General features: G+C 64.3%; 54 protein-coding genes and 1 pseudogene (1 of these 55 only partly in view). 30 read left to right on the top strand and 25 right to left on the bottom strand.

Annotated features, from left to right (window positions below):
* The 3 genes in view from QQK18_RS20775 to QQK18_RS20765 are tightly spaced (at most 1 nt apart) and all read left to right on the top strand, a layout consistent with a single transcriptional unit that may run on beyond the window.
* Positions 1–629: the 3' portion of an ABC transporter permease gene (locus QQK18_RS20775; protein WP_284342286.1), read on the top strand. It extends 292 nt beyond the left edge of the window; 629 of the gene's 921 nt are visible here — the last part of the coding sequence; its start codon lies off the left edge, out of view; its stop codon occupies positions 627–629.
* Between the two features lies 1 nt (position 630).
* Positions 631–1,617, top strand: coding sequence for an ABC transporter ATP-binding protein (locus tag QQK18_RS20770; protein ID WP_284342285.1), 987 nt, complete (start codon positions 631–633; stop codon positions 1,615–1,617).
* Positions 1,617–2,636 carry an ABC transporter ATP-binding protein gene (locus QQK18_RS20765; protein WP_284342284.1) on the top strand — a complete coding sequence of 340 codons (1,020 nt, stop codon included), beginning with the start codon at positions 1,617–1,619 and terminating at the stop codon, positions 2,634–2,636. The genes QQK18_RS20770 and QQK18_RS20765 overlap by 1 nt, the downstream gene beginning before the upstream one ends.
* 39 nt (positions 2,637–2,675) lie before the next feature.
* Here QQK18_RS20765 and QQK18_RS20760 read toward each other — a convergent pair whose 3' ends face one another.
* A complete protein-coding gene (locus QQK18_RS20760) occupies positions 2,676–3,164 on the bottom strand; it encodes a response regulator (protein ID WP_284342283.1) in 489 nt (162 codons plus the stop codon).
* A 282-nt stretch (positions 3,165–3,446) separates the two neighbouring features.
* Here QQK18_RS20760 and ykgO point away from each other — a divergent pair, with 282 nt between their 5' ends.
* Positions 3,447–3,572 (top strand): type B 50S ribosomal protein L36, encoded by a 126-nt coding sequence (gene ykgO / locus QQK18_RS20755; protein WP_284342282.1) that lies wholly within the window; start codon positions 3,447–3,449, stop codon positions 3,570–3,572.
* A gap of 241 nt (positions 3,573–3,813) precedes the next feature.
* Positions 3,814–4,209: an SRPBCC family protein gene (locus tag QQK18_RS20750; protein WP_284342281.1), complete on the top strand. Its 396-nt coding sequence runs from the start codon at positions 3,814–3,816 to the stop codon at positions 4,207–4,209.
* Positions 4,210–4,511: 302 nt separating this feature from the next.
* Here the strand turns inward: QQK18_RS20750 and pyk are convergent, their stop codons facing one another.
* Both pyk and QQK18_RS27465 read right to left on the bottom strand, forming a co-directional pair.
* A complete protein-coding gene (gene pyk, locus QQK18_RS20745; RefSeq protein ID WP_284342280.1) occupies positions 4,512–5,948 on the bottom strand; it encodes a pyruvate kinase in 1,437 nt (478 codons plus the stop codon).
* Positions 5,945–6,532: a DUF1036 domain-containing protein gene (locus QQK18_RS27465; protein ID WP_348523248.1), complete on the bottom strand. Its 588-nt coding sequence runs from the start codon at positions 6,530–6,532 to the stop codon at positions 5,945–5,947. The genes pyk and QQK18_RS27465 overlap by 4 nt, the downstream gene beginning before the upstream one ends.
* Before the next feature lie 172 nt (positions 6,533–6,704).
* Here QQK18_RS27465 and QQK18_RS20735 point away from each other — a divergent pair, with 172 nt between their 5' ends.
* Positions 6,705–6,965: a DUF2312 domain-containing protein gene (locus QQK18_RS20735; RefSeq protein WP_284342279.1), complete on the top strand. Its 261-nt coding sequence runs from the start codon at positions 6,705–6,707 to the stop codon at positions 6,963–6,965.
* 103 nt (positions 6,966–7,068) lie between these two features.
* On the opposite strand, the gene dxs is transcribed toward QQK18_RS20735, so the two are convergent.
* From dxs to QQK18_RS20715, 4 genes are all read right to left on the bottom strand, one after another.
* Positions 7,069–9,030: a 1-deoxy-D-xylulose-5-phosphate synthase gene (gene dxs / locus QQK18_RS20730; protein WP_284342278.1), complete on the bottom strand. Its 1,962-nt coding sequence runs from the start codon at positions 9,028–9,030 to the stop codon at positions 7,069–7,071.
* Positions 9,031–9,192: 162 nt separating this feature from the next.
* Positions 9,193–10,899 carry a peptidoglycan L,D-endopeptidase MepK gene (locus QQK18_RS20725; RefSeq protein ID WP_379993819.1) on the bottom strand — a complete coding sequence of 569 codons (1,707 nt, stop codon included), beginning with the start codon at positions 10,897–10,899 and terminating at the stop codon, positions 9,193–9,195.
* Between the two features lie 195 nt (positions 10,900–11,094).
* Complete coding sequence (locus QQK18_RS20720; RefSeq protein ID WP_284342277.1) at positions 11,095–12,735, bottom strand: L,D-transpeptidase family protein; 1,641 nt, start codon at positions 12,733–12,735, stop codon at positions 11,095–11,097.
* 225 nt (positions 12,736–12,960) lie between these two features.
* Positions 12,961–13,353, bottom strand: a complete 393-nt coding sequence (locus tag QQK18_RS20715) for a VOC family protein (protein ID WP_284342276.1) — start codon at positions 13,351–13,353, stop codon at positions 12,961–12,963.
* A 217-nt stretch (positions 13,354–13,570) separates the two neighbouring features.
* Here QQK18_RS20715 and QQK18_RS27625 point away from each other — a divergent pair.
* Positions 13,571–14,458: pseudogene (locus tag QQK18_RS27625) on the top strand (serine hydrolase domain-containing protein); the annotation flags it as partial.
* A 268-nt stretch (positions 14,459–14,726) separates the two neighbouring features.
* Here the strand turns inward: QQK18_RS27625 and QQK18_RS20710 are convergent.
* Complete coding sequence (locus QQK18_RS20710; protein WP_379993920.1) at positions 14,727–15,476, bottom strand: GntR family transcriptional regulator; 750 nt, start codon at positions 15,474–15,476, stop codon at positions 14,727–14,729.
* Between the two features lie 135 nt (positions 15,477–15,611).
* On the opposite strand from QQK18_RS20710, the gene QQK18_RS20705 reads away from it, so the two are divergent.
* The 11 genes from QQK18_RS20705 to QQK18_RS20655 all read left to right on the top strand — a co-directional run bounded on the left by QQK18_RS20705 (position 15,612) and on the right by QQK18_RS20655 (position 25,204).
* Positions 15,612–16,868 carry an ABC transporter substrate-binding protein gene (locus QQK18_RS20705; RefSeq protein WP_284342275.1) on the top strand — a complete coding sequence of 419 codons (1,257 nt, stop codon included), beginning with the start codon at positions 15,612–15,614 and terminating at the stop codon, positions 16,866–16,868.
* 99 nt (positions 16,869–16,967) lie between these two features.
* A complete protein-coding gene (locus QQK18_RS20700) occupies positions 16,968–17,831 on the top strand; it encodes a carbohydrate ABC transporter permease (protein ID WP_284342274.1) in 864 nt (287 codons plus the stop codon).
* Positions 17,832–17,840: 9 nt separating this feature from the next.
* Complete coding sequence (locus QQK18_RS20695; RefSeq protein ID WP_284342273.1) at positions 17,841–18,668, top strand: carbohydrate ABC transporter permease; 828 nt, start codon at positions 17,841–17,843, stop codon at positions 18,666–18,668.
* Between the two features lie 25 nt (positions 18,669–18,693).
* The gene (locus QQK18_RS20690; protein WP_284342272.1) at positions 18,694–20,151 is read left to right on the top strand and encodes an alpha-L-arabinofuranosidase C-terminal domain-containing protein; all 1,458 of its coding nucleotides are present in this window, start codon (positions 18,694–18,696) and stop codon (positions 20,149–20,151) included.
* Positions 20,152–20,161: 10 nt separating this feature from the next.
* The gene (locus QQK18_RS20685) at positions 20,162–21,241 is read left to right on the top strand and encodes an ABC transporter ATP-binding protein (protein ID WP_284342271.1); all 1,080 of its coding nucleotides are present in this window, start codon (positions 20,162–20,164) and stop codon (positions 21,239–21,241) included.
* A gap of 285 nt (positions 21,242–21,526) precedes the next feature.
* Entirely contained in the window at positions 21,527–21,850 is a 324-nt protein-coding gene (locus QQK18_RS20680; RefSeq protein ID WP_284342270.1) for an ArsR/SmtB family transcription factor, read from the top strand.
* 70 nt (positions 21,851–21,920) lie between these two features.
* Complete coding sequence (locus QQK18_RS20675; protein WP_284342269.1) at positions 21,921–22,142, top strand: hypothetical protein; 222 nt, start codon at positions 21,921–21,923, stop codon at positions 22,140–22,142.
* 12 nt (positions 22,143–22,154) lie between these two features.
* Positions 22,155–22,607: a DUF1801 domain-containing protein gene (locus QQK18_RS20670; protein ID WP_284342268.1), complete on the top strand. Its 453-nt coding sequence runs from the start codon at positions 22,155–22,157 to the stop codon at positions 22,605–22,607.
* Between the two features lie 75 nt (positions 22,608–22,682).
* Positions 22,683–23,111, top strand: coding sequence for a DUF1801 domain-containing protein (locus QQK18_RS20665; protein WP_379993918.1), 429 nt, complete (start codon positions 22,683–22,685; stop codon positions 23,109–23,111).
* Positions 23,112–23,149: 38 nt separating this feature from the next.
* A complete protein-coding gene (locus QQK18_RS20660; protein WP_284342267.1) occupies positions 23,150–23,581 on the top strand; it encodes an SRPBCC family protein in 432 nt (143 codons plus the stop codon).
* Positions 23,582–23,719: 138 nt separating this feature from the next.
* Positions 23,720–25,204 carry a sigma-54-dependent transcriptional regulator gene (locus tag QQK18_RS20655; RefSeq protein ID WP_284342266.1) on the top strand — a complete coding sequence of 495 codons (1,485 nt, stop codon included), beginning with the start codon at positions 23,720–23,722 and terminating at the stop codon, positions 25,202–25,204.
* 3 nt (positions 25,205–25,207) lie between these two features.
* On the opposite strand, the gene QQK18_RS20650 is transcribed toward QQK18_RS20655, so the two are convergent.
* From QQK18_RS20650 to QQK18_RS20620, 7 genes are all read right to left on the bottom strand, one after another.
* Positions 25,208–27,316 (bottom strand): beta-galactosidase, encoded by a 2,109-nt coding sequence (locus QQK18_RS20650; RefSeq protein WP_284342265.1) that lies wholly within the window; start codon positions 27,314–27,316, stop codon positions 25,208–25,210.
* A gap of 98 nt (positions 27,317–27,414) precedes the next feature.
* Positions 27,415–28,191: a hydroxypyruvate isomerase gene (gene hyi / locus QQK18_RS20645; protein ID WP_284342264.1), complete on the bottom strand. Its 777-nt coding sequence runs from the start codon at positions 28,189–28,191 to the stop codon at positions 27,415–27,417.
* A 10-nt stretch (positions 28,192–28,201) separates the two neighbouring features.
* On the bottom strand, positions 28,202–29,926 hold the full coding sequence (locus QQK18_RS20640) for an ABC transporter ATP-binding protein (RefSeq protein WP_284342263.1): 1,725 nt from the start codon (positions 29,924–29,926) through the stop codon (positions 28,202–28,204).
* Positions 29,927–29,944: 18 nt separating this feature from the next.
* A complete protein-coding gene (locus QQK18_RS20635) occupies positions 29,945–31,120 on the bottom strand; it encodes an ABC transporter permease (protein ID WP_284342262.1) in 1,176 nt (391 codons plus the stop codon).
* Positions 31,120–32,109, bottom strand: coding sequence for an ABC transporter permease (locus QQK18_RS20630; RefSeq protein ID WP_284342261.1), 990 nt, complete (start codon positions 32,107–32,109; stop codon positions 31,120–31,122). The genes QQK18_RS20635 and QQK18_RS20630 overlap by 1 nt, the downstream gene beginning before the upstream one ends.
* 17 nt (positions 32,110–32,126) lie before the next feature.
* Positions 32,127–34,235 (bottom strand): alpha-amylase family protein, encoded by a 2,109-nt coding sequence (locus QQK18_RS20625; protein ID WP_284342260.1) that lies wholly within the window; start codon positions 34,233–34,235, stop codon positions 32,127–32,129.
* 68 nt (positions 34,236–34,303) lie between these two features.
* A complete protein-coding gene (locus QQK18_RS20620; RefSeq protein ID WP_284342259.1) occupies positions 34,304–36,232 on the bottom strand; it encodes an ABC transporter substrate-binding protein in 1,929 nt (642 codons plus the stop codon).
* Positions 36,233–36,523: 291 nt separating this feature from the next.
* Here QQK18_RS20620 and QQK18_RS20615 point away from each other — a divergent pair, with 291 nt between their 5' ends.
* From QQK18_RS20615 to QQK18_RS20585, 7 genes are all read left to right on the top strand, one after another.
* Positions 36,524–37,510: a LacI family DNA-binding transcriptional regulator gene (locus QQK18_RS20615; RefSeq protein ID WP_284342258.1), complete on the top strand. Its 987-nt coding sequence runs from the start codon at positions 36,524–36,526 to the stop codon at positions 37,508–37,510.
* A 76-nt stretch (positions 37,511–37,586) separates the two neighbouring features.
* The gene (locus QQK18_RS20610; protein ID WP_284342257.1) at positions 37,587–38,723 is read left to right on the top strand and encodes a winged helix-turn-helix domain-containing protein; all 1,137 of its coding nucleotides are present in this window, start codon (positions 37,587–37,589) and stop codon (positions 38,721–38,723) included.
* 88 nt (positions 38,724–38,811) lie between these two features.
* Complete coding sequence (locus QQK18_RS20605) at positions 38,812–40,638, top strand: M3 family oligoendopeptidase (protein ID WP_284342256.1); 1,827 nt, start codon at positions 38,812–38,814, stop codon at positions 40,636–40,638.
* A gap of 13 nt (positions 40,639–40,651) precedes the next feature.
* Entirely contained in the window at positions 40,652–40,819 is a 168-nt protein-coding gene (locus tag QQK18_RS20600) for an aa3-type cytochrome c oxidase subunit IV (protein ID WP_284342255.1), read from the top strand.
* Between the two features lie 59 nt (positions 40,820–40,878).
* Positions 40,879–42,393 carry a Re/Si-specific NAD(P)(+) transhydrogenase subunit alpha gene (locus QQK18_RS20595; protein WP_284342254.1) on the top strand — a complete coding sequence of 505 codons (1,515 nt, stop codon included), beginning with the start codon at positions 40,879–40,881 and terminating at the stop codon, positions 42,391–42,393.
* The gene (locus tag QQK18_RS20590; RefSeq protein ID WP_348523247.1) at positions 42,394–42,756 is read left to right on the top strand and encodes a proton-translocating transhydrogenase family protein; all 363 of its coding nucleotides are present in this window, start codon (positions 42,394–42,396) and stop codon (positions 42,754–42,756) included. It abuts the gene before it with no gap.
* Positions 42,757–42,765: 9 nt separating this feature from the next.
* Complete coding sequence (locus QQK18_RS20585; RefSeq protein WP_284342530.1) at positions 42,766–44,169, top strand: NAD(P)(+) transhydrogenase (Re/Si-specific) subunit beta; 1,404 nt, start codon at positions 42,766–42,768, stop codon at positions 44,167–44,169.
* A gap of 68 nt (positions 44,170–44,237) precedes the next feature.
* On the opposite strand, the gene soxR is transcribed toward QQK18_RS20585, so the two are convergent.
* Positions 44,238–44,684: a redox-sensitive transcriptional activator SoxR gene (gene soxR / locus QQK18_RS20580; protein ID WP_284342529.1), complete on the bottom strand. Its 447-nt coding sequence runs from the start codon at positions 44,682–44,684 to the stop codon at positions 44,238–44,240.
* 159 nt (positions 44,685–44,843) lie between these two features.
* Here soxR and QQK18_RS20575 point away from each other — a divergent pair, with 159 nt between their 5' ends.
* From QQK18_RS20575 to QQK18_RS20565, 3 genes are all read left to right on the top strand, one after another.
* Positions 44,844–45,251 carry a hypothetical protein gene (locus QQK18_RS20575; protein ID WP_284342253.1) on the top strand — a complete coding sequence of 136 codons (408 nt, stop codon included), beginning with the start codon at positions 44,844–44,846 and terminating at the stop codon, positions 45,249–45,251.
* A gap of 145 nt (positions 45,252–45,396) precedes the next feature.
* Complete coding sequence (locus tag QQK18_RS20570; RefSeq protein WP_284342252.1) at positions 45,397–46,047, top strand: DsbA family oxidoreductase; 651 nt, start codon at positions 45,397–45,399, stop codon at positions 46,045–46,047.
* A complete protein-coding gene (locus tag QQK18_RS20565; protein ID WP_284342251.1) occupies positions 46,044–46,853 on the top strand; it encodes an alpha/beta hydrolase in 810 nt (269 codons plus the stop codon). Before QQK18_RS20570 ends, QQK18_RS20565 begins: the two co-directional genes overlap by 4 nt.
* A 130-nt stretch (positions 46,854–46,983) precedes the next feature.
* Here the strand turns inward: QQK18_RS20565 and rpsU are convergent, their stop codons facing one another.
* Positions 46,984–47,256 (bottom strand): 30S ribosomal protein S21, encoded by a 273-nt coding sequence (gene rpsU, locus QQK18_RS20560; RefSeq protein WP_284342250.1) that lies wholly within the window; start codon positions 47,254–47,256, stop codon positions 46,984–46,986.
* A gap of 226 nt (positions 47,257–47,482) precedes the next feature.
* On the opposite strand from rpsU, the gene QQK18_RS20555 reads away from it, so the two are divergent.
* Entirely contained in the window at positions 47,483–48,175 is a 693-nt protein-coding gene (locus QQK18_RS20555; RefSeq protein WP_284342249.1) for an alpha/beta fold hydrolase, read from the top strand.
* An 11-nt stretch (positions 48,176–48,186) separates the two neighbouring features.
* On the opposite strand, the gene QQK18_RS20550 is transcribed toward QQK18_RS20555, so the two are convergent.
* The 4 genes from QQK18_RS20550 to QQK18_RS20535 form a co-directional block, all read right to left on the bottom strand.
* Entirely contained in the window at positions 48,187–49,272 is a 1,086-nt protein-coding gene (locus tag QQK18_RS20550; protein WP_284342248.1) for a 5-(carboxyamino)imidazole ribonucleotide synthase, read from the bottom strand.
* Between the two features lie 4 nt (positions 49,273–49,276).
* Positions 49,277–49,771, bottom strand: coding sequence for a 5-(carboxyamino)imidazole ribonucleotide mutase (gene purE / locus QQK18_RS20545; protein ID WP_284342247.1), 495 nt, complete (start codon positions 49,769–49,771; stop codon positions 49,277–49,279).
* 175 nt (positions 49,772–49,946) lie between these two features.
* The gene (locus QQK18_RS20540; RefSeq protein WP_284342246.1) at positions 49,947–50,657 is read right to left on the bottom strand and encodes a TetR/AcrR family transcriptional regulator; all 711 of its coding nucleotides are present in this window, start codon (positions 50,655–50,657) and stop codon (positions 49,947–49,949) included.
* A gap of 177 nt (positions 50,658–50,834) precedes the next feature.
* Positions 50,835–51,041, bottom strand: a complete 207-nt coding sequence (locus QQK18_RS20535; protein ID WP_284342528.1) for a YdcH family protein — start codon at positions 51,039–51,041, stop codon at positions 50,835–50,837.
* 159 nt (positions 51,042–51,200) lie between these two features.
* Here QQK18_RS20535 and QQK18_RS20530 point away from each other — a divergent pair, with 159 nt between their 5' ends.
* Complete coding sequence (locus QQK18_RS20530; RefSeq protein WP_284342245.1) at positions 51,201–51,377, top strand: YdcH family protein; 177 nt, start codon at positions 51,201–51,203, stop codon at positions 51,375–51,377.
* 73 nt (positions 51,378–51,450) lie between these two features.
* Here QQK18_RS20530 and QQK18_RS20525 read toward each other — a convergent pair whose 3' ends face one another.
* From QQK18_RS20525 to QQK18_RS20510, 4 genes are all read right to left on the bottom strand, one after another.
* On the bottom strand, positions 51,451–52,206 hold the full coding sequence (locus tag QQK18_RS20525) for a sulfite exporter TauE/SafE family protein (protein ID WP_284342527.1): 756 nt from the start codon (positions 52,204–52,206) through the stop codon (positions 51,451–51,453).
* Positions 52,207–52,334: 128 nt separating this feature from the next.
* Positions 52,335–54,188, bottom strand: a complete 1,854-nt coding sequence (locus QQK18_RS20520; RefSeq protein WP_284342244.1) for a monovalent cation:proton antiporter-2 (CPA2) family protein — start codon at positions 54,186–54,188, stop codon at positions 52,335–52,337.
* Between the two features lie 257 nt (positions 54,189–54,445).
* On the bottom strand, positions 54,446–55,174 hold the full coding sequence (locus QQK18_RS20515) for a DUF1013 domain-containing protein (RefSeq protein ID WP_284342243.1): 729 nt from the start codon (positions 55,172–55,174) through the stop codon (positions 54,446–54,448).
* Positions 55,175–55,307: 133 nt separating this feature from the next.
* The gene (locus QQK18_RS20510) at positions 55,308–56,327 is read right to left on the bottom strand and encodes an NAD(P)H-quinone oxidoreductase (RefSeq protein WP_284342242.1); all 1,020 of its coding nucleotides are present in this window, start codon (positions 56,325–56,327) and stop codon (positions 55,308–55,310) included.
* Between the last annotated feature and the right edge of the window lie 2 nt (positions 56,328–56,329).

The following is a 56,329-nucleotide window of genomic DNA, read 5'->3' as shown; positions in this document are numbered from 1 at the left end:
TGGCGCGCGTGCTGCAGGGTACGCAGATGTCATTGATCGTGGCGGGAGTGGCCACGGTCGTCTCGGTCGCCATCGGCGTCGTCTACGGAGCAGTTGCCGGATATTTCGGCGGGCGGGTGGATGCCGTCATGATGCGTATTGTCGACATCATGTACGCGCTGCCCTACATCCTCTTCGTCATCATCCTCGTCGTCATGTTCGGGCGCAATCCGGTGCTGCTGTTCGTCGGCATCGGGGCGATCGAATGGCTGACCATGGCCCGGATCGTGCGCGGGCAGACGCTGACCTTGAAGGAAAAGGAATTCGTCGAGGCGGCGCGGGCTGGCGGGGCCAAGCCCTGGACGATCATCACCCGCCACATCGTGCCGAACCTGACCGGCCCGGTGGTGATCTATGCAACGCTGACCGTTCCCGAGATCATCATTGCCGAAAGCTTCCTTTCCTATCTCGGCCTCGGCGTCCAGGAGCCGCAGACCTCTCTCGGCACGCTGATCTCGTTCGGAGCGCCCGTCGCCGAGGTGCTGCCCTGGATGCTGATGGCGCCCGCCGGCGTGCTGATCACCATGCTCCTCTGCCTCACCTATATCGGTGACGGCCTGCGCGACGCGCTCGACCCCAAGGATCGTTGAGATGTCCAATACCGTTCTCACCGTTGAAGATCTGTCCGTCACCTTCGCTTTGCACGGCAGCGAGGTGCATGCGGTGCGCGACATGAACTTCACCCTGACCGAAGGCGAAATCCTCGCGGTCGTCGGGGAAAGCGGCTCAGGCAAGAGCCAGGCATTCCTCTCGATCATGGGTTTATTGGCCAAGAACGGCCGAGTGACAGGCAACGCCATGCTCGGCGACGTCAACCTTGTCGGCATGGACAAGGTCAAGCTGGACGCCTATCGGGGCAAGGACATCGCGATGATCTTCCAGGATCCGATGACCTCGCTCAACCCGAGCCTGCGGGTGCGTACGCAGCTTTCCGAGGTGCTGGTCAAGCATCGCGGTTTCGACAAGGAGAAGGCCGTTCTAGCGGCCATCGAAATGCTCGAGCGTGTCGGCATCCCCGAACCTGCCAAGCGCTCCAATGCTTTCCCGCACGAACTGTCGGGCGGCATGCGCCAGCGCGTCATGATCGCCATGGCGCTCCTCTGCCAACCCAAGATCCTCATCGCCGACGAGCCGACGACGGCGCTCGACGTCACCGTGCAGGCGCAGATGCTCGACCTCTTCAAATCGCTGACTGAGGATTTTGGCACTGCTCTGGTGCTGATCACTCATGATCTGGGCGTCGTGGCCGGCATCGCCGACCGGATGATGGTGATGTATGGCGGGCGCGCGGTCGAGAAAGGCAAGGTCGACGATCTTTTCTACGACCCCAAACACCCCTACACTCTGGGGCTCCTGCATTCGACGCCGCACATCGCCCACCGGGCGGCGCGGCTCGACCCGATCCAGGGGTTGCCACCCAGTCTCGAACACCTTCCCAAGGGTTGCTCTTTCAATCCGCGCTGCGCCTTCCGCTTCGAGCGGTGCCTTGCCGAGCGTCCGCCGCTGGCGCCGGCCGGCGAAGGCCGCGAGAAGGCCTGTTTCTATGAAGGTGAACTGAACTACGAGAAGGTGGCGTGATGGCCGACAAATCCGAAACCCTGCTCGAGATCCGGGGACTCGGGAAGAGCTTCTCGATCGCGACCGGCCTCTTCTCCCAGCCGCTGGAACTGAAGGCGCTTCAGGACATCTCGTTCAGCATCAAGAAGGGCGAGACGCTGGGGATCGTGGGCGAGAGCGGCTGCGGGAAATCGACACTCGGCCGTTGCATCCTGCAGCTCATCGAACCGGATCAGGGCCAGGTGCTCTGGCTCGGCCAGGACCTGATGAAACTGTCGGGCGAGGAGATGCGCAAAAGGCGGCAGGACCTGCAGATCATCTTCCAGGACCCGCTGGCCTCCCTCAACCCGCGCATGACCGTCGGTGAGATTATCGCCGATCCGCTGAGGACGTTGCGGCCGGAGCTCGGTCGCGACCAGCGGCGGGCCAAGGTCGTCAAGATGATGGAGGCGGTGGGCCTCCTGCCCGAAATGATCAACCGCTACCCACACGAGTTCTCGGGCGGGCAGGCGCAGCGCATCGGCATTGCCCGAGCGCTCATCACCGAGCCCAAGCTTATCGTCTGCGACGAGCCGGTCTCGGCACTGGACGTCTCCATCCAGGCACAGATCCTCAACCTCCTTGCCGACCTCAAGGACGAGTTCGGGCTCACCCTCATCTTCATTTCGCATAACCTCTCGGTCGTGCGGCACGTGTCGGACCGGATCCTGGTGCTCTATCTCGGTCGGATCGTGGAGCTGGCAACGGGTAATGAGATCTACGACGACCCCAAGCACCCCTATACCAAGGCGCTGCTGACGGCCGTGCCGATCCCTGACCCGAAGCTCGCACGGCAACGCAGCATCGATGCTTTGCGAGGCGAGATTCCTTCGCCGATCAGCCAGCCATCTGGCTGCACCTTCCGCACACGCTGCCGCTATGCCAAACCGCTTTGCGCCGAGGTGCGCCCGCCGCTCGAGACCATCGGAGGAGACCGGCTGGTCGCCTGCCACCGCTGGCAGGAAATCGAGGTGCCCGAGGAAGCGATGGTCGAAGCCTGACCTGATCAGGCTCCGATCTATCGGAGCGGGTCTGCTGTTTTACCTCTCCCGCCGTTCGCCCGTGCCGAGATCAGGGGCGGCACGGCGGCGCCGATCGGGACCGACATAGTCGTCGGTCTCGATGGTGGCGCGGGGCGCTTTGCGGATGGCCTCGAGCCGCGTCTCAAGATGGGCGGCAGCGAAGGGCTTGCGCAGGAATTCGGTCACTCCGGCGTCGCGGGCCGCGGCGATGCGTTGGCCGTCGGGCATCGATGCCATCATGACGATGGGCGTCAGCCGGTTGCGGCAGTCCTCGCTATGGCGCAGGCGGCGCACGAATTCGACGCTGTCGGTACCGGCAAGTCCATCGTCAAGCAGGATGACCTCGAAATCGCGGCGCTTGAGCTCGAACATGGCGCCTGCCGCGTCCGTGGCGCTGCGGATGTCGCGGCGGCCGGCATGGCGGAGCATTGCCGCGACGATGTCGATCATATGCTGGCTGTGGTCGGCGATGAGGACGCCGTGGGCGGTGATCGTCTCTACGGGCATTCGGGCGGGCTCGCAGGCAAGATGTCTTTGAAAAGAACAATACGCCGCGGCAGGTGACAGGGTGGTTAACGGGCGGGCGCACCGACGTTCCGGGTGCTTTGGACTATCGAATTGTCGGGCTTTCGAACCGAAAAGTGGCATCCACTTTTGCTGGAAACGCTCTCTTCGCAGCGGTGGAAAACCAACCGTTTCCGGCGTTGACATCGCCGGCCGATATCCCTATGTTCCGGCCAGTTTCGGGCGCCCACAGCGCCCGGTTTTTGTTTATCCGGGGTTCAAGAGATGAAGATCCGCAATTCGCTGAAGGCGTTGATGACTCGCCACCGCGCGAACAAGCTCGTCCGCCGCCGCGGACGCGTCTACATCATCAACAAGACCGACAAGCGCTACAAAGCCCGTCAGGGATAAGCGTTTATCTTAATCGGTAACCGTTTGAAAAGGCTCGCGAAATTCGCGGGCCTTTTTCTATTGCCCTGGCAGGAAACATGATGCACCCCTAGCACGCGCGATTTTGGTGGTATCAGATCGCGCGCTTTGACTTTGTCGTCGCGGGATTCTCATGAAAAACCGGTCCCACCCCGGATCAAGTCCGGGACAGGCTCTTTTCGCATCCCGCCTTCGCGCGCCTCAACCTTCGTTCGAGTTGCTGATGTATTCCAGCCGAACCGTGACCGTCGCCATCGCCCGGCCGCTGCAGCGCGTCTACGAGTTTCTCGCCGAGCCGCGCAACCTGCCGCGCTGGGCGTCGGGCCCGCTGGTCAACTACCACCAGGTGAGCGCGCACGAGTGGCAGGCGGACGGACCGGTGCGGATCCAGTTCACGCCGGTCAACAGGTTCGGTGTGATCGACTTCTCGATCACACCCTCGAGCATGCTTTCGCAGATGACGCCCGCGCGGGTTTATGCCAACGGAGAGGGAGCGGAAGTGGCGATAACACTCTTCCAGCGCGAAGCGATCACCAACGAGCAGTTCGCCTCCGACTGCGCGTGGATGGAAGCGGATTTGCAGGTTTTGAAGACGTATTTGGAAAGCTTGGAGCCGTAGGGTCTCGTAGAGGTTGACGGCCCATCACCAGCCGGGTGTCATCCTGGAGAAGTCCGGAACCATCTGAGATACTGCGCATGCCGCGAGGTGCGTGAGCCGTGAAAACATCACCAACTCCGAATCATTCCCGCGCAAGCGGAAACCTCCGTTTCCACTTACCGGCATCGCCAACAGAGGTCCCCGCTTTCGCGGGGATGACCCGGTGGGTAGGGAGGAATTCTGCCACCGCCGTATTCGGTTCGCCTTCGCCGGGATGACACGCCGTTGAGTAGGGAAGGATGGTATCCCTACTAGGCTCGGCCTCAGCTCGAGCCGGCGCCGTCCTGGCGAACGAACGCGATGCGAAGCATGTTGGTCGCACCGGGCGTGCCCAGCGGTACGCCGGCGGTGATGGCGATGCGGTCGCCGGGGCGGGCAAAGCCTTCCTGATAGGCGATGATGCAGGCGCGATCGACCATGTCCTCGAGGCTCGCCGCGTCTTCGGTCTGAACGCAATGGATGCCCCAGACGACCGACAGGCGCCTTATGGTTCGAAGATTCGGGGAGAGCGCGATGATCGGCTTCGACGGCCGCTCGCGGGCGGCACGGATGCCGGTCGAGCCCGACGAGGTGTAGGTGACGATGGCGGCCAGATCGAGGGTTTCCGCGACCTGACGGGTGGCTGCGGAGATGGCGTCGGCGGCGGTCGCCTCGGGCTCGGTCGCCTGAGCACGGATGATCGTGCGGTAGTTGGTGTCGTTCTCGACGGCGATGGCCACGCGGTTCATCATGGTAACCGCCTCGACCGGATATTCGCCCGAGGCGCTCTCGGCCGAGAGCATGACCGCGTCGGCGCCCTCGAAGACGGCAATCGACACGTCCGAGACCTCGGCGCGGGTCGGCACCGGCGAGGTGATCATCGATTCCAGCATCTGGGTTGCGACCACCACGGGCTTGCCGAAGCGGCGAGCCATGCGGATCATCTTCTTTTGCAGGCCCGGCACGGTCTCGAGCGGCAGCTCGACGCCGAGGTCGCCGCGCGCCACCATGAAGGCATCGCACAGCTTGATGATCTCCTCGAGCCGGTCGATGGCTTGCGGCTTTTCGATCTTGGCCATGACGCCGGCACGGCCCTGCACGATCTTGCGGACGTCGATGATGTCCTCCGGCCGCTGCACGAAGGAGAGAGCGATCCAGTCGGCATCGCATTTGAGCCCTTCGAGCAGGTCCGCGTGGTCCTTTTCGGTCAGCGCGCCGACGGGCAGGAGCGTATCGGGGAGCGACACGCCCTTGCGGTCCGAGAGCCTGCCGCCATAGATGACCTCCGTCTCGACGGCGCCGCCGCCGACCTTGGTCGCCTTCAATTGCAGCTTGCCGTCGTCGAGCAGCAGGCGGTCGCCCACCGACACACTCTCGATGATCTCGGGATGGGGGAGGAAGACGCGCTCGGCGGTGCCGGTTTCGTCGACCGAATCGAGCACGAATTTCTGCCCTGCAACCAGTTGGACGGCCCCTTCGGCAAAACGCGCGATGCGCAGCTTGGGGCCTTGCAGGTCGACGAGGATGCCGAGCGGGTGCTTGAGGCGCGCTTCGACGTCGCGGATGCGGGAGACGGTCTCACGCAGGAGCTCATGGCTCGCATGGCTCATATTGATGCGGAAGACATCGGCTCCGGCGCGCGCCAGATCCTCGATCGTCTTATCATCCTGGCTGGCGGGGCCGAGGGTGGCGACGATCTTCACGCGTCTCATGCGTCTCATTGGGTATCCGTGCCTTCGATGTCAGTTGCGTCGAACTCGCCTTCGATCTCGCCCTCGATCTCAATGTCGACGTCGTCCGGATCTACGAGCAGCAGGGGTTCTTCCAGGTTTTCCTCACCGTCGGGCGCGATCACACGCGGCGCGGCTTCCCCTTCGGTCAGCTGCAGCGTCCATTCGGTCTTGCCCTGAGTGTTGATCTCAAAGAACCCCGTGCGCTCATAGCCCCGTGCGAGGCAATCCTCAACCCCGAATATTGTGAAGGTTTCGTCACGTGTGCACATGAAGAACGACCCGCCCCAGTCGCCCCCGCCGATATCGTCTGCGGCATAGACGTAGTAGTAGCTGCGGGCGAGATCGCCCTGGTAGAGCACCCGGCAGTTGCCGGGCGGCGTTTGCCACCAGCCTTCCGACTGCCAGCCGCGCTCGGCCCTGTAGCCGAGGGCCACCGAGACCAGATTGCCCGTCTCGTTGCAGACGCGAAGATCCGCACGCGCCGGCGCGGCCGTAATCATCAGGCCGGAGAATGTCAGGCCGAGAAGTGTTATGCCGAGGCGCAGGACGTGCAAGAGCGGGCCGGAAATCATCGCGGGAAATCACCTCTGGTTTGAACGCGGTCAACGGACGGTGTCAATCGCTAAAGCCGGGTTTTGGCGCAATTGCGGGGGCTTTGCGCAACCCGATGTGGATTGAGGTCAAAAGCGCTTGAACCGAGGGCCCCGCTGGGGTTGAACCGGGGGCGAAACGAAAGGTGAATTCATGTCGGTTGAAAGTGTAGCCCAGGACCAGTTGCGCGCGTTCATTGAAAGGATCGAGCGCATGGAGGAAGAGAAGGCGGCCATCGCCGCCGACATCAAGGAGATCTATGCCGAAGCCAAGGGCAATGGCTTCGACACCAAGGTCATCCGGCAGATCGTGCGGATCCGCAAGCAGGACGCCAATGAGCGCCTGGAGCAGGAAGCCCTGCTCGAGCTCTATATGGCCGCGCTCGGCATGGTCAACGCGCCGAGCGAGGTGTGATCGTTTCCAGAGAACGGCTTTTCGGCCCCTCAGCATAGGGGAGCGACAGAGCTACTGCCGATTGCAAAGCCCGCTCCGCTCGCCGGCAGCGGGCTTTTTGCGTTCACCCGATGCGATCGGCAGCCGCCTTCATGGCCGCTTCGTCGTAGCCGAGAGCATTGAGGGCGGCCGCGAGGATGCCGGCGCGGTCGAGGCCGGCCGCGGCATACATGTTGCCTTGCGTCGAATGCTCGGTGAAGACGTCGGGGATCATCAGCGGGCGCAGTTTCAACTTGCCGTCGAGCAGACCGTTGCGGGCAAGGAAGGTCGCCACATGGCTGCCGAAGCCGCCGATCGAGCTCTCCTCGACGGTCAGGAGCACGTCGTGACTCGTGGCGAGGCGCGCGATCAGCTCTTCGTCGAGCGGCTTCATGAAGCGAGCATCGGCGACGGTCGGGGCAAAGCCGAGGGCTGCGAGTTTTTCGGCGGCGGCGAGCGCTTCGGCAAGCCGCGTGCCGTAGGAGAGGATGGCAACGGTCGAACCTTCGCGAACGATCCGCCCCTTGCCGATGGCAAGCGGTGCGCCGCGCTGGGGCAACTCGACGCCGACACCGTCGCCGCGTGGATAGCGGAAAGCGATGGGGCCGGTATCGTGGCCGACGGCGGTCGCCACCATATGGACGAGTTCGGCCTCGTCAGCAGCGGCCATCAGAACCATGCCGGGGAGGGCGCCGAGATAGGCGGCATCGTAGTTGCCGGCGTGGGTGGGGCCATCGGCGCCCACATAGCCGGCCCGGTCCAGGGCGAAGCGCACCGGCAGGCTCTGGATGGCCACGTCGTGGATCACCTGGTCATAGGCGCGCTGCAGGAAGGTCGAATAGATGGCGCAGAACGGCTTTAGGCCATCGGCGGCCATGCCGGCCGCGAAGGTGACGGCGTGCTGCTCGGCGATGCCGACATCGAAGCAGCGCGCCGGGAAAACCTCGGCGAACTTGTCGAGGCCGGTGCCCGAAGGCATGGCGGCGGTGACGGCAACGACGCGCTCATCATGGCGGGCTTCCTCGATCAGCGCCTTGGCGAAGACGCCGGTATAGGAGGGGGCGTTGGAGGGCGTCTTGGCTTGCGCGCCTGTGATGACGTTGAACTTGGAAACGCCGTGATACTTGTCGGCAGAGTCTTCGGCCGGTCCGTAGCCCTTGCCCTTTTTGGTGACCACATGGACGAGGATAGGACCGCTGTCGGCGTCGCGGACATTGGTCAGGACCGGCAGCAGGTGATCGAGATTGTGTCCGTCGATGGGGCCGACGTAATAAAAGCCCAGCTCCTCGAAGAGCGTGCCGCCGGTGAAGAACGAGCGGGCGAACTCCTCGGTGCGGCGGGCCGGCTCATGGAAGACGTGCGGCAGCTTCTTGGCAATGGTCTTGGCCGTCTCGCGCATGCCGCGATAGACCGGGCCGGAAACGAGCCGGGCGAGATACGTGCGCATGGCCCCGGTCGGCGGGGCGATCGACATGTCGTTATCGTTGAGGATGACGATGAGCCGTGCGTCCATGGCGCCGGCATTATTCATGGCCTCGTAGGCCATGCCGGCCGACATCGCGCCGTCGCCGATGACTGCGATGACATTGCGCTTGATGCCCTGCTGCTCGGCGGCGACCGCCATGCCGAGACCTGCCGAAATCGAGGTCGATGAATGGCCGGCCCCGAACGGGTCGTATTCACTCTCGGCCCGGCGGGTGAACCCGGAAAGGCCGTCCTTCTGACGCAGGGTGCGGATGCGGTCGCGCCGGCCTGTCAGGATCTTGTGCGGATAGGCCTGGTGCCCGACGTCCCAGATCAGCCGGTCGTCGGGCGTATTGAAGACGGCATGGATGGCGACGGTCAATTCGACGACGCCGAGTCCGGCGCCCAGATGCCCGCCGGTCACCGAAACGGCGTCGATCATTTCCGCGCGAAGCTCGTCGGCGAACTGGCGCAGGTCCTCGCGCGGGAGTGCGCGCAGGTCGGCAGGCGAATTGACGGTATCGAGCAGCGGTGTTTGCGGCTTTTCGGCCAATTGCTTGTCCTTGTCGTGATCACCGGCCATCCGGACGATCATTAGTGAGCGCCGCGCGCCAATGCAACCGCCACGCTGTCGCGGGTAAACCCGGCAAGTGGGGCGGAAGTTCGTCGGGATGTGCTGGTTTCTACCCGATCTCGCTCGAATGGTCTGGTCGCAAGACGCTGAAAACGGCTGCGGCGTCCCGAGCTACCGGGACGCGACGATCATCGGGCGGGCGGGCTGGAAGCGGTCGGAGGCGAGGATCGGGGGGAAGTCGCCGACCCCCATGCGCGGGACGTGAGGCCCGAGTTCGGTGGCAGGGTCGAAGTCGGCCTCGTCGTGCTCGAAAATGACCGCGTAGCGAGCCGAGCTGACGGCGGCAGGCAACGCCATGATCTCGGTCACATGGTCTAGATCGGGGGCGATCAGCTCGGCGTCGCGCATGGCGATCCTTTTAACCGGTTGGTCGCGCGCGACGAACTCGGCCAGGGCCTTCGCCACCGGCAGGGCTTGCGGCTGGCTTTCGAGCGCGCCGAAGGTGGCCTCGAACAGATCGGATACCGGAGCCGGGGAGGCGGCGGTGACCGCCGGCAGGCTGCCGAGAGAGGCGGTGCGCATGGTTGAGGCGCTCACCAGCCCGGGCCGTAGTGAGGATGCGGACGGGCCCTGCTGGGCATCCGGTTCCGGCGTCGCGGCAACCTTGGCTGTGCCGGTCTCGATGAGGTTTTCCAGCGCCCGCTCGGTCGCGGGGGCGGCATAGGCGGTCAGCACCGTCTCGCGTTCTTCGGCGGGCGGATTGGTCATGTGCAGGCGCGGAGCTGGCACCGGCGCATCGAGCGCGGCAATGGCCATGACGGCGGTCTCGCCATTGGTCACCTGCCGCAGGCTCGCCGGCTTGGTGGCGGGAATGGGCGCGACGCTGGCAACGGTAAGCTCCTCGGGGCGCAGCGGCGCGCTGCCGACGCTCGAGAAGGGGACGGTTTCCGACTCGACCGGATCGGGTGTCGGGGCCGGCACCGACGGCGCCTGCGTTGCGGCGGCAACCTGCATCTGCGGGCGTGTGGCGGGCACCGGGGCGACGCGCGTGCCCGATGCCTGTGGCGCGGATGCCTGGGGCGCCGCGGCGACTGCGACGGGGGCGGGTTCGGCTGCCTTGCCGCCGCCGGTGAAGAGGTCCATGAGCGTGCGGCCCGAGCCGCCGGAACTGGCGATGGCCGTGCCCGAGGACCGGCCTCCGCAGGGGATGGAATGGCACTTCTGCCACTCGGCTTGGGCGAGCTTGTAGCCTTCCTGGGAGAGCGGACGGCCGTTGGTCGGCAGGTGCAGGGTGCGTCCGTCGGGAAAGAGTTCCTGCAATTGCGCTGTGGTCATGCGGGGCCAGGCGCGGACGTTTCCGGTATCCAGGTGCACAAACGGGCTGCCTGAGGTCGGATAGTAGCCAACACCCCCAACCTGCTTTTTCATGGCGATGGCTCGCAGGCGGTTGAGCGGGACGCCAGGGATGAAGAAGTCCATGGCATTGCCGCGCATGTGCTGGGAGTTATCGGCGACACCGGACGACTTAGCGGCGAGCATAGCGTTTGTTGCGGGGGAGCGGTAGGCGGAGACCACGTGGATGGGCTGGGTGCCGCCCGCCTCCTGATAGACCTCCCAGACGAGATCGAAGAGGCGCGGGTCCATCTTCGCCGGCTCGTTGCGCCGCCAGTCGCGCAGGAAATGGTTGAGCTGATCGAGGCCCGACTGGATGTAACGCCCGTCGCGCTTGAAGGCGATGCGGGCGGTTTCCTTGGTATGGGTATAGTAGAGATAGAGCGCGCGCTCATTGGCGGCGGCAGCCGGCAGCCCCATGGGCAGCATGGTCGCGATGCTGATGACCGCGGCCATGAACAGCCGCGCAATGCGAGTAGCCCTCAAACCAAAGTCCCCGCTACGCTATACACAGTCCGGTGGATACAATTTCCGGACTTTTTAGCGCAAACCTTACTAGAACCCGTTAACGCTAACCCGGCGCTAACATCTCAGGCCTGCCCTCGGCATGGGGTTTTAAGGTCGAAAGCGGGCTGAACCAAGGCGAAAATGTAAACGCTGCGTAAAGGAAGCGGCGGCCACCTAGAGCTTCATCAGCTCGATGAGCCTCTCATGATGCCCATAGACGTCACCATAGGAGCGGATGGCGCCGTCCTTTTCGACCCTGAGGGTGAAATAGGCAATGTGGACCGGGATCTTCTTTTCCGGATTGACCCAACGTTCCGACGGACCGAACAAGGCCTCGAGCGAGGTGCGGCTGATATTGGGCTCGTTGGCCATCAGCGCCTCGGCGAATTCCATGGGGTTCTGAACGCGGATGCAGCCGTGGCTGTAGGCGCGGAAGGCGCGAGAGAACAGCGACTTGGACGGCGTGTCGTGGAGATAGACGTCGTGCTTGTTGGGAAAGAGGAACTTGATCTGGCCAAGCGCGTTGCCGGTGCCGGGCTTCTGGCGCACCTTGAACGGGAAACTGTTGGCCGAGACCATCCCCCAGTTGACCGAAGAGGCGCTGATCACCGCGCCGTTGTAGAGAAGTTCCATGTTCTGCCGGCCGATATAGCCGGGATTGCGCAGCACCGCCGGGGCGACCTCGTTGGCAACGATCGAGGAGGGCACGTTCCAATAGGGATTGACGACAATGTGGCGGATGCTGTCGGAAAAGATCGGCGTCTGGTTCTTGGGCGTGCCGACGACGACGCGCGTGGCATAGGCCTCGCGCCCGTGGTCGTTGATGGCCACACGGAACTCGGGCACGTTCACCATGACGTTGAACTCGCCCAGTTCGCGCGGCATCCAGCGCCAGCGTTCCATGTTGGCGAGGATATCGGCGCGGGTGACGGCGCGGCCGCCGTTGAAGGCGGCCACGGTCGCCGGGCCGATGATGCCGTCGGCCTCCAGCCCCTGGCTTTCCTGGAAGGACCTGACCGCCTCGTAGAGCGGCGCGTCATAGACGGTTAGAGCCTCGGGCGAGCCGGCAAGCTTCAACCGCTCGCGCAGCAGCGGCACGCGCGGATCGCTCATGCCGAGCCGCAGGACCTGACCGTCCGGGACCGGCTGGGGACGGTCGACCTTGTCGTCCTCGAACTTGGCGAGGGCCGCCTTGAGGGCCAGGAATTCCGGGTGCTTCGGCTCGAGTTCGGCAAAGACCTCGCCGGGTGCATCGGTCGTGGCGAGGCGCATGAGCAGGGACGCCTCATCGAGGCGCTTGGGCTCGATGTCGAGAAAAGCAGAAACGTCGCGCGGACGGATGCGGCCGGCATAGATGTGGGTGGCATAGCGAAGGGCCGCCGCCGAAAAGGCAGTCTCGAGCTCGGCCATGCGGACCGGATCGCCGTCGGCGCTCGCAACGTCCAGTTCGGCGGTGAGATAATCCTCTCGCCGCAGGCCTTCGCTGGCGGCGCCCTCGAAGATCGAGATGATCTTCTGCGCCTTGGCCGAAAAGGCCAGCGAGCCATCGGGGGCAAGATCCAGCCAGAGCGGCTCGAAATGGCGCTCGCCGTAGAAATAATAGAGCTTTTGTGCCTCTTCAAAGGCGGCCGTATCGGGTCGGGCGGCCGCGTAGGCAGCGGCGAGCCCGGCCTTGATCGTTTGCGCCAGGGGCGTGCGGGCCGGCGCGATGACGACGCGCTCGATGCCGATGCTTGCCACGTCCTGGGCGAGCGCGGGGGAGGCGGCAGCGACCGACAGTACCGAAAGCGCGACACCAGCCAAAAGCTTAATCATAGGGTCTCCATGCCAATGGGGCGGGCCCCCGCCGCCGGCTCCGCAGAATCACGGGCCAAACCCCAACATTTAAGCGCGTTCATACTCCCGAAGCCTTAACGGCGACAATTGCTCCCAACTTTGTGAGCCATGTGTGTTGCGCTGCCGCAACGGTGGTCGGACGGCAGGTCCCGTCGCACTTGGCCAATGTGGCAGAACAGACGCCGAAAGGTCGCGAATGGCCGATCAGGGGTTCCAGCCGCCGCTGCCATACGGACGGGTGATGAGCTCCAACAGATGACCGTTCAGGTCCTTGAAATAGACGCCGCGGCCGCCATCATGGTGATTGATCTCGCCCTGTCGCGTCTGGCCAGGGTCGGCCCAGTAGGGGAGATCCTGCTGACGAATCCGACCAAAGATCTCGTCGAACTCGGTCTCGCTGATGAGGAACGCGTAATGCTGCGGGGTGATTTCGCCGCCGGCATCCGCATAGTCGAGGTTGGCTCCGTTTTCGGTCGTGACCACGTGGAACGGCCCCCAGCGCCTGGGGGCGGGAAGGCCAAGCATTTCCGCCAGGAATTCTGCCGATGCTTTGCTGTCGCGGGCCCACAGGATCGTGTGGTTGAAATCGATAGCCATTCCGCCTCCTTGCCATCTCTCCTGGGACGGTCCTAGGCCTTGAACCACTGCAACCGCGGCCCGATAGGAAAAAGCTCGCGGCAGCACAATTGTTCCACGACTGAAGCGCTGCTGCGCTGGCCCCCGCTCCGTCGGCAAAGCGCCTAACCTTGACGGTTTTGCAGGCGCCAGCAACACTTTCTGCCGATATGTCTCGTCCGAGGGATGGTGGGCGGTTGTGACGGTTTCTTGGCCGGCTGGAGACTGGCAACGTAGTGATCCCGACGACCGCGGCTTCGCCATCGAGCTCCTGACGCGGGCTATAGCGGCGATCGAGGCCTTCGGTTGCATCGGCGCAATTGTCGTGCACGACGGCGTGACTGTTGCGGCCACCGGCACCCTCGACCACAAGTCTCTCGTGCGCTCGGTACGCAAGAGTCTCCTGAGTGCGCTCGTCGGGATAGCCGTCGGTCGCGGCCAGATCGACCTGGATACAACCTTGGCCGATCTCGATATTGACGATGTAGAGCCACTCTCCTCGCAGGAGAAGCAGGCGAAGGTCCGTCATCTTCTGCAGGCACGATCCGGCGTCTACCATCCGGCAGTGGCGGAAACCCAGGACATGGTTGCCTCGAAGCCGGCGCGGGGCAGCGTCTCGCCCGGCGAGCAATGGCTGTACAACAATTGGGATTTCAACGTCCTCGGCACGATCTACGAGCGCGCGTCTGGTCGCTCCATCTATCAGGCCCTCTTCGAGGACATCGCCGCTCCCATCTGTATGCAGGATTATCATCCGGACGACGGGCGCTACATGAGCGGGGAGGTCTCTCGGCACCCCGCATATCATATCGCACTGACCGCGAGAGATATGGCGCGGTTCGGCTTCCTCTATCTCAATGACGGCAGGTGGGACAACAAACTGGTCTTGCCCGCCGGTTGGGTAGCGGAAAGCACGACCGCACACTCCTTGGCGCGGAGGTCCGGCTATGGATACCTGTGGTGGACAACGGGTCATGCGGGCGAGGCTGAGACCGTAGATGGCGTTCGGCGGAACGCGGACCTGCCTGCGTTCCGATACGCTGCCCAAGGTCATCACGGTCAGATGATCTACGTCGTTCCGGCCAAACGTCTTGTCTGGTCACGCAGTCACCCCCTAAGGAACGGCCCCAGGACGATTGGGCGAACTACTGGAACTTCGTGCGGTGCGCCATCCTGTCAGCTCCAGGCTAAAGATCGCCTTTGGATCGAGAGCGGCCACGGGCACCGCTTGGGGCGAGATCACAGGATTTCCGCCGAAGCCAAACGGCGGAACGGATGCGTCTCAATGGCTACGGACAATGGCATTCGCTGCCATCAGAATGCGCTTCCGCATCTTGATGCTGTCGCATCGCTCTCTAAGACCTCGTGGCCAACTGATCTTCACGCTGGACCTGCTGCTCGCTCAACGCCGGCAGTACGGCGTCGAGATGTTCCCCGAGCGCCTTGGCGGCCCCTTCGGCATCCCTGGCCGACATCCGCTCGAGGACAGCCTGGTGATCCTCGATCACGACGAACATGCGCTTGGGCATCAACAGGGTGAGTTGACGGAAGCGGTCGACCTGCGTCTTGACCTGGAGCACCAGTTTCCAGATGCCGGGATATCCGGAAATCTCGGCGATTTTGGCATGGAAAGCCTCGTCGGCCCGGTGGAACTGTTCGGTGTCCCCTTCGGCCGCCGCTTCACGCTGCCGCTCGATGATCGACGCCAGCGTCAGTTCCTGGCTGCGCGACATGCGCTCAGTCGCCATGCGCACCGCCGCCGTTTCGAGCGCCTTCCTGATGACGATGGCTTCGGGCAGATCGTCATAGGGAATGCGGGCAACGAACGTTCCAGATTGTGGAAAGACTTCGATCAGGCCTTCGTCGGCAAGCCTCAGGACCGCCTCTCGGACGGGCGTGCGGCTCAACCCGAATTGCGCTGCGATCTCTTTTTCGCGGATCGGCGTCCCCGGAGGCATCTTCATAGCCACGATCGAGGATCGCAGGGACTCATATACTAGTCGCCACGCGGCGTCCCTGATGCTCCTGGATTCGCGCTTTGGTGCCGTGCGAGCGCGCACCGGCCGGTGCTGTTTTACCGATTCCTTGCTGTTCCGAATTGTCATGCTCAGCGGTCGCGCCTCGATTGCAGTGTGTGACGGAGACATATCAGTCTCCAATCCCCCTTGCACTAGCAGAACCACCATTGACTGTCATACTATTATATCAGTAAGGTCGGAGCACCAAAAGAGGAGGAAACGATGAGCATGAGGTCTGGCCTTCTGGCGTCCGTCGCCCTTTGTACGGGCATGTTCGGCATTGTCGGAACCGCTGAAGCGGGAACTGTGGAATTCTGGAGTCCGTTCACAGGACCGGACGGAACGGCAATCGATGCGCTGGTCAGGCAGTTCAACGAGACGACCGGCGCCGAGAACGACGTCAGCGTGGAATTGCTGATCATTCCGTGGGAGCAATACTATACGAAGCTCTCGGTCTCCCTGGCGTCGCGCACGGCGCCCGACCTTGCTGTCATGCACTCCCACCAGATCGCCGGTTTCGTGAAGCAAGGCGCGCTGGAAGCTTATACGCCCGAGGAGATCGAGCAGGCGGGGCTCGTCGAGGCGGAGTACATTGCACCGCTCTGGCAGGCCGGGGAGGTGGAGGGCCAGCGTTACGGCGTCCCGATCGATGCCTTTCCACGTCATATCTACTACAATAAGGCATTGTTCGAGCAGGCCGGTCTCGATCCTGACGCTCCCCCGAAGACCGGCGAGGAAATGCTCGATGCAGCCCGGGCCATCGCCGGTCTGGGGCAGGACATCCACGGCGCCTTCCTCCCGGTGACCGGTTCCGGCGCGACGCGCAATTTCTACGCGCTGTTTTGGCAGTACCAGGATGACCTCTACAATGCGGACAATACCGACGTTGCCGAGGGGTTTGCGGAGTCGGCAACCAAGGCACTGGAGAACCTCAAGGTGTTCCTCGACGAGGGCCTGGCGCCCGCCGAGGAGGTATCGGACTCCAATTCCCTGTTTGCACAGAACAAGATCGGTATCTCGCTCATGCAGATCACGGATCTGCCCGTCTACCAGACCGCCGCGGCCGATCAGGGGCTGGAGTTCGGGGTAGCGCCGATTCCCCAGTTCGGCGATCAGCCGGCGACCTTCGCTCTCGGGCACAATTTTATCATTCCTCGCGGCACACCCCCAGAACCGCGCCAGGATGCCATGGTCTTCGTCAAATGGATTGGCGACAACAGTCTTGCCTGGACCGAGACCGGCAAGATGCCCGCCAAGGTCACGACACTGGAATCGCCCGAATTCCAGGCCCTGCCTGAGCAGCAGATCGTCGCTCAGTCGCTCGAGTATGTTCGTTTCCCGCCGCCGGTCTCGGTGCAGCCAGCGATCGATCGGGTGGTGCAGGAGACAGTCGAGGCCTATTTCGCCGGTCAGGTGGATGTCGGCCAAGCCGTTTCGATGATGGCGGACGGGATTCGCGGCGAACTCGCCAAGCAATAGATCGATCCAAAAGCGGCGCGCCTGCCCAGGCGCGCCCTCTTCGATGACGGCCGTTCCGAGCCGTCTGGATCAAGCCTAGCATCTCGAGCTCAAGCGGCAATGGCCAGACAACGCGCAAAAGTCCTGCCCTATCTTATGGCAGGTCCCTACATCCTCATGTTCGCGATCTTTGCCGCCTATCCGGTCGGGCGGGCAATCTACATGAGCCTGTTCGACTGGGGCATCTTCGGACCCAATGCCTTTGTTGGGGTGGCCAACTATCTCTCGCTTTTCGGGGACCGCAGATTCTGGAGTTCCGTCGGCGTCACGACTGCCTTCGCGGCCATCTACGTGCCCATGATCGTGGTCGCCTCTCTGCTCATTGCGGTGCTGCTGCATCGGCGACTGCCGGGGATCACGATCTTCCGGACCGCCTTCTTCATTCCGATCGTCATCAACGTCGCGGTCGCAGCCATCGCCTTCAATTGGCTGCTCGCGCCAGATGTCGGCTTCGTGGATCAGGTGCTCCGTTTCTTCGGCCTGCCCGGCCAGCGCATGCTGTCCCAGCCGGGTTGGGCGCTTTTCGCCATCGCCATCGTCGCGCTCTGGACCCAGACCGGATTCATGGTCGTCATCCTGCTGGCCGGGCTCGAGAATATCCCTGACGATCTCTACGAAGCGGCGCGGCTCGACGGCACGCGGCCGTTCTATGACCTCATCTACATCACCATTCCGCTGCTGCGCCCGATCCTGCTGATCGTGATGGTGCTGAGCATCGTGCACGCGTTCCAGATTTTCGGAGAGGTTTTCATCATCACACAGGGCGGTCCCTATGGCAGCACCACCGTCATGACCATGCTGCTCTACGAGGAGGGCTTCGAACGCTTCGCCCTCGGACGCGCGGCGGCCATCGGCGTCGTGATCACGATCATCATCGCCTCGCTGTCCTTCATCCAGTTCCGCTTCTTCAGGCGTCAGGTCTAGGAGGCGAGGATGCGTCGCGCACAAATTATCCGCTGGTTTGTCCTGCTTGTCCTGGCGCTGCTCTGGTTCACGCCGCTCGCTTCGCTGGTCCTTTATTCCTTCGCGCCGCCTGCCGAAGTGCTCAAGGGTGGCTTTGTTCCGACCCAGTGGACGTTGCAGAACTACTGGACTGTTCTCACCGATACGACCCGCGGGGTTAGCGTCCCGCAGGGCTTGGCCAACAGCACGATCATCATGGTCTGTCAGGTCGTCGGCATTCTGCTGCTCGACATTCCGGCCGCCTACGCTTTTGCCCGGATGCGCTTCATTGGCCGCGACGTCATCTTCATCCTGGTGCTTGCCACCATGATGATGCCCGGCGTCCTCGACATCATCTCGCTCTACGACCTGATGGCCAATCTGGGCCTGATCAACACCCTGGCGGGCGTCATCCTGCCCGGCCTCCCCCGCGTAATCGGCATCTTCATTCTGCGCCAGTTCTTCCTCGAGATCCCGCGCGAGATGGAAGAGGCCGCGCGCATGGACGGCGCTACCGACTTCCAGATCTTCACCAGGATCATGGTGCCCCTAGCCTGGCCCTCGATCATGACCGTGGCTGTGATCACCGCTCTCTACAGCTGGAACAATTTCCTCTGGCCGCTGATCGTGACCAACTCGCCCGAGGCCATGCCGGTACCGGTCGTCATCGCCTATCTCAGCGCCGATACCACAGCGGTCCTCAACTACACGGTCATTCTGGCCGCCGCCTTCGTGACCTCCCTGCCGATGATCCTGCTGTTCATGCTCGGGCAGCGCTGGATCGTGAGCGGCATGCGCCCGTCCTCGGGCATCAAATAACAATCAAGCCTTTTCGGAGACGACCATGCCTACCCTGACCATCGATCCCCAGGAACTGCACGCGATCTCGCCCCGCCTCTACATGCAGTTCATGGAGCCGCTTGGCACCACAGATTCTTCGGTAGAGGCCGGATGGGATGTCCTCAAGGACGCATGGCGGGAAGATTTCGTGTCGGTTACCAGTGACCTGGCTCCCGGCGCCATCCGCTGGGGCGGCATTCTGACGAGCTTCTGGAAATGGCGCGAGAGCGTGGGCGATTCCGCTCAGCGTCCGCCCATGGTGAACTATCTCTGGGGCGGCTGGGAGAAGAACCGCGTCGGTGTCGATGAATTCCTTTCGTTCTGCCGTGCGGTGGCGGCCGATCCGATCCTTGCGGTCAACTTTGCCGGCGACGGCCGGCCCGAATACATCAAGACAGCCCTGGGCGAAGAGCGGGCCGGCGATGCCCGGGAGGCTGCCGACCTCGTCAGCTATTGCAACGACCCTGATTCAGCCGAGCGCCGCGCCGGCGGCTTTGCCGAACCCTGGAAGGTCAAATTCTGGCAGATCGGCAACGAGACCTCCTATCCCAAGGCAGGGCACCGGTTCACGGCCGAGGAGAACGCGAAGACCTATCTCGAGTTCGCCAAGGCGATGCGCGAGCGCGATCCCGGGATCACACTGATCGGCTGGGGCGATCAGGAGCGCGACACCGGGACGTGGTGGATGCGGACCCTGATCGAGACTGCCGGCGACTATGTCGATCAGGTCGCGCTCCATATGATGCAGCAGGGACCCGACAAAGAGAGCATCCTGCACGGGCGCCGCTATCGCCGGGATTATGCGGCAAGCTGGGCCGAGCTCGGCAAAATGTACGACAGGGTCAGGGACAAGCTCGCCGACGCCCGCTCGGTTCTGGCCGGCACAGGCTCGAGCGCAAAGCTCGCGATCACCGAAGGCCACCTCTCGCTTCGGCCGCACAACAAGTCGGAGATGCTGCGCGAGTGGATATCGGGGCTCTATCATGCACGCATCATGACGCTCTTCGAACGCAATTCGGACGTGGTCGACGTGGCGACCCTAGCCGATTTCGCCGGCACCACCTGGACCGTCAATGCTCTTATGCTGGGCTCGCCTGCCGAAACGCCTTACCTCTTGCCGGTCGGCCACATCATGCGGTTCTTTCGCAAGCATTCCGGCGAGCGCGCCATTGCGGTCGGGAAGATGCACTCGACCCTGGAGATGGCCGCCAGCCGCAGCGGCGATACCGTCTACCTGCATGTCGTCAACACAGATCTCGACAACGAGGTCCGCTTCGATCTCTCGGTCAAGGACCGGAAGGTCGTCTCCGGGCGGCAACTGACCATCAATCCAGGGCTCGATGCGGCGATCGACAGCACCGCCCTCGATGTTTTCACCCCGAGCGATACAAAGCTGGCGGATGTCGAGCACATCGTCATCCCCAAGGCTGCAGTATCCGTCCTCGAACTCGCGCTGGGTTAGGAATGCAGCCATGAGCGGACTTCGGCTACAAGACATCCGCAAAAGCTTCGGCGCCGTCGAAGTCATTCGGGGCGTCAATCTGGAGATCGAGCATGGCGAATTCGTCGTGTTCGTCGGCCCCTCGGGTTGCGGCAAGTCAACGCTGCTGCGCATGATCGCCGGGCTCGAAGATATCTCCGGTGGCACGATCATGATCGGAGAACGGGCGGTCAACGATGTTGAACCGCGCGATCGCGGCGTGGCCATGGTGTTCCAGTCCTATGCGCTCTATCCGCATATGAGCGTCTACGACAATGTCGGCTTCAACCTGATGCTGTCGAAGGTACCCAAGGCTGAGCGCGACCAACAGATTCGCGCGGCCGCGCGCTCGCTGCAGATGGAACATCTCCTGGAGCGCAAGCCGGGACAACTATCCGGGGGTCAGCGCCAGCGCGTTGCGATCGGACGGGCCATCGTGCGTAATCCCAAGGTCTTCCTGTTCGATGAGCCTCTGTCCAACCTTGATGCCGCTCTGCGGGGTGACATGCGCCTTGAACTGGCGCGGCTTCATCGCGAACTGGAAACCACCATCATCTATGTCACGCATGATCAGGTCGAAGCCATGACCCTGGCGGACAAGATCGTGGTGATGGACCAAGGGACCGTGCAGCAGGTCGGCAGTCCGCTGGACCTTTATGACCGGCCAGCTAACCGCTTCGTTGCCGGGTTTATCGGGTCGCCCCGCATGAATTTTGTCGAGGTGGTGGTCGAGGAGGTCGGTGCAGGCCTTGCGCAGGTCACGAGCCGCGATGTGGGTCGGCAGGCCGTTAGGATAAGAGACGGCGCAGTGGCGGCAGGCGACAAACTGACACTCGGTATCCGACCGCATCAGGTCGATATCAAAGGATCCGACATAGAAGCCACCGTCAGCGTCGTCGAGCGCCTGGGGCATGAAGCGATTGTCGCTGCAAAACTTGCCTCGGGTGTCGATTTTACCTTCGTAGGCCCCGGAGACATCGACGTCACGCCTGGCCAAGAGTGCAGATTCTCGCTTGATGCCCGCAGAACATTTCTTTTCAATGCCGCGGGCGAGGCCGTGTCGGCAGGATAGTCGTCGTGTTCCGGGGCGTCGTCCCCGGGGAGAACGACGGCCCCGATGACGGCAGCGGAGCCGCCCGACAAGGCCACGTGGCCTTGCCACGCGGGCTGCCGGCTCCAGGCGGAGAAACAAGCGCTCGCCTATAGCGGGCGGCACCATCCGGAGCCCGTGGTGTGAAAACTCGAACACGCGGTCGAGTCGCAAGTGCGGTCCCCGCCCTTGTAGGTCCCTCGGCACTTGACATCCATACCTCGTTGGCTATGAATCAGATTCATAGCCAACGAGGTATGGATCTTGATGCCCGAAGCCCATGACATGCTGTTCAGGTCGCTCGCCGATCCGACCCGCCGGGCGATCTTCGAGCGCCTGTGCCGCGACGGGGAGCAGACGGTCGGGGCCTTGACGGTCCATGCCGGGGTCTCGCAGCCGGTGGTCTCGAAGCATCTTGCGATCCTCAAGCAGGCCGGGCTGGTGCGCGACCGCCACGAGGGGCGCAACACGCACTACAGCGTCCAACTCGGCGCCCTCGCGCCGCTGATCGACTGGACGAGCGAGATGGCGGGGTTTTGGCAAAGCCGGTTCGATGACCTCGAGGACCTTTTGAAACGAATGGATCAGTGAGCGAGACTGGCAAGCCGGTTCCAAAAAGGACCGTGCGGTCGACGTCCGCTCGTTACACAAGGAGAGTGCAATGAACTGGAGCCATTGGATCAGGCAGACCCACCGCTGGGTGTCGGTCATCTTCATCATCACCGTCGTGGCGGCAACGTTCGCGGCAGTGACCGGGCAGGGCGAGGAGAGCTTCCTTTACTATCTGCCGCTCCCCCCGCTCTTCCTGCAGATGCTCACCGGCATCTACCTGTTCGTGCTGCCCTACGTCGTTCGGTGGCGCGCGGTGCGACGCGCAAGCTGATGGGAGCGGACGATGCCCGGCAAGACACAGAAGAGTTCAGGGAAGGCCGCCAGCAAGCCAGGCGACGTCGTCCTGCTTTCGGGCGGCAATCCGCAGATCCCCAAGGGAGATGGCGATGCGCCCGTCCAGGCCTATATCGCGGCGATGCCCGGCTGGAAGCACGACGTCGGACGGCGCCTCGATGCGATCATCGAGCGTGAGGTCCCGGGCGTCCAGAAGGCGGTCAAATGGAATACGCCCTTCTATGGCGTCGAGAATCCGTTCTGGTTCCTCTCTTTCCACTGCATGACCAAATACATCAAGATCACCTTCTTTCGCGGCTCGTCGCTCGATCCCGCGCCCCCCGTCAAATCCAAGTACGAGGAAGTGCGCTACTTCCACATCTTCGAAGACGGTCAGTTCGACGAGGCCCAGTTCGCCGATTGGGTAAGGCAGGCGAGCAAATTGCCCGGCGAGCGCATGTGAGCCGGAAATGACATGATCGCGGACGACCAGTCGGTGCACGTAGCGCCGAGAGCGGCGATGAATGCCAACGACATTATGAAAGCAAAAAAGACCATGGCGAAGATGAAAAGCGGCGCGGAGCAGGAAGAAGGGGACGCTTCGGCCTCCCGGCTGATCGATGCAAGGATCGCAGAACTCAGCGATTGGCGTGGCGAGACGCTCGCGCGCATGCGCTCGCTCATCAAGGAGGCCGATCCCGATGTGGTCGAGGAGTGGAAGTGGGCAAAGCCGGTGTGGTCGCACAACGGCCTGATCTGTACGGGCGAGACTTACAAAGCGGCCGTGAAGACGACCTTCGCCAAAGGTGCCTTTCTGGAGGATCCTTCCGGCCTCTTCAATTCCAGCCTCGAAGGCAACACCAGGCGCGCGATCGACTTCCGCCAGGGCGAGAAGATCGACGAAGCCGCATTCAAGGCGCTCATCCGTGCCGCCGTGGCACTGAACACCTCCGGCAAGAAGGCGTAGGGCGCCGCCTCTACAGAACGAGCATAAGAGCAGGATCCATGAACGAAGCACCGAGCGGACTGCGCACCGTCGTCGTCGAACGGCAGATCCCTTATCCGGCCGAGAAGATCTGGCGCGCGCTTACGCAGCCGCACCTGATGGAAGAGTGGCTGATGAAGAACGACTTCAAGCCGGACGTCGGCCACCACTTCAACCTTCGCGGAGACTGGGGTGGCGTGCTGGACTGCGAGGTGCTCGACATCGAGCCGGAGAGAACACTCTCCTACACCTGGAACTTCGCCCATGAGGATCCAGCCTATGGCCTCACGAGCGTCGTGACCTTCACCCTCACCCCGACCGACGCGGGAACGCATCTGCGCGTGGAGCAGTCGGGTTTCCGGCCGGAACAGACGCAGGCCTTTGGAGGTGCGCACGCCGGGTGGAAGGAGTTCCTCGGCAAGCTCGAGCAGGTCGTGGCGCGGGAGGAGTGAGGTCGAGTCGATGCCCGCAATGCCGCTGACATGATTAAAACCCTGTTAAGCCACCTCACCTAGCTTGATCCAAAACGGCACAGCGATTCGAAACGCCCAAGTGCCGGAAAAGGTAATGGCGGGTTCCGACCAAGAGACATGACACGTGTACTCATAGTTGACGACGATCCGGTGCAGTTGCGCCTGACCGCGGAAGTGGCCAATCGGGCCGGGTTCCGGGCGGTGACGACAACGGGCGGGGCAGAGGCCTTGAGCATCCTGCGTTCCGACAGGTCCATGGGGGCGGTCATCCTCGACCTCGTCATGCCCGAAGTCGACGGCATGGCGGTGATGGAGGCTATGGCGCGCGAGGGCCTGACCACTCCCGTCATCATCCAAACGGCTACCGCTTCGCTCGAGACGGTGGTGACGGCCATGCGGCAAGGGGCAGCCGACTACTTCGTCAAGCCCGTGGCGCCCGAGCGGCTCGTCGTCTCGCTACGCAACGCCATCAAGCTCGATACCCTAGAAGCGGCCGTTCGTGCCGAGCACGCGCGGCGGAGCGGAACCCTTTCCTTCTCGGACATGATCGCCGAAGCGCCGGCCATGGCGCGAACCGTATCACTCTGCGCCAAAGCAGCGAAGTCGACCATTCCGGTGATGATCGAGGGTGAGACGGGCGTTGGCAAGGAGCTCGTCGCCCGGGTGATCCAGGGCGGGGGCGAGCGGGCGGGCAAGCCCTTCATTGCCGTCAACTGCGGGGCACTGCCGCCCAACCTCGTGGAGTCGACGCTCTTCGGACACAAGAAAGGCGCGTTCACCGGCGCCATCGCCGACCAGCCGGGCAAGTTCGCCGAGGCCAATGGCGGCACCATCTTCCTCGACGAGGTGGGAGACCTGCCGCCCGAGGCGCAGGTCAAACTCTTGAGGGTCCTGCAGGAGGGCGAGATCGAGCCGGTGGGGGCGTCGCGGCCGGAACGGGTGAACGTCAGGGTCATCTCGGCGACGAACCGGCGGCTGCTCAACCTGACGAAAGCCGGCGAGTTCCGCGAGGATCTCTACTATCGGCTCAACGTCTTTCCCATCTATGTGCCGCCGTTGCGCGAACGGCGCGAGGACATTGCCGCGCTCGTAGACCACTTCATCGCCCGGTTCGCTGCCGAGGCAGGCAAGCGGATCACCGGCATTGCGCCGGGGGCACTCGACCTCTTGATGCGCTACGACTGGCCGGGCAATGTCCGGCAGTTGGAGAATACCGTCTACCGCGCCGTTGTGCTCACCGACGGGACCACGCTCGAAACTGCCGACTTCCCTCAAATCATCGCCCAGCTCGGCGGGCGCGAGGCGGCACTGATGAGCCTCGATGCGGTGCCGGTGCCGGCCGCGCCCGTCCATGTCGACGATGCACCACCGCGGCGGCGGCAAGCCGAGGTCGAAACTTCTGCGCAGGACCGCTTCCTCGACGAGAACGGTGAGGTGGCGACCGTTGCGGAGATTGAGCGGGCCCTCATCGCCTTCGCCATCACCCAGCATGGCGGGCGGATGGCACGGGTGGCGCGCGCGCTCGGCATCGGCCGTTCGACCCTCTATCGCAAGCTCCACGAGTATGGGCTGACCGACAGCATCGACAGCGACGCCGCTTAGAGTTCACCCCATCCGCAGCACCAGGACGTCCCGGGCCGGGACCGTGATCCTGTCCTCTGCGAACGCGGCGCCCGTATTCGCCCAAGCCGCGTCGCGGATCGCCAGAGGACCGTGCCCTCCACCGATGCCGAAGGTCGCGGACTGGCTCTGGCGGGTGGGGTTGATCAGCCAGAGAACGCTGCCAGCCGCTCCTTCATGCAGGCGGGCCTGCAGGGCGGGGTTGGAAACGACGACATGCGGCGCCTTGCCGGTCGAGGCGAAGACGTCGGCGAAGTAGCGCCGGTTGGCGGCGCCGTCGGTGCGGAAGTAGGCGACGGACGGGTGGGTGCCGACCAGCATAGTGCGGCCGGCGCCAAAGGCGTTCTCGACGGCGGCGAGGCGTCCGTCGGCATAGCGCCCGCGCTCGCGCCCGCCGGCGAGGCGATAGGACTGCAGATAGCCGCCGCCGGCGACCGGCTGCCCGTCGAGGGAGAGGCGGATGCGATCGCCGATGTCGGGCATGAACTCGACCTCCTCCTCGCGCGCCCCGAAGACGGCGTCGAGCCCGTTGTTGGGCTGGACGGTGCCGACCTTGCCGCGATCGCCGAAATAGCCGGGGCAGCCTTCGCAGATGAGGTGGCCGCCTTTCTCGACCCAGGCAGCGAGGCGCCGGGCGTGCTCGCCGGTCAACATGATGGGGTAAGGGAAATAGAGCGCATCGTAGCGGTCGATGTCGTCGATATGCACCCAGTCGGGCTGCAGGCCGTTGTCGAAGAAACCGCGATAGGCGCCCCACATGGCTTGGCTGTAGGTCTCGCTGACGCCGTTGTGGTTGAGCAGGTAGTCCCAGCTCTGCGTTTCCGGGACGACGAGAATGCCGATGTCGCCGGTGACGGGCCGGGCGGCAAAGACTTCCTGCTGCTCGGGTGCATTGGCCCAGCGGGCAATGGCCGCGGCCATCTCCGAGCGGGGCGTACGCGATCCGTCCATGCCATAGGAACCGAAGGCGCCGAACAGCGGCCCGTCGAGCAGCGGGCGCCAGCGCAGGTTGAGGACACCCCGCGCGCCGGCGGCAAAGGAGGTCATGGTCCACACCCTGATATCCTCGGGCTCGGCAACGCGCCCGTCCTCCTTGTCGCGACCGAGGACCTGCGGCTGCAGCCAGAGCGGGCCGCCCTGGCGTTCGGCATGCCAGAAGGGCTTGCCGCGGGCGGCCGCGCGCGTGAGGTCGCCGCCATGGAAATTGCGCCACGGCTGGTTGCCCTTGCGTGCGGCGATCCAGGTGAAGCCATAGACCTCGACCTTGGACGCAGCGAGCCAGTCGTCGCAGCCATTGGCGGCCATGTTGGGGATGGCACCCGCAACGCCGTGGGCAGCGATCAGGCAGTCGCTGTCGACGGCGCGGATAGTGTCGATCCGCCACTGCATCTGCGCGTAGTAATTGTCGCGCTTGAATTCCAGCCAGTCGAGGCATTCCGGGTAGGCGGCCATGACGGCGGGCGGCTCGATGTCCTCCCAGTCGGCGTAGCTGTAGCGGTGCCAGGCATTAGCGAGGGTGTCGAGGTCACCATATCTCAGCTTGAGCCAGGCACGGAAGGCGTCCTTGCCGTAAGGACCGTAGTCGACCTCGGCCGAATAGTTGCACTCGTTCCAGACGTCATAACCCAGCAGCGCTGCGTGAGCCTTGTAGCGGGTAGCGAGCGCGGTAAGGAACCGGCCGGCGGCCTCCTTGACCTCGGGGCAGTTGAGGCTCAACGCCCCGGCGCCGCCGCCATTGGCGGCAAAGCCGCCGACCGCGGCCGAGACGCCCATATTCGAGGTCAACGGCCGGCCGTCGGCCCTCAGCTGGCGGGCATGGGCGAACTGGCGGACCGCCCAGTCGGGGACGGCGTGGATCAGCTCGGCAATGATGGTCTTGAGGCCATTGCGGGCGGCAAGCTCCATTTGCCGGTCGTACTCGTCCCAGTCGTAGACGCCGGGGCGGCGCTCGATGGCGCCCCACATGAACCAGTGGCGGAAGATGTTGAGCCCGTCCTCGGCGGCCACCGCATAATCGCGCTCCCAGTCTTCACGCGGCGGATTGGACTTACGGAAATAGACCGCTCCGAACGGCACCTGCGGCATGGTTTTCATGTTGTCTCGTCTCCCTCATTAACGCAGACGCTATCCTTCGGCGTGCGGACGGCGCGCCGTTGGCAAATCCGGATGGGTGAGCCTTGCGGGCTGGAGGATCAGGTGTACGGTTTCATCCAGCCGAGCCCCTCGCTCGTTCCCGCCAGCGGCTTGTATTCGCAGCCGACGAAGCCGTCATAGCCGGCTGCGTCCAGCGCTCTGAAGACGTTGGCGTAGTTGATCTCGCCGGTGCCCGGCTCATGCCGGCCCGGATTGTCGGCGACCTGCACATGGGCGATGCGACCAGCTAGCCGTTCGAAGGTTGCGATCAGATCGCCCTGCATCACCTGGGTGTGGTAGATGTCGTATTGCAGGAAGAGATTGTCGGAGCCGACGTCGTCGAGGATGCGCTCGGCATGGTCGGTGGTCGAAACGAAGAAGCCTGGAATGTCGCGCAGGTTGATGGGCTCGAGCAGGAGCCTGACCCCGGCTTCGGCGCAGAGCCGGGCGGCATAGACGAGGTTCTCGACGAGCGTGCGTTCCAGAAGCTCCGGATCGGCGCCCACCGGGGCGATGCCGGCAAGGCAGTTGAGCTTCCCGCAATCCAGCGCTTGCGCATAGGTCAGCGCCTTATCCACCCCCTCGCGGAACTCCTCGACCCGATCGGGCAGGCAACCGATGCCGCGCTCTCCGGCGTCCCAGTCGCCGGCCGGAAGGTTGAAGAGGGCCTGCGTGAGGTCATAGCGGTCGAGCAGGGCGCGGATGTCGTCGGCGGGAGAAGCGTAGGGGCCGACATATTCGACCGCCGGGAACCCGTCGGCCGCGGCGGCGGCGAAGCGATCGAGGAAGGGCTTGTCGGCGTAAAGGAAGGAGAGGTTGGCGGCGAATTTTGGCACGGACTATCTCTTAGCTCTTGAAACGGGTGCGGTGCAGCATGCGCTTGTTGCGCGGATCGGGATTGGGCACGGCCGAGATGAGGCTCTGCGTATAGGGTTCGCGCGGGTTGTTTACGATCTCCTCGGCCGTGCCCATCTCGACGATCCGTCCGCGATGCATGACCGCGACATGATCGCAGAAATAGCGCACCACCGAAATATCGTGGGAGATGAAGATGAAACTGAGACCCAGCCGCTTCTGGATATCGAGCAGGAGATCGAGGATCTGGGCGCGAATGGAGACGTCGAGTGCCGCCGTCGCCTCGTCGGCAATGAGGACACTGGGGTCGAGCGCCAGCGCCCGGGCGATGCCGATACGCTGGCGCTGCCCGCCCGAAAACGCGTGGGGGTAGCGTTCCATGGATCTGGGATCGATGCCGACGAGGTCGAGCAACTCGCCGACGCGGTGCTCGAGCGCGGCACCGCGAAGGGTGCCGGCAACGACCAGCGGGTCGCCGACGATCTGCTTGACGGTCATGCGCGGGTTGAGCGAGGCGAACGGATCCTGGAAGACCAGCCGCACCTGCCGGTGATAGTCCTTGAGTCCGGCCTTGGAGAGGGCTAGCACATCGTCTGATGTGCCGTCCTTGCGGCGGTAGGTGATGGAGCCGGAGGTCGGCTCGACGGTGCGCAGGATCAGCCGGCCGAGGGTCGTCTTGCCCGAGCCGCTTTCCCCGACGATGCCGAGATTCTCGCCGGCATGGAGGTCGAAGCTTGCATCGTCGACGGCGGTCAGGGCCGGTCCGGATTTACCGAACCAGCCCGAAACGGCGCCATAAACCTTGGTAAGACTGCGCACCGACAGTACCGGCTCGCCCAGCGCCTCCGCACGATCGCGAATGTCGGCGCGGGGTTGCTCGAGCCGGACAGTCGAGGAGAGCAGGCTGCTCGTATAGGGATGCTGGGCGGCATGGAAGACATCGTCGACGCTGCCGGTCTCGACGATGCGGCCATAGCGCATCACCGCGACATCGTCGGCGACCTCGGCCACCACACCCATGTCATGGGTGATGAGGAGCATGGCCATGCCGCGCGAGACCTGCAGGCGCTTGATGAGATCTAGGATTTCGGCCTGGGTGGTGACGTCGAGGGCGGTAGTCGGCTCGTCGGCGATGAGGATGTCGGGGTCGCAGGCGAGCGCCATGGCGATCATGGCGCGCTGGCGCATGCCGCCGGAGAACTCGAAGGTATAGCGGTCGACCATGGTCTCGGGGTCGCGGATCTCGACCTGGCGGAGGAGCTCGACGGTCTCGGCACGAGCGGCGCGGGCATCCAGCCGCCGGTGGAGGCGCAGGGCCTCGATGATCTGCGAGCCGATAGTGTGGACCGGCGAGAGCGAGGACATCGGTTCTTGAAAGACGAGGCCGATGCGCCCGCCGCGGATGCGCAGGAGCTCGGAGCTGCGCTCGGTCATCTGCGCGATATCGACCTCGCCTTCGTCCCCGTGCAGCAGGATACGGCCGCCGGCGATGCGGCCCTGGCGGTCGACGATGCCGAGCAGGGCGCGGGCGGTGACGCTCTTGCCCGAACCGCTCTCGCCGACGAGGCAGAGGGTGCGGCCGCGCTCCAAGGCGAAGGACACATTGCGCACCGCATGCAGGATGTGGGTACGCAGGTGAAAGTCGATGCTGAGGTCCTTGACCTCGAGCAGCGGCTCGCCGGTGTCGGCAACGTCAGCCTTTAGCTTCGCGACCATGCCTCCAATTCCCATGGCTCAAGACTCGTAAGGGTCGGCCGCGTCGCGCAAGCCGTCGCCGAGGAAGTTGTAGGCAAGGACGACGACGACAACCGCTGCGGCCGGCCAGACCAGCAACCAGGGCGCGGTGGCGACCGTGCGGATGTTCTGGGCGTCCTGCAACAACACGCCCCAGGAGACGACCGGGGGCTTCAGGCCGACGCCAAGGAAGGAGAGGGCGGTCTCGGCCACGATCATGGTGGGGATAGCGAGGGTGAGGACGGCGAGGATATGGCTGGTCAGCGACGGCAGGATATGGCGGAAGATCAGCCGGCGTTCGCCTGAGCCGTCGAGGCGGGCGGCAGTCACGAAATCTTCGCCACGCAGCGCATAAAAACGCCCGCGGACCTCGCGCGCCAGTCCCGTCCAGCCGAACAGCGAGACGATGAGGGTGATGACGAAATAGACCTGCAGGGGTGACCAGGTGAGAGGGATCGCGGCGGCGAGCCCGAGCCACAGCGGGATGGTCGGCATCGAGCTGATGACTTCGATGATGCGCTGGATGGTCATGTCGACCCAGCCGCCATAAAAGCCGGAAAGACTGCCCAGGACGACGCCGAGGCAAAGGCTGATGGCCACGCCGACCAGCCCGATCGACATCGAGACGCGCGTGCCGTAGATCAGCCGGGTCATCAGGTCGCGACCCAGCTTGTCGGTGCCGAGGAGGTACATGGGGTCGGTGGGATTGAGCGGGCCGATGAGATGCCGGTTCATCGCAAAGACCCCCCAGAGCTTGTAGGTCGGGCCCTCGACGAAGAAGCCGATGGGGACGATTTTGGTGTCATCGACAACGAAAGTGCGGCGCAGTGCCACCGGATCGACCTCGATGGCGTAGCCCTTGACGTGGGGCTGAAAGCGGGTGCCGCCGCTTTCGTCGGCGACGAAGAGGCCGATGCTCTGGGGCGGGGCATAGGTGTATTGCGGTCGCGAGGCCTCCGGCAGGGCGGGGGCGAGGAATTCGACAAAGAGCGCAATGAAGTAGAAGACGGCGATGACAATGCCGGCGCCAACCGCCACGCGATGCTGTATGAACCGCCCCCAGATCAGCCGCCACTGGCCGGCGACCGCGATATCCTCGAGAGGTGCGCCGGTTTTCAGCGGGCTGACGGCCGGCCTCTCTTCGCCGACGGTGTCTAGAAAGACCTGCGTCGTCATCAGGTGAACCTTATGCGCGGATCGAGGAGGGCGAGCAGCAGGTCCGAGACCAGCATGCCGATCAGGGTCAGGACGCCCATCAACAGGATGAAACTGCCGGCCAGGTACATGTCCTGCGAGACCAGCGCGCGCAGGAGCAGAGGCCCCGCGGTCGGCAGGTTGAGGACGATGGCGGTGATGGTGACACCCGAAATCAGCTCGGGCAGCACCCAGCCGATGGCCGAGACGAACGGGTTCAGCGCGATGCGCACCGGGTATTTGAGGACGACCTTGTATTCGGGCAGTCCCTTGGCCTTGGCGGTCACCACATAGGGCTTGTTGAGCTCGTCGGTGAGGTTGGCGCGCAAGATCCGGATCAGCGCAGCGGTGCCCGAGGTGCCGATGACGATGATCGGGATCCAGAGGTGCGACAGGAGGTCGACGAACTTGCCCCAGGACCACGGTGCCTCGACATATTGCGGCGAGTAGAGGCCGCCGACGCTCTGCCCCAGATAGCGGTAGGTGACGTACATCAGGGTCAGCGCCAAGATGAAATTGGGGATGGCAAGCCCGAGGAATCCGAGGAAAGTGAAGGCATAGTCGCCGAATGAGTGGCGGCGAACAGCCGAATAGATGCCGATGGGCAACGCCACCGCCCACACGAACAGCAGCGAGGCAAGCGAGATGGCAAGCGTCGAGCCCATCCGCTCCCAGATGAGGTCGGAAACCGGCCGGTTCCATTCGAAGGAATGGCCGAAATCGCCGCGGAGGAGTATGCCGCTGATCCATTTCCAGTACTGGATGAGCACCGGATCATCGAGGCCGTAGATCTCGCGCAGGCGCGCGACCTGAGCGGGGTCGACGTTCTCGCCGCTCTCGGTCATGCGCGCGATCATCGAGGTGAGGTAGTCGCCGGGCGGGAGCTGGATGATGAGGAACGCGATGATCGACATGCCGATGAGGGTCGGCACCATGTAGATCAGCCGCTTGACGATATAGCGCCCCATCATCGCCGCGCCCTCCCGGTTCAGGCCCAGACGAGGTGGACGACTTCGATGAGCTCGATGCCCGGCACTTCGAGGAGGACGCGGCCTTGCTCCTCGCGGACCGGCACATCGGTGCCGGCGACGAGAAGTCGGGCCGCGGCGACGCGCCGGCCCTCGGGCAGGGCGATGGTCAGGCGCTGCGGGCCGGCGGGATGGAAGGCGCGGGTCGGGCCTTTCATCATCATCGGATTGGTGAGGTTGACCATGGCGAGCGCCAGGCCCCCCTCGTTCTCGCGCAGGCTCAGGTCGAAGACGCCGAGGCCGTCGATGGTCACCCGGCCCGGTCCGCCCAGCGCCCAACGCACGGCATTGGCGATGAGCCGCCCATGGTCGGGGGCCAGCACCTCCCAGAAGGTGCGCCCGATGTTCCAGGGGATGTGGACGGTGCGACCGCCGCCGGTCACCTGCCGGGCGATCACAGCCGGCTCGGTCGCCTCGCCGCGCACATAGACCTCCTCCATAGGCAGGTCCGGAAAGTCGGGCACATAGAGGAAGGGGATTTCAGCGCCGACGTCGGCTTCGACGGCAATGACCTGCGTACCACCGATGATGCGCTCGGCCCCGTCATAGCCGCTCGCGACCGGATGGTCGCCGCTGAGGGCGACATAGGTGTTCTTGATCGGGCCGCGCGGCGGCGCCTTCAGTCGCACGCCCAGAACGTCGGCGAGGCCGAATTCATCGCGCGGCCGGCCGTTTTCGTCGCGCAGCGACGTTTCGTTGGCCGCAACGATGCTGCCGCCGCGCTCGACATAGGCGGTGAGCGCAGCGCATTGCGCATCCGAAAGGCAGGCGGCGTTGGCAAGGACGACGACCTTGAAACGGTTGAGCTGGTCGGGCGTCAGCACCTGGTCGGAAAGGCACTCGAAGGGGAGGCCCGCCTCGATCAGCGCATGGTAGAAGCCGAGTTCGTCCATCTCGGCTTCGCGCCGATGCTCGGGCGCCCAGTGGCGTAGCGTCGTTGCCGGATCGAGGAGGGCGATCTCGGCTGTCGGGGTCATGGCCGACAGCACCGGCTCGAGGTCCGCGTGGAGCGCGAAGGCGTCGGTGACGGGCTCGACCCAGCGCTTGTCGGGCACGACGCCGTTGAACTTGGTGAACCAGGGGAGCATGCCCTGGGCGGCGCCGTCGACGATCCAGGATTGGATCTCGGGGCCGCTCGTCACCGAATCCTTCCAGCGGGGGACCTCTTCGGGGCCGATCGAAGTGATGAGGATCACCGGCCGTTCGGGGAAAGTGGCGCGCATGCGCTTGCCGTTGCGTCCCGACATCCAGATGGGCTCGGTGCCGCGCCGGCCCTGGTCGTCGACGACGAGGAAGGGGCAGTGCTTTTCGATGAGGGATAGATCGAACTCCATCAACGAGGCGCCGCCCATATTGGGAATGAAGCTCGCATGGGGCTTTACCGCCTTCACGGTCTCGTCCCAGTCGACGACGAGGCGGGTCAGGACCGTCCGGCGCCAGGCGGTCCACGCTTGCCAGACCGGATCGTTGGCATCGGCAACGATTGGCAGATCATGGCCGGAGAACGCCCTGAACCTCGTCCTGCAGCTCTCGCAGTAGCAGACGCCATGGCCCTGCCAGCGGTTGGCGAAGATGGCGTCGATATCGTAGTCGCGGGCGATTTCCTCGAGCACATGCGGCATAAATTGAGCGTTGTAGTCGCCATAGGCGCAGGTGACCCAGACCTCCGGGTAGGCCCAGTGGCGGCGCTTGTTGCCGTCCTTGTCTACGGCGATCCATTCGGGATGGGCGTCGGCGGCGTCCTGGTGGATGGCGTGCGGATCGACCCGCGCCATCACATGCATATTGAGCCGGCGGGCGCCCTCGACGAGCGTGCCGAAGGGGTCGGTGTCGCCCAAATATTTGCTGACATAGTGGAGGGGCACCTTGCTCGGATAGTAAGCGATGTAGCCGCCAGCGCTGAGGCAGGTGGCGTTCGACTGAGTGCGCTTGAAGATGTCGATCCACAAGGCTGGATCGAAGCGTACGGGATCGTCCTCGGCCAGCGTCAGCTGTGTCCAGCGGGTCGCCGACTTGTACCAGTCGGGGGTGCGGAGGGTGGCGGCGGGCCGGGCCTTGGCGTCGAGCATGTCGGGTTTCCAGTCATAAAGAAGGGCCCACCGGCCGCAGCCGGCGGGAGGGAGGAACGTGCAGCCGGTCAGCTCTTGAAGAACTGCTCGGGCCGGGTCGGCGCGGGTGTTGGCCAACCGAAGGAGTTGGGCATCTCCTTGGTCACGTTCACCATGTTGTTCTTGACGACGCCGTAGCCGTCGGGCGGCAGGCTCACTCCGAATACCAGGAACTGGTCGGCGGCGTTTTCGAGAAGCTGCGCCATCTTGGCGTTCTGCTGCTCCGCACCGGCGGTGCCGAGGAGATCGCGGTAAAGGTCCTGCTGCGCCTTGATCTCGGATGGTGGCTCGATGGCCTGTGGGTTCTCCGGTTCGGTGTAGTAGAGGTTCCAGCCGGGGGCATAGAGCGCGTTGCCGTTGAACGGCACGAAGTAGCGCGCATCGAGCATGGCGGCGATGCCGCTGTTAGCGCCGAACTGGTGGCAGGTAGCGTCGAACTCGCGCCCGTTGCGCACCCGGGTCTCCCAGAGGGAGCGGTCCATGGAGCGCACCTGCGCGTCGATGCCGACCGCCTGGAACATGGGCACGACGAGCTGCATCATGTCGATGAAGGTGGTGCGGGTCTGATCGAGCTCGAAGATGAGGGCCAGTCGCCGTCCCTGCGAATCCAATCGGAAGCCCTCGCCATCTTTTTCCGGGATCAGCTCATCAAGCAGGGCATTGGCCGCTTCCGGATCGTATTCGGTATGTTGCGTCGCAAGCCGCTCATTATAGAGCGGATCGTCCGGGCGGATCGAGGGCTGGGCGGGCGCGCCCTGGCCGACGAACACCGTGTCGATCAGGGCCTGGCGGTCGACCGCGACCGAGAGCGCCTGACGGAATTCGCGGGTGTTGAAGAGCTCGTTCTTGACCGGGTCGGGATGGTTGAGGTTGAGCTGGAACACCATGACGTTGGCGGCGGTTTCCTTCAACGTATAGAAGCCGAAGTCGCCGGTTTCCTGGGCGTCGAACAGCACGGGCTTATTGGCGGGCGTCGCGATGTACTGGTCCATCATGTCGATCTCGCCCTGCAGGGTCTTTAGAAGCAGGACCTCGGGATCGGCGACCATCTGGTAGACGATGCGGTCGAAATAGGGGAGCTGGGTGCCTTCGGTATCGACCTTGAAATAGTAGGGGTTGCGGACGGCGATCGCCTGTTCGGTGTTCTCGCCGGGCGCGGACTGCCACATCCAGCCCATGAGCGTCGGCCGGGCAGAGTTCTGGAAGAAGACGTTGTCGTCATCAAGCCCGTTCTCGCGCTGGAAGAGCGCGATCCAGCTCTCCATGCCGCGCTCCTGGGCGAGCGTGTTGGCGTCGGGGTTATATTTGATGTGGAACTGCTGGAGGTAGTGCTTGGGGGCGAGGACCATGTGGTCCTGGCGAGCCCAGGCAAGCTGCTGGACGAAGAAGCCATTGGGCGCAGCGAAGGTGACCCTGAAGGTGACGTCGTCGATGACCTCGAGCTTGCCGACCTCACCGCCGGCGTACCACCAGGTGTGTCCGCCCATGGTGGCATCCTGATCGAGGAAGATGTCCTCGTACCAGAACAGCACGTCTTCGGTGGTGTAGGGGTGGCCGTCGGACCACTTCATCCCTTGGCGCAGGTGGAAGGTATATTCGGTACCGTCCTCGTTGACCTCGTAGCTTTCGGCAACGTTCGGGGTCAATCCCGACCAGTCGGGCGTATAGCGCACCAGCGGCTCATAGCCCTGGTAGCGCACCACCATCGAGAGCGAGCCACCCCCGACAAGTGCATGGTTCCAGTCCCCGCCCTGCTGGCCGGGCCGTTCCGTTGGCGTGATGACGAGCGGGTTGACGGGCAGCCGCTCGGCAATGGGCGGCAATTCCCCACTGTCGACCTGGGCCTGGAAATAGGCGGATTCCTTGGCCTCGGCGGCAAGTACGCCCCGCCCGATCACCATGGCTCCGGCAAAGGCGGAACTGGCGGCAATGAAAGCCCTGCGGCTGATCTTGGTCATTGTGAACTCCCTCCCTTGGAAAAACGGCCTTTGGCTTCGTTTTCACTATCTGATAGGCTTGCATATGCTGTTTTGTTAGGTAAAGCGTTATGCCGCCTTAGGTGGACGCTTTGTTGGAAGCGGAATTTTTGTGGTTTAGCAGGAAGTTGGATTAATACAGCGGCCGGGTTTCGGCAACACAAGCGCTGCAATGAGAAAGAAATTTCCTCCAGATCGCGTTTCACGCATAACGCGTTAGGTTGCCGGCATGCCGACTCGGCGTTAGAGGTCGGGTGACAAGAGGAGAACCGATTGGCGCGTATCACGCTCGCAACCATTGCCCGGCATACGGGACTTTCGAAGTTCGCCGTGTCGCGCGCGCTTTCGGGCAAGGATGGAGTGAGCGAGGAGACCCGGCGCCGGGTGCAGGAGGCGGCGGCAAGCCTCGGCTATCTGCGTCCGGTGGCGCAGGCGGTCTCACCGCTCCTACGCGTCATCTTCCACGACATGGATCTCATCAACAGCGAACTGCATGTGCAGATGCAGAGCGGTATTCTCGGCGCGGCGCAGCAGCTTGGCTACCGGATCGGCATGCGCTGGACGCACTTGCCCGAGGAGATCGAGGTTAATGCGCGCGAATGCGACGGTCTGGTATTGGTCGGTCCCCACACGAGGGAGGCACTCGCCGGGGTCTACGGCATCGGCAGGCCGGTGGTGCGCCTTGGCTGGCTCGATCCGCTCGAGCCGGTCGACCAGGTGACAGGCACAGACCACGAGGCGGGCGCGGCGGTTGTTCAGTTCCTCCTCGACCTCGGCCACAGGACCCTCGCCTATGTGCATGGCACGCCCGGCTATCGCGGCCGCTTCGAGCGCCTTTATGGCGTGCGCGAGGTGCTGGAACGGGAGGAGGGGGTTGCGTTCCGCGATATGCGCTTTGCAACCGATGTGCGCTTCACCGAAAGCCTGATGGCCCTCAACCGCGACGGGTTCAAGCCGACGGCATTCTTTTGCGCCCACGATGGTATGGCGGTGACGGTCACCAGCGAGTTGTTGCGACTCGGCTACCGCATCCCAGAGGACGCGACGGTCATCGGCTTTGGCGACTATTCAAGCGCAACGCAGGTGTCGCCGCAGTTGACCACCGTCAAGGTGCATGGGTCGGAAATGGGCGCTGCAAGCGTGCGGCTGCTCGATGATCGCATAAGGGGAAGGGGCGATCCGGCACGGGCGATGCGCATCCAGATCGCCTCTACCCTCATTGTTCGCGACTCGAGCGGGCCCGCGCCGGTAACGGCTTAGCGGCCGCACGAGGTCCTCTCGACGGGCCTGGCCGGTCTGGTCCATTCTTTGCGGCCACGAATCGCCATCGGTGCCCATGTCCCGTCCGCTCGCTGTCCCGCATGCTCGCCGCATCTGGCTCGCCGCGCAAAGGCTCGATAGCGCTGCGCCCTTCGGTGACGGCCCGGCTGCGACGCAGGCAGCCGTCGCGCATCTGGGGTATGTGCAGATCGACACGATCAACGTCATCGAGCGCAGCCACCATCACATCCTGTTCACGCGCATTCCGGGCTACGAACGCGAGCACCTTGCCCAGGCGCAGAGCGTCGACAAGACGGTGTTCGAATACTGGACCCATGCGCTGGCCTACGTCCCGACTGCAGACCTGCGTTACTTCCTGCCGGCGATGAAAAACCACAAAGCCAAACCCATCTCCTGGTTCGGCAGCGTCTCGCCCAAGGATGTCAGGAAACTGATCAAGCGCATCCGCGAGGAAGGGCCGCTCTCGATCCGAGACATCGACGACGACAAGCTCGTCGAGAAGGATCACCCCTGGGCCAGCCGCAAGCCCTCGAAGCGGGCGTTGCAGTTCGCTTTCTATACAGGCGACTTGGCCATCAGCGCCCGCTCGGGCATGGTCAAGACCTATGAGCTGATGGACCGGCACTTCGGCTGGGAGAAGCGTCCGGCGCCCGCGACCGAGCGGCAGATCACTGCCTACCTGCTCGACCGGGCGCTGCGCTCGCAAGGGCTCATCAGCCTCGATTCGGCCTGCTATCTCGATGCCAAGCGCAAGCCAGCGATGAAGGCGCTGATCGAGGCGCGGGTCAAGCGCAGGCTGCTGGTCCCGGTCCATGTCGAGGGCGCCGAAAAGGTGCAGCACTGGGCCGAACCGCAAACGCTGGAGCGGGCGGCGCCCGAGCCGCCGCACCTTGTCCATATCCTTTCGCCCTTCGATCCACTGATCATCCAGCGCAAGCGCCTGAAGCACTTCTTCGGCTACGACCACATCTTCGAGGCCTATGTGCCGGCGGCCAAGCGTGTGCTTGGCTACTTCGCTCTGCCCGTGCTGGTGGGCGAGAAGATCGTGGCGGCCATCGACCTCAAGGCCGACCGGCAAGCGGGCAAGCTCCTCGTTCAGAAATGGACATGGATGGAGGAGGTCGGGGCTGAGGAGCGGGCGGCAATCGACGAGGCACTGACGCGGTTCGAGCGGTTCCAGTTCGCAGGGTGAGGGGCGCTCCCACCCCTTCACATCACCCCCACCGCTGGCTAAGGTCGCGGCCCGATTGACTTTAATGACCAACACCGGAGATGCCGCCATGCCAACCATTGCCCGCGCCAGCGACGCCGCGAGCCAGAAGGGGCACAATGCGTTGGGCGAACTGCCGGTGTGGGATCTCTCCGATCTCTATCCCGGGCGCGACAGTGAAGCCTTCAAGGCCGACCTCGAAAGGGCCAAGACCGACGCGGCGCAGTTCGAGGCGGACTACAAGGGCAAGCTCGTCGAGCTGACCAAGGCCGGCCGACTGATTGAGGCCATCGAGCGCACGGAGGCGCTGGGGGACCTGACCGGCAAGATCGGCTCCTATGCGTTCCTCGAATATGCCCAGGACACCGGCGATCCGGACCGGGCCAAGTTCATGGGCGATGTCAATGAAGCCCTGACCAACCTTTCGACGCGCACGCTTTTTTTCGAGCTGGAGCTCAACCGCGTCGAGGACGAAGTGCTCGAAGCGGCGCTGGCGGCCGACGAGAAGCTGGCGCGTTACCGGCCCTGGTTCGAAGAGCTGCGCAAGGCCAAGCCCTACCAGCTCGAGGACCGGGTGGAGGAGCTTTTCCACGACAAGTCGATCACCAGTTTCTCGGCCTGGAACCGGCTGTTCGACGAGACGCTCTCGGCGCTGCGCTTCGAGGTGGAGGGGGAGAGCCTCAATCTCGAATCGACGTTGCATCTCCTCTCCGAGCGCGAGGAGGAGAAGCGCGAGGCTGCATTCCATGCGCTCTCGAGGACCCTCTCGGGCAATGCGCGGCTTTTTGCCCATATCACCAATGTGCTGGCCAAGGACAAGGAAATCGCGGACCGCTGGCGCGGCTACGAGGACATCGCCGACAGTCGGCACCTGGCCAATTCGGTCGAGCGCGAGGTGGTCGATGCGCTGGAAAAGGCGGTGCGCGAAGCCTATCCGCGTCTCTCGCACCGCTACTACCAGATGAAGGCCAGATGGTTCGGCAAGGATCGGCTCGACAGCTGGGACCGCAATGCCCCGCTGCCGACGAGCGACGAGCGAACCTTCACCTGGGACGAGGCGGTCGGCACCGTCCTCGAGGCCTATGGGCGCTTCTCGCCCTACATGGCCGAGGTCGCACAACCCTTCTTCAACTCCGGCTGGATCGACGCGCCGACCAGCGACGGCAAGATGTCGGGCGCCTTCGCGCACCCGACGGTGCCGAGTGCCCACCCCTATCTGATGCTCAACTATCTGGGGCGCGCGCGCGATGTGATGACGCTCGCGCATGAGCTTGGGCACGGCGTGCACCAGCGCCTGGCGGCGCCGCAGGGGCCGCTCCTCGCCAACACGCCGCTGACGCTTGCCGAGACCGCCTCGGTCTTCGGCGAGATGCTGACCTTCCGCTCGATCCTCGACAAGACCACCGACAGGCAGCAGCGTTTTTCGCTGCTGTCCTCCAAGGTCGAGGACATGCTCAATACCGTCGTGCGGCAGATCGCCTTCTATACCTTCGAACGCAAGGTGCACACGGCGCGCCGGCAGGGCGAGCTGCGTCTCGAGGAAATCAACCGGTTGTGGCTCGAGGTGCAGAGCGAATCGCTCGGGCCCGGCATCAGGCTGAACGAGGGTTACGACACCTTCTGGGCATATATTCCCCACTTCATCCACTCGCCCTTCTACGTTTACGCGTATGCCTTCGGCGACTGCCTTGTGAACTCGCTCTACGCACAGTATGAGAAGGCCAGCGAAGGCTTTGCGGAGCGCTACTTCGAGCTGTTGAAAGCGGGGGGATCCAAGCATCACTCGGAACTCCTCAAGCCGTTCGGGCTCGATGCCAGGGACCCGCAGTTCTGGTCGATGGGTCTTTCGATGATCGAGCGGCTGATCGACGAGCTCGAAGCGAGCCAGCCCGAATAAGGACGAGGATTTCATGGCCACAAAGACCACCGCCACCGCAACCGCAGAGCACCCACATGAGTCTGCCATGGACTACGCCGAGCACGAGCGCACGTTCGACGGCTTCATGGCCCTGCTCAAGTGGTCGACCATCTCGATCGTGGCGCTTACGGTCATCCTATATTTCCTGATCCAGCCATAGCGGCGCCGCAGGAAGCGAACGCCCGTCCTGCTGGACAGGGCCGAGGCCAGGAGATTTCCATGAAGATCGCTATTTTGCGCGAGCGTCTTGCCGGCGAGCTGCGGGTCGCGGCAACGCCGGAGACGGTCGGCAAGTATGTTGGGCTGGGCGCCGATGTCATGGTCGAGGCGGGCGCCGGCGCGGGATCGCGCATTCCGGACGCGCAGTATGCGGAGGCGGGCGCAGCAATCGCTGCGACGGCCGAGGCGGCGGTCAAAGGCGCCAACATTGTCCTCGTCGTGCGCCGTCCGGAGGCGGGGCTCCTCAAGGGTGTGGCCAAGAGCGCGCTGGTCATCGGCGCGCTCGACCCCTATGGCAACGAGGCCGACATTGCCGCGTTAGCCAAGGCGGGCGTTTCGGCCGTCGCCATGGAATTCATGCCGCGCATCACGCGCGCGCAGGTGATGGACGTTCTGTCGAGCCAGGCCAACCTTGCCGGCTACCAGGCGGTGATCGAGGCGGCGGCGGCGTTCGACCGGGCGCTGCCGATGATGATGACGGCGGCCGGTACGGTACGGCCGGCCAAGGCCTTCGTCATGGGCGCAGGGGTGGCGGGGCTGCAGGCCATCGCAACCGCCAGGCGCCTCGGCGCGGTGGTCTCGGCGACCGACGTCAGGGCGGCAGCGGGCGAGCAGGTCGAGTCACTCGGCGCCAAGTTCATCATGACCGACGCGTTGAAGGACGCCTCGGGCGAGGGGGGTTATGCGCGCGAGCTGACTGCCGAGGAGCAGTCGGCACAGGCCGAACTCGTTGCCAGCCACATCGCCAAGCAGGACATCGTCGTCACCACAGCGCTGATCCCCGGGCGCCCGGCGCCGAAACTGGTGACGAAGGCGATGGTCGACTCCATGGCACCGGGATCGGTGATCGTCGATCTTGCCGCCGAGCGTGGCGGGAACGTCGAGCTGACGCAGTCGGGCAAGACCATCGCCCATAACGGCGTCACCATCATCGGCCTCACCAATTTCGCCAGCCGCATCCCGACGACGGCGAGCCAGCTCTATGCGCGCAACCTTCTCGCCTTCGTCGAGACGCTGGTCGACAAGGCGACCAGGGCGGTCGCGGTCAATTGGGACGACGACCTCACCAAGGCGGCGGTTCTGACGCGCGACGGCAAGGTGGTGCACCCGGCCTTCGCGACGGCCGTTTCGACGCGCAGGGCAGCGCCCAAGCCGGCGGCGGGAAAACCTGCGCCGGCGCGCAAGTCCAAAACCGAGGCGATGCAGCCGGAACCGAAGGCGGCTGCCGCCGGCAAGCCGGCCAAGACCGGCAGCGCCGGCAAGGGGAACAAGTCCAAGGACGTGGCGGCAAGTCCGGTCGCGGCGATTGCCAAGGCGGCGCCGGCCAAATCCGGTGCGTCCAAGAAAGCCGCGACGCCCGCCGAGACCTCGAAGCCCGCTGAAGCCAAGCCCGCAGCGCGCGCGCCGCGCAAGCCTGCTGCCAAGTCCGCAGCAGCGCAGGAACCGCGGGTTGAACCGCAGAAGCCGCGCCGGGCACCGCGCAAGAAACCGAAAGCTCCCGGGGGAGGCGAATAGATGGACCAGACTGCCGAGCGGGGCGCCGATGTCATCGCCGCCGTCGCGCATGCGGCGACGGGCGGGGCGATCGATCCCTTCACCTTCCGCCTCGCCATCTTCGTTCTGGCGATCTTCGTTGGCTACTACGTCGTCTGGAGCGTGACGCCGGCGCTGCACACGCCGCTGATGAGCGTCACCAACGCCATCTCCTCGGTGATCGTGGTGGGGGCGCTCCTCGCCGTCGGGGTCAATCTTGCCGGCGATTCCAGCTGGGTCTCTAAGGTCTTCGGCTTCATTGCCCTCGTCTTTGCCAGCGTCAACATCTTCGGTGGGTTCCTCGTCACCCAGCGCATGCTCTCGATGTACAAGAAGAAGGGCTAGAGCCGAATGATCTCCGCGGATATCGCTGCTCTTCTCTATCTGGTTTCGGGCGTGCTCTTCATCCTGGCGCTGCGTGGGCTGTCGAGCCCGGCGTCGGCGCGTCAGGGCAACATCTACGGCATGACCGGCATGGGCATCGCGATCGTGACGACGCTCGCGGTCGCGGCGCCCTCGGACTGGGTGAGCTGGCTGCTGATCATTGCCGGGCTCGGGCTCGGCGGCGGCATCGGCGCCTATATCGCGCGCAACGTCAAGATGACGGACATGCCGCAGCTGGTGGCGGCTTTCCACTCACTGGTCGGCCTTGCCGCGGTGTTTGTCGCCGCCGCCGCACTCTATGCGCCGGATGCCTTCGGCATCGCGACCGATGGGCAGGTCCACGCGCAGGCCTTGATCGAAATGTCGATCGGTGTGGCTATCGGCGCCTTCACCTTCACCGGCTCGGTCATTGCCTTTGCCAAGCTCGACGGGCGCATGTCGGGCAAGCCGATCCTGCTGCCGTCGCGCCACCTCATTCATCTCGCCATCGGTGTCGTTATCGTCCTTCTCGTCTGGTATTTCGCCGTCTCGGCCGATCCACTGGCGTTCTGGGCGATCACCATCCTGGCGCTGGCGCTCGGCGGGCTGATGATCATCCCCATCGGCGGCGCGGATATGCCGGTGGTCGTCTCGATGCTCAACTCCTATTCAGGCTGGGCGGCGGCGGGCATCGGCTTCACGCTCGGCAACACCGCGCTCATTATCACCGGGGCGCTGGTGGGCTCGTCGGGCGCGATCCTCTCCTACATCATGTGCAAGGCGATGAACCGCTCGTTCATCTCCGTCATCCTCGGCGGTTTCGGCGGCGACGAGACGGCTGCGGCCGGCGCGGCCGAGGAGGAGCGGCCGGTCAAGCAGGGCGCGGCGGAGGATGCGGCGTTCCTGATGAGGAACGCCGGCAAGGTCATCATCGTGCCGGGCTACGGCATGGCCGTCGCCCAGGCCCAGCATGCGCTTCGCGAGATGGCGGACAAGCTCAAGGCCGAAGGCGTCGAGGTCAAGTACGCCGTCCATCCGGTGGCCGGGCGCATGCCGGGGCACATGAACGTGCTGCTTGCCGAAGCCAACGTGCCCTATGACGAGGTGTTCGAGCTCGAGGATATCAATTCCGAGTTCGCCCAGGCCGATGTCGCCTTCGTCATTGGCGCCAACGACGTCACCAACCCGGCGGCCAAGACCGACAAGACCTCACCGATCTACGGCATGCCGGTGCTCAACGTCGAAGACGCCGGTACCGTGCTCTTCATCAAGCGCGGCATGGCGGCCGGGTACGCGGGCGTGCAGAACGAGCTCTTCTTCCGCGACAACACCATGATGCTCTTCGGCGACGCCAAGAAGATGACCGAGGATATTGTCAAGGCACTGGGCCACTGAGGGTCGGTCGATAGTCGGCTGATGCCGGCCTGAGTCGAATCTCGATCGACCCGCCGCCGATCTTCAGGTCAGTGCTTGGGTAGCAGCCGACGGGGACCGGGACCCTGCTTGCCGAGCCGATCGCCGGGGTTGCGCAGAGGGCAGGTGACGAGGGAGAGGCAACCGCAGCCGATGCAGTCGCTCAATCCGTCACGCAGCTTCTTCAGCTGCGCGATGCGCCGGTCGAGGTCGTCGCGCCAGCGGGCCGACAGCTTGATCCAGTCGAGGTGGTTGGGCGTGCGGTTGTCGGGCAGGGTCGCGAGGGCGGCGGCGATCTCGGCGAGCGACAGTCCCAGCTCCTGGGCGACCCGGATGACGGCGACGCGCCGCAGGACGCTGCGCTCGTAGCGCCGCTGATTGCCGCGCGTGCGGCGGCTCATGATCAGGCCCTTGCTTTCGTAGAAGTGCAGCGTCGAGACGGCGACGCCGCTGCGGGCTGCCAGTTCGCCGACGGTTAATTCGGGTGTCATAGCGATAAAATCCTTGACCTCAAGATTACTTGAGGTTGTAGCACGTGCCCGTTTTCAGGCAATGGACCGGCGCCGGGCGGCGCCTCCAAATCGTTAAGTTGTCGCGTTTTCGAACCGCAAAGTGGTGTCCACTTTTGCTGAAAACGCTCTAAAGGGGAGACGGACGTGGACTTGATCATTTTCAACCTTTTGCTCGTTGTGCATCTCATATCGCTGGGGGTCGGGTTGGCCGGCAACATCGTCATGCCGCTCATCGGGCGGCGGATGGCTGGCGCAACGCCGGAGATGCGATCAACCCTGGGCGGGCTCGGTGCGGAAATCGGCCGCAACGGGCGCATCGCCTTCGGCCTCCTGGTCGTCACCGGCATCATCATGGTCGCGATGCGCTATGGCGGGGACGTTGCCGGGCTCGGGCCGTGGTTCCAGGCCAAGATGGTGTTCGTCGTCCTGCTCCTCGCCGCGCTGGTGGTGAGCGCGGTCAAGCCCAATCTGGTCAAGCCCCAGCTCCTCGGCCTGGTCATGCGGTTGCTGTTGCTGGGCATAGTGTTCTGCGCAGTGTTCGCGTTCAGCTGAGCGCACTCCGACCGTCGGGCGGCGGCGGCTTCGTTTTGAGCCAACGATTCATCCACCCGGTAACCAGGTTACGCCCGGGTGCGTCCTTGCGGTTGCGCGATGGCCGGTCCATGTGAGAGACCGGTCGCAGACGAAAGGACGTACGATGGCAAAGACATTGAAGATCGACGTTTTCACCGACGTCGTCTGCCCCTGGTGCCTGATCGGCTCGACACGGCTGGACAAGGCAGTGGCGACGTTGCCGCACGGCATCGACGTCATCATCGAGAACCATCCGTTCTATCTCGACCCGACGACGCCCGTGGAAGGCGTCGTCGTCGCCGACATGCTGCGGGCCAAGTACGGGCGCGATCCCAAGGAAATCTGGGCGCGTGCCGAGGCGGAAGCGGAAAAGTCGGGCATCCCGCTCGACCTCTCGCAGCAGCCACGCATGTTCCCGACGGCCAAGGCACATACACTGACCCGCCTCGCCAGGCCCTACGGCACGCAGCATACGCTGGCCAACGCCATCGCCGAGGCCTATTTTCTCGACCACCGAAACATCAACGACGACAATGTGCTGGCGGACCTGGCCGAGGCGCATGGGTTCGACAAGGGCGAGGCGATGGACGCGATCAGCGATCCCAAGGAGCTGGCGATAACCGAGGAGCTGGCGACGCAAGCGGCGGCCCAGGGCATCCGCGGCGTGCCGTTCTTCGTCTTCAACGGCAAATATGCACTCTCGGGCGCCCAGCCGGAGGAGGTGTTCCTCCAGGCGATCGAACATACGCTGACCGAGGACGAGGCCGACGCGTGAGGCTCTTTCGACGCATTCTTGTCGTTCTGGCAACGCTCCTGGTCGTCGCCTATCTCGCGGTCATCGGCTATATGTACGTCAACCAGCGCGCCCTGCAGTATGCGGCGAATGGCGAGGTGACGGCGTTGGCCAAAGCGGGACTGGCCGGCGCCGAGGAGGTCACCATTCCGACGGGCAATGGGCAGACCGTCACCGGCTGGTACGCGCCGCCGGCGGCGGGTCGGCCGCTCATCGTCTATTTCAAGGGTAATTCGGGTAGCTTTACCGGCGAGGACGAGCGCTACCGGCAGTGGGTGGCGGACGGCTACGGGTTCCTCGCCTTCGACTATCGCGGCTTTCCCACCTCGCCGGGCGAGATCAGCGAGGTGGCGATCCTCGAAGATTCGCTTGCTGCTTTCGACTGGGCGCAGGCGACCGGGGTGGAACTCGTGCTCTGGGGCCGTTCGCTGGGCTCGGGGCCGGCGACTTATGTCGCCAGCCGCAGGGACGCCAAGGCGCTGCTGCTCGAGACGCCCTTTCTCTCGGCTGTCTCAGTCGCGGCCGAGCGCTATCCGCTGCTGCCGGTCGGCTGGGTGATGCTCGACCAGTTCCGCTCGGATGAGTGGATCACGGAGGTCGAGGAACCGGTGTTCGTTGCCCACGGCACCGCCGACACCACCATCGGCGTTTCCAACGGCGAGCGGCTCTATGCGCTGGCGCCGAATGCGAACGGCATCTGGATCGAGCCGGACGCTGGCCATAGCGACCTCTGGGCTCGTGGCATCTGGGAGCGGGCGGAGCAGTTCTTCGAGCGGGCGACGCGGTAGTCTCTCTCAGCTGCGTACCGGCGCTACTGCGGGCTCCACGGCTTCTCTCCTACAGGAGCGCCATCGCCGACTGCCAAACGAAAACGCCGCCCAATGGGCGGCGTTTCCTCAAATCTCTATGTGCGTCGACTTAGCGCGTGGTGGCGCCGGGACGGGCGGGGGCGCCAGGGCGGGCCGCGGCCGGACGGCCGGCAACGGCAAGGCCACCCTCGCGCTGGGCGCGCTTGCGGGCGAGCTTACGGGCGCGGCGCACGGCCTCGGCCTTCTGGCGCGCCTTCTTCTCGGAGGGCTTCTCGTAGTAGTTGCGCAGCTTCATTTCACGGAAGACGCCTTCGCGCTGCAGCTTTTTCTTGAGCGCGCGCAGCGCCTGGTCAACGTTGTTATCGCGAACGACTACTTGCAAAGGTCAACCGCCCTTTCGAAGCTTATCAATCTGTCCATAGAGGAAAGCGCCAAGGCCAAAGGGCCCCGTCGCCGACCAGCACAGCCGGTCACCGTGGGCGCTCTATAGCGCAAGCCCAACGGCTTGTCCACTGGTTGCGGCGCAAAAAGCGCGGCCACGGGCTTGATTTAGCCCACGCATCGGAAGAAGTCTCGATCCCCTGAAATCACAATTCGCGGAGACCTCGATGACGACGTCACTAGTGCTGCTGCCGGGTCTGATCTGCGACGAGCGGTTGTGGCGCGATGTGACGGCGGGTCTCGGCAGCGATATTGAGCCGGTCGTCGCCGACCTCACACGCGACGATTCGATCTCCGCCATGGCCAACCGCACACTGGCTTCCGCGCCGGCGCGTTTCGCCCTGGCTGGGCTCTCGATGGGCGGTTATGTCGCCTTCGAGATCATGCGGCAGGCTCCGGAAAGGGTCACGCACCTCGCACTCTTCGACACATCGGCCCGCTCTGACGACGAAGATCGCAAAGCGACTCGGCGCAAGGGCATCGAGAGCGTGCGGCTCGGACGGTTCATCGGCGTCTCCAAGGGGTTGCTGGCGAGCCTCGTTGCGCCGCAGCACCTGCGCACGCCAGTGGCGGCCGACGTGCAGGCGATGTCGGAGCGTGTCGGGCCGGAAGCGTATATGCGTCAGCAAACGGCGATTCTCGGGCGGATCGACTCGCGCCCGACGCTCGGGACGATCACCGTGCCGACTCTGGTCGGCGTTGGGGAAAGCGACAGGATGATTCCGCCGGAGCTGTCGCGTGAGATCGCCGAGGGGATCGCCGGGGCACAGTTCGTCACCTTCGCGGACAGCGCCCATCTGCCCACGATGGAGAATCCGCAAGCCGTGGTTGCCGCGATGCGGGACTGGCTCGCGCGCTGATGGCGTTTCGGTCAGTCGCGTCGGATGTGGTTGACGTGGCCCATCTTGCGGCCGGCTCGGGCCTCGGCCTTACCGTAGACGTGCGGCCGCGCGTTGCCGTCAAAGGCTCCGGGAACGCCCGATATCTCCTCGCCGATGAGGTTCTCCATCACCACGTCGGCTAGCCGCGCCGGCTCGCCCAGCGGCCAGCCGGCGACGGCGCGGATGTGCTGCTCGAACTGATCAGTGATGCACACGGCTTCCGTCCAGTGGCCGGAATTGTGCACGCGCGGGGCGATTTCGTTGACGAGGAGGCTCGGGCGTCCGTCGCGGGAAACGACGAAGAACTCGACGCCCAGAACCCCGACGTAGTCGAGGGCAATGACGATCGCCTTGGCGACCATTGCCGCATGGCGCTCGAGCGCGGCAGGTATGCCGGCGGGCACGGTGCTGGTCTTGAGGATATGGTCGCGATGGACGTTCTCGGCGGCCTCGAAACTTTTGACGGTCCCGGAAACGTCGCGGGCGACGACGACGGAGATCTCCTTGTCGAACGGCACGAAGGCCTCCAGCACCAGGGGCTTGGGTGCGAGGGCGGCAAAGGCCGCTTCGGCGTCGTCGGGTGTGCGCAGGATACGCTGGCCTTTGCCGTCGTAGCCAAGCCGCGTGGTCTTGAGGACGGCCGGCAGTCCGAGTTCGGCGATGGCCGTATCGAGCGCGGCAGGCTCATGGACGGCGCGCCACGGCGCGACGGCGATGTTGCGCGCCGAAAGGAACTGCTTTTCGGCGAGCCGGTCCTGCGAGATGGCGAGCGCGTTCGCCCCCGGACGCAGGGGCTTGCGTTGTGCAAGGAATTCGGCGGTCGCGGCCGGTACGTTCTCGAACTCGTAGGTGACGACATCGACCGCCTCGGCGAAGGCTGCAAGCGCCGCCTCGTCGTCATAGGCGGCGACGGTCTTGAACGGAGTGACGTCGAAGGCGGGGCTTTGCTGATCCGGGCAGAAGATATGGGTCTTCATGCCCAGCCGCGCGGCGGCCAGGGCCAGCATGCGGCCGAGCTGGCCGCCGCCGAGAATGCCGATGGTCGAACCCTGGGGCAGGGGAGAACTGGCGGTCAACACGCTACTCGTCGTCTGCGGGAAATTGCGGCACGGCATCGGTCTGGGCGCGCCGGAAGGCGTCGAGCCGCTCGGCGAGGTCTTCGTCGGACAGTGCAAGGACGGCGGCGGCAAGGAGCGCTGCGTTGATGGCACCGGGCTTGCCGATGGCAAGAGTGCCGACCGGGATACCGCCCGGCATTTGCACGATCGACAGAAGGCTGTCCTGACCCGAAAGCGCGCGCGATTCAACCGGCACACCGAAGACCGGCAGCGGCGTCATCGCGGCGATCATGCCGGGCAGGTGCGCTGCGCCACCGGCGCCGGCGATGATCACCTTGAAGCCCTCGTCGCGGGCAGTGCCGGCGAACGCGACGAGGCGCGCGGGCGTGCGGTGAGCTGAAACGATGCGCGCCTCGTATTCGACCTTCAAGGTGTCGAGAATGTCGGCGGCATGCCGCATGGTCGGCCAGTCGGACTGGCTGCCCATGACGATGGCGACAGGCGGCGGGTTATGCATCGGCCACGGCCCCTCCGGCGGCAAATGCGCCCTGGAGCTCGGCGTTCCGCTCGAATCAGAACCCGCGCCCCAAATGTCTGTTTCGCCGCATGAACTTGTTCGAAAAGTCTGCGACTTTTCGTGATCATGCTCTAGCCGAAAGGTGCACAGGCATCAAGCCCGGCGGGGTGCGGGCTCAGGCGGCGCTCTTCTCGCGCCGCCAGGCCTCCATCATCACACGAATAGTGTCGCAATCGGTCAGGACGATGCTGCCTTCGGGCAGGCCGAGAATGCGATCGACCACCGTGCCCATATAGTCGTAGCGCAGGACAAGTTCGGCGGCGGCCGCGTCGAGGTCGGCATCGTTGCGCGCCGCATAGAGATCGGTCACGACTTTGCGCACCGAACCCATGACGTGCAGGATGGTCTCGGCGGCAAGGTCGGGATGGCGGGTGTCGAAGGTGCGCTCGGCAACCCCGTCGGCGATGATGCGGGTCAGGATCGGCCGAACGACGCCGAAAAGCGCCTGCTGCACCCGATCGAAGAGAGCCATGTTCTCAGGGCGGAACAGCGGCTCGAAGGTGTTGCGCACCTCAAAGGCAGCGCTGACCTTGCTCTGGCGCATGCTGGCCAGGAACTTCGACAGGCGTGAGAAGGCGTCGAGGCTCTCGTCCTCGAGCACCGGGCTTGCCATGCGGGCCGCATCGTCGGCAAAGCGCACGGCCAGGGCCTCGATCAGATCCTGCTTGGCGGCGAAATGGTGGTAGAACGCGCCTTTGGAAAGCCCTAGCGCGGCGATGATCTGGTTGACCGAGGTCGCGTCGTACCCCTGCTGGCTGAAGAGACGTAACGCGCATTCGAGAATCTCCTCGCGGCGGATCTCGGCGGGCTTGACGATACGGTTCATCGGAAATCTCCACAAGCTGCGCGCGACAGACCGACGGTCGGTATGCAGTTATCTTCCCATGTCGCGTCAGTTGCAAGCCTGTCTGCCGACGCTGGGCGCGGACGCGTCAAATGGACGCGCCCAGGGGAAGCTCGCGATTCGGAGCCGCAGATGGAGCGCGTAAGGTTCGCCTGACGATCAGGCGATGATATCGGGCAGGAGGATGTTCTCGAGCTGCACGATGCGGTCCTTGAGCATCAGTTTGCGCTTCTTCAGGCGCTGGATGAGCATGCGGTCGGGTACATGTGATTCGGTGAGCATCTCGATCGCCGCATTCAAATCGGCGTGCTCCTGGCGCTTGGCAGCCAGTTCCAGCCCCAGTGCGGCCTCTTGTTCCTTGGTCAACGGCAGCATCGCGCGTCCGGTCCCACCCCGCAGCGTACCCGTTCTGGTTAACCGATCAGCCCGGGTTTTGCACCCGATTTTCAACTCTGGGCACAAGGCGGTCGACAATGCTTGAAATATTTGTGACGATCGGTCGTCCACACGCTGAAAGGAGTTGTCATGACGACTGAAGGCCACATCGCCGCTCTCGAGCGGCGTCATCAGGAGCTGGATCGTGAGATCCAGACCGAGATGCAGCGCTCCACCTATGACGACATGCGGATCACGGCGTTGAAGCGCAAGAAATTGGTGGTCAAGGACGAGCTGACCAAAGCGAAGGGTTCCGTAGCACACTGACGACAAAAGCCACTCATCACGAGGAATCAGGAAGGCCACGGACATCACCGCGGCCTTTTTTGTTGGCCGCAACTCAACCCAAGAGGCCGGTCACACCGTCCCAGACGAGCTTCAAGGCCAGAAGGAACACCAGCCAATAGGCGATACGGTAGAAGTATTTGGCAGAGATGCGACGCACCAGATAGACGCCCGCAAGCACCCCGACGACGCCCACCGGCGCCAGCATGGCCGAAAGCGTCAGGTTGGCCGGGTTGAGCTGCCCGAGGAAATAGTAAGGGATGAGCTTGGAGGTGTTGACGATGGCGAAGAACCAGGCTGCCGTGCCGGCAAAGACAGCGGGCGGCAGGCGCTGGGGCAGGACGTAGATCTGGAAGGGCGGCGCGCCGGTGTGGCTGACGAAGCTGGTAAAGCCGGCGAACGTGCCCCAGAACCGGCCCCAGGGCCTCGAGGGCGGCAGACCTTCCAGGCGTTTCCTCAGCGGCAGGATGGCGTCGAGGATGAAGAGAAGGGTGATGATGCCGACAAACAGCAGCACCATGGCGTCGCTGACGACGGCCCAGAGTCCCCAGCCGATCAGCGTGCCGACCATGGCCCCTGGCAGCATGATCTTGAGGATGTGCCAATCGACGTCACGCCGGTAGCTCCAGACGGCGATGGCGTCCATGGCCAAAAGCACTGGCAGCATCATGCCGGCGGCGTCGCGCGCGGGCATGATGAAGGTCAGAAGCGGCACGCCCACCATGCCGAGGCTGCCCAGGAGCCCGGCCTTTGACAGGCCGACGAGCAGCACCGTCGACACGGCGATCGTCACGAAGAAAGGGTCGAACACCGCAGTCAACGCACCGAGCTCCCTCGTGCGGCAGGAATGTGGTCTTTCACTGGATCATTCCCGCGCAAACGGGACCTTTCGCTGGGTGGGAGAGGTCGGCGCAGGAGCGGCGGCCCTTGGGAATGGTGCTATTCGGACCTCTCGGACGCGTCCTTGTCAACCGGCGGATCGCCGGCCTTCATCACCTCGTCGAGGAGCTCCACGGATTTGCGGCGGAAAAGGCCGACATAAGCTTCGGCATCGTCGCGGACCTCGAAGGATTCAGTGAGAAGCTGGCGGTCGTGGCGTTCGAAGGCGTCAGCCAAGCGCCTGGCATGGCCGGGCGGGTAGCCGAGTAGCTCCAGGGCCTGCGTCCCCAGGCTGATGGCCGAGAGGAACGTCTCGCGCTCAAGGGCTTCGACCTTCAATTCCATCAGGGCGTGGGCGTGTTCGCGATCGGTTGCGCGGGCGGCGATCTGGACGTGCGGGAAATGCTTCCTCAGCATCTGGGCGATGGAGACGATACGGTGGCCGCCGGCGACCGCGATGACGACCAGCCTCGCTTCCCCGACGCCGGCGGCATGCAGCAGGTCGAGACGCGACCCGTCGCCATAGAAAACCTTGATGCCGAAACGCTTCATCAGCTCGATCTGGGCCGGATCGTCATCGATCAGGGTCATCTCGAAGCCTTGCGCGCGCAGCATTCGGGTGACGATCTGGCCGAAGCGGCCGTAGCCGAGAACCACGATCGACTGGCGCCTATCGATGGGTTCGGCGGGCAGGGGATTGGCGCGCAGGTCGACGAGCGGCGCGACCAGGCGATCGAAGGCGAAGAGCAGGAGCGGGGTCACCGACATCGAGAGCGCCACCACGACCGTCAGCAGCTGGTAGTCGGGCTCGGCCATGGCACCGGCGGTCATGGCGAACTGCAGCACGACGAAGGCGAACTCACCGGCCTGACTCAGGAGCAGCGCCACCAGCAGCCGGTCAGCAAGGTGAAGGCGCGCGATGCTCATGAGGAGATAGAGAACGAGGATCTTGACCGCCACCAGCCCGACGACCAGTGCCAGGATGCGCACCGGTTCTTGCGCCAGCACGTCGAAGGAGATGGAAATCCCCACCGAGATGAAGAAGAGGCCGAGCAGCAGGCCCTTGAAGGGTTCCAATATGCTCTCGAGTTCGTGGCGGTACTCGCTGTCGGCAAGCAGCACGCCACCGATAAAGGCGCCAAGCGCCGGCGAGAGGCCGGCGAGCTGGGTCAGGAGCGCTGCACCGATGACAAGCGCCAGGGCGAGGGCCGTGAAGGCTTCGCGCACGCCGCTCCTGGCCACGAGGCTCAAGAGCGGGCGCACGAGAAAGCGGCTGGCGACAAAGGCGGCAACGAACGCACCAATGATGACGATGGGTGTAAACCAGTCGGCCGGATCCTCGACGGCGCTGGCGGCCTCGGCCAATTCCTCGCCGATGGCGGCCGGCTCCAGGTTGACGAGGCTGGCAAGAATGGGGATGGCGGCGAGTATGGGGATGACGGCAACGTCCTGCAGCAGCAGGACGGCAAGGCTGGTGCGGCCGGTATCGGTCGACATGATGTTGCGCTGATCGACCGTTTGCATGGCAATGGCGGTCGAGGAAAGCGCGAGCGCGAGACCGATGATGATCCCGACCTGCCAGGCATAGCCGAAAAGGGTAAGGAGCGCGGCGAGCGTCGCGGTGGTAACGACCACCTGGGTGACGCCGAGGCCGATGAGCCTGTGGCGCATTCGCCAGAGCTCGCGCGGCTGCAGCTCGAGGCCGATGAGGAACAGCATCATGACGACGCCGAACTCGGCAACCTGCAATGTGGTCTCACCGTCGGCGACGAGGCCGAGGCCGAATGGGCCGATCAGCACGCCGACGGCAAGATAACCGAGCACCGTGCCAAAGCCGGCCCATTTGGCGAGCGGCACGAGGGCGATGCTCGCCGCCAGCACCACGAAGATGGCCAGCAGGAGGTTGCTTTCCAAGTCGTCCTCCCGCTAGGGCGCGTTAATCTTCAGGTGATGCCGGTCTGCAAATGCCCGTCTTCTGCGCTTCCGGTGCTCACGTACCCCAAGGTACGCTGCGCTCCGGTTCTCGAAAACGGCCATTTTCGCCTCGGCCTGACCTGAATCTCAACACACCCTAGAGCGCGATGTGATTTGATGGAATCCAATCGCGCGCTCTTTTGTTGCTAGAAACCGGTCCGCTCTTTCGCATCCCGCTCCAACCGCCGCGTTGCTCGTTACTCGTCGCTGTCGGACTTGAGCGACTTGAGCTTGGAGAAGACCGAATCGGCATCGAACGCCTCGGCTGCCTCGGGCGCGCGGCGGTGCTCGTCCCCGCGCTCGTCTCCCTCGGCTTCCTCGCTCGAACGGCCGCCGGCTCGCGCCAGTGCCTCCTCGGCGGTCAGCAGCATCGTGCCCTCGGTGAGCTCTTCGGTCGCAACGGCGCCCTTGGAGGCGCGCTTGACCTCGAGGTCGAGGTCGATCTGGCTGCACAGACCCAGTGTGACCGGATCCATGGGAGTGAGGTTGGCGGCGTTCCAGTGGGTGTTCTCGCGCACCGCCTCGATCGTCGACTTAGTGGTGCCGACAAGGCGCATGATCTGCGCATCCTTCAACTCGGGATGGTTGCGCACCAGCCATTTGATGGCGTTGGGCCGCTCGTTGCGGCGCGAGATCGGGGTATAGCGCGGGCCCTTGCGCTTGGCGGCGGCTACGCGCACCTTGGGGTCGGAAACCTTCATGCGATAGTTCGGATCGGCCTCTGCCTTCTCGATCTCCTCGCGCGTCAGCTGTCCGTTCTGGATGGGATTGACACCCATGATGCCGGCGGCGACGTCTCCGTCGGCGATCCCCTGCACCTCTAGCGGGTGCAGTGTGCAGAACGCCGCGATCTGCTCGAACGACAAAGCGGTGTTGTCGACGAGCCAGACGGCGGTGGCCTTGGGCATCAGCAATTGTGTGGCCATTGGTAAAACTCTCCTGCAGGCGCGGCCGGTCTTCCTCCGGCTCGCTCCGCCTCTTGTCTTAAATTGAGGGGAATTACCGACAATATAGGGATTGGCGGGTTGATCCGCAACGGAATTGTCGGCCGGATCTCGCTCAGATCGACCGCCGGCGCCCCCAGTCGGTCAGCAGCACGATTTTGCCGAAATGTTCGGACGTTTCCATGGCCCGATGGGCGGCGGGCGCGTCCTCGAACGAAAAGACCGTCAGGCGCGGCCGGGGGAAGTCGCGGCGCTCCAGGTGGACGAAAAGCTCGGCATGGATGCGCTCCGCGATGACCGCCTTCGTCTGCGAAGACTGCGGGCGCAGGAGCGAGCCGGAAAGGGTGAGGTCTTTGCTCATCATCTCGCGCAGTGGAATGGAGGCCGTGCCGCCGGCAAGGGTCGAGATCTGCACGATATGGCCGCCGCGGGCGGAGGCCGCGACGTTCTGCGCCGCCACCTCTCCGCCGACGACGTCGACGATGCGGTCGGCACCCTTGCCACCGGTGAGGGCGAGCGTGCGCTCGACGAAATCCTCCCGCGTGCGGTCAATGGTTTCGGCCGCCCCCATGGCGCGGGCATAATCGGCTTTGTGCGCCGAGGAGACGATGGCGATGGGTTTTGCCCCGAGCGCTGCGGAAATGGCGATCGCCGCGCCGCCGATCCCGCCAGCCCCGCCATGGACGAGAACGCTCATGCCCTTCGAAAGCCCGGCGCGCATGACGAGAGTCTGGGTCACGGTAAACCAGGTCTCGGGGAGCGCCGCCGCTTCTTCCATGGACCAGAAGGTCGGCAGGGGCAGCACCTGTCCGTGGGGTACGGCGGCATATTCGGCATAACCGCCGCCATTGGTGAGCGCCATCACCTGATCGCCGACGGCAAGGCCCGGAACCTTTGCGCCCAGGGCCGCGATCTCGCCGGCTACCTCCAGGCCCGGGAGTGGCGAGAAGCCGGGCGGGGGCGGATAGGCGCCGCGGCGCTGAGCGAGGTCGGGGCCGTTGATGCCGGCGGCGGCAACGCGGATCAGCACGTCCGTGTCGCCGAAGGCGGGGACGTCGGTGCTCACCGGGGTCAGCGCTTCCGGGCCGCCCGGGGAGGCAATGGCGATGGCTGTCATGTGTCTCGGAATCGTCATGG

Origin of the sequence: Devosia nitrariae, from assembly GCF_030160115.1 — a bacterium.
In the GTDB taxonomy this organism is placed as follows: domain Bacteria; phylum Pseudomonadota; class Alphaproteobacteria; order Rhizobiales; family Devosiaceae; genus Devosia; species Devosia nitrariae.
This window is presented reverse-complemented; position numbering and strand designations above follow the sequence as displayed.

What these genes read in the sequence shown, in the direction of transcription:
- QQK18_RS20770 (WP_284342285.1), top strand. Translation starts at nt 631, where the DNA reads ATGTCCAATACCGTTCTCACCGTTGAAGATCTGTCCGTCACCTTCGCT.
- QQK18_RS20765 (WP_284342284.1), top strand. Translation starts at nt 1,617, where the DNA reads ATGGCCGACAAATCCGAAACCCTGCTCGAGATCCGGGGACTCGGGAAG.
- QQK18_RS20760 (WP_284342283.1), bottom strand. Translation starts at nt 3,164, where the DNA reads ATGCCCGTAGAGACGATCACCGCCCACGGCGTCCTCATCGCCGACCAC.
- ykgO (WP_284342282.1), top strand. Translation starts at nt 3,447, where the DNA reads ATGAAGATCCGCAATTCGCTGAAGGCGTTGATGACTCGCCACCGCGCG.
- QQK18_RS20750 (WP_284342281.1), top strand. Translation starts at nt 3,814, where the DNA reads ATGTATTCCAGCCGAACCGTGACCGTCGCCATCGCCCGGCCGCTGCAG.
- pyk (WP_284342280.1), bottom strand. Translation starts at nt 5,948, where the DNA reads ATGAGACGCATGAGACGCGTGAAGATCGTCGCCACCCTCGGCCCCGCC.
- QQK18_RS27465 (WP_348523248.1), bottom strand. Translation starts at nt 6,532, where the DNA reads ATGATTTCCGGCCCGCTCTTGCACGTCCTGCGCCTCGGCATAACACTT.
- QQK18_RS20735 (WP_284342279.1), top strand. Translation starts at nt 6,705, where the DNA reads ATGTCGGTTGAAAGTGTAGCCCAGGACCAGTTGCGCGCGTTCATTGAA.
- dxs (WP_284342278.1), bottom strand. Translation starts at nt 9,030, where the DNA reads ATGGCCGGTGATCACGACAAGGACAAGCAATTGGCCGAAAAGCCGCAA.
- QQK18_RS20720 (WP_284342277.1), bottom strand. Translation starts at nt 12,735, where the DNA reads ATGATTAAGCTTTTGGCTGGTGTCGCGCTTTCGGTACTGTCGGTCGCT.
- QQK18_RS20715 (WP_284342276.1), bottom strand. Translation starts at nt 13,353, where the DNA reads ATGGCTATCGATTTCAACCACACGATCCTGTGGGCCCGCGACAGCAAA.
- QQK18_RS20710 (WP_379993920.1), bottom strand. Translation starts at nt 15,476, where the DNA reads ATGACAATTCGGAACAGCAAGGAATCGGTAAAACAGCACCGGCCGGTG.
- QQK18_RS20705 (WP_284342275.1), top strand. Translation starts at nt 15,612, where the DNA reads ATGAGCATGAGGTCTGGCCTTCTGGCGTCCGTCGCCCTTTGTACGGGC.
- QQK18_RS20700 (WP_284342274.1), top strand. Translation starts at nt 16,968, where the DNA reads ATGGCCAGACAACGCGCAAAAGTCCTGCCCTATCTTATGGCAGGTCCC.
- QQK18_RS20695 (WP_284342273.1), top strand. Translation starts at nt 17,841, where the DNA reads ATGCGTCGCGCACAAATTATCCGCTGGTTTGTCCTGCTTGTCCTGGCG.
- QQK18_RS20690 (WP_284342272.1), top strand. Translation starts at nt 18,694, where the DNA reads ATGCCTACCCTGACCATCGATCCCCAGGAACTGCACGCGATCTCGCCC.
- QQK18_RS20685 (WP_284342271.1), top strand. Translation starts at nt 20,162, where the DNA reads ATGAGCGGACTTCGGCTACAAGACATCCGCAAAAGCTTCGGCGCCGTC.
- QQK18_RS20680 (WP_284342270.1), top strand. Translation starts at nt 21,527, where the DNA reads ATGCCCGAAGCCCATGACATGCTGTTCAGGTCGCTCGCCGATCCGACC.
- QQK18_RS20675 (WP_284342269.1), top strand. Translation starts at nt 21,921, where the DNA reads ATGAACTGGAGCCATTGGATCAGGCAGACCCACCGCTGGGTGTCGGTC.
- QQK18_RS20670 (WP_284342268.1), top strand. Translation starts at nt 22,155, where the DNA reads ATGCCCGGCAAGACACAGAAGAGTTCAGGGAAGGCCGCCAGCAAGCCA.
- QQK18_RS20665 (WP_379993918.1), top strand. Translation starts at nt 22,683, where the DNA reads ATGAAAGCAAAAAAGACCATGGCGAAGATGAAAAGCGGCGCGGAGCAG.
- QQK18_RS20660 (WP_284342267.1), top strand. Translation starts at nt 23,150, where the DNA reads ATGAACGAAGCACCGAGCGGACTGCGCACCGTCGTCGTCGAACGGCAG.
- QQK18_RS20655 (WP_284342266.1), top strand. Translation starts at nt 23,720, where the DNA reads ATGACACGTGTACTCATAGTTGACGACGATCCGGTGCAGTTGCGCCTG.
- QQK18_RS20650 (WP_284342265.1), bottom strand. Translation starts at nt 27,316, where the DNA reads ATGAAAACCATGCCGCAGGTGCCGTTCGGAGCGGTCTATTTCCGTAAG.
- QQK18_RS20640 (WP_284342263.1), bottom strand. Translation starts at nt 29,926, where the DNA reads ATGGTCGCGAAGCTAAAGGCTGACGTTGCCGACACCGGCGAGCCGCTG.
- QQK18_RS20635 (WP_284342262.1), bottom strand. Translation starts at nt 31,120, where the DNA reads ATGACGACGCAGGTCTTTCTAGACACCGTCGGCGAAGAGAGGCCGGCC.
- QQK18_RS20630 (WP_284342261.1), bottom strand. Translation starts at nt 32,109, where the DNA reads ATGATGGGGCGCTATATCGTCAAGCGGCTGATCTACATGGTGCCGACC.
- QQK18_RS20625 (WP_284342260.1), bottom strand. Translation starts at nt 34,235, where the DNA reads ATGCTCGACGCCAAGGCCCGGCCCGCCGCCACCCTCCGCACCCCCGAC.
- QQK18_RS20620 (WP_284342259.1), bottom strand. Translation starts at nt 36,232, where the DNA reads ATGACCAAGATCAGCCGCAGGGCTTTCATTGCCGCCAGTTCCGCCTTT.
- QQK18_RS20610 (WP_284342257.1), top strand. Translation starts at nt 37,587, where the DNA reads ATGTCCCGTCCGCTCGCTGTCCCGCATGCTCGCCGCATCTGGCTCGCC.
- QQK18_RS20605 (WP_284342256.1), top strand. Translation starts at nt 38,812, where the DNA reads ATGCCAACCATTGCCCGCGCCAGCGACGCCGCGAGCCAGAAGGGGCAC.
- QQK18_RS20600 (WP_284342255.1), top strand. Translation starts at nt 40,652, where the DNA reads ATGGCCACAAAGACCACCGCCACCGCAACCGCAGAGCACCCACATGAG.
- QQK18_RS20595 (WP_284342254.1), top strand. Translation starts at nt 40,879, where the DNA reads ATGAAGATCGCTATTTTGCGCGAGCGTCTTGCCGGCGAGCTGCGGGTC.
- QQK18_RS20590 (WP_348523247.1), top strand. Translation starts at nt 42,394, where the DNA reads ATGGACCAGACTGCCGAGCGGGGCGCCGATGTCATCGCCGCCGTCGCG.
- QQK18_RS20570 (WP_284342252.1), top strand. Translation starts at nt 45,397, where the DNA reads ATGGCAAAGACATTGAAGATCGACGTTTTCACCGACGTCGTCTGCCCC.
- QQK18_RS20555 (WP_284342249.1), top strand. Translation starts at nt 47,483, where the DNA reads ATGACGACGTCACTAGTGCTGCTGCCGGGTCTGATCTGCGACGAGCGG.
- purE (WP_284342247.1), bottom strand. Translation starts at nt 49,771, where the DNA reads ATGCATAACCCGCCGCCTGTCGCCATCGTCATGGGCAGCCAGTCCGAC.
- QQK18_RS20540 (WP_284342246.1), bottom strand. Translation starts at nt 50,657, where the DNA reads ATGAACCGTATCGTCAAGCCCGCCGAGATCCGCCGCGAGGAGATTCTC.
- QQK18_RS20530 (WP_284342245.1), top strand. Translation starts at nt 51,201, where the DNA reads ATGACGACTGAAGGCCACATCGCCGCTCTCGAGCGGCGTCATCAGGAG.
- QQK18_RS20515 (WP_284342243.1), bottom strand. Translation starts at nt 55,174, where the DNA reads ATGGCCACACAATTGCTGATGCCCAAGGCCACCGCCGTCTGGCTCGTC.
- QQK18_RS20510 (WP_284342242.1), bottom strand. Translation starts at nt 56,327, where the DNA reads ATGACGATTCCGAGACACATGACAGCCATCGCCATTGCCTCCCCGGGC.